Here is a 56,988-nt window from a genome sequence, read left to right as displayed (position 1 = left end):
GCGGTGGAGTTTCTACCCACACCGTTGAGTGAAAACAGCCTGCATATCCTGGTGAGCCTGAAGAACCCCGAACACGCGCAGATCGTTGCCAGTTTTGATCGGGAGATTGCCCGGATGAAGGATGATGGCAGTTATGCGCGGTTGATGAAGGCGCATGGGATGTAGTGTCTGGAAGGGCCTCTTCGCGAGCAAGCCCGCTCCCACATTGAAACGCGTACATCATTTGGAATGCGGTCAAATGTGGGAGCGGGCTTGCTCGCGAAAGCGATTTAAGCCTCGCCAGTCTCTTTGATCAAATGCGCCGCCAGAGTCCGCAACGGCCCCAACTGCCGACAAATCAACGCCAACTGCGTCTGCACCAATCGCTGCCCCTCATCAATCTCATCCGGCATCTGCTCCAGCTCCGCCGCCAACGCTTCCTCGGCATCACTCTGAATCGCAATCGGCTGCTTGTTCGCCAGCCCCGTGGCGATTTCATCGATGCTCGTCGCCAATGTCTTGCCGGCGCCGTCGATCAGATGCTCGCGCACCTCGGCCGGCAACTGCGTTTCGCGGTGCGCCCCCAGCCCCGACAAGTAGCTGAGCAAGGTGTGTGACAGCACCAGGAAGCGAAAGCCCACATCGGCTTCCTTGCGGAAGTGCCCCGGCTCCATCAGCATGTTCGCCAGGGTGGTGGACAGCGCCGCATCGGCGTTGTGCGCGTTGCGCCGGGCCAGGCGATAGGCGAGGTCGTCGCTCTTGCCGGCGGCGTACTGCTGCATGATCTGGCGCAGGTAGATGCTGTTGCAGGTCAGGGTATTGGCCAGCACCTTGTTCAGGCGTCGACCTTGCCAGTCCGGCAGGAACAGGAACACCGCCAGGCCGGCGATCAGGCTGCCAAGCAAGGTATCGAACAGGCGCGGCAGGAACAGCCCGTAGCCGTCGCCCACCTGGTTGAAGCAGAACAGCACCATCAGGGTGATCGCCGCCGTGGCCAGGGTGTAGCGGGTGGTGCGGTTGATAAAGAACACCAGGCCGGCGGCGATGGCGAACATCGACTGCACCAGCGGGCTGGGGAACAGATCAAACAGCGCCCAGGCCACGGTCAGGCCGATGGCGGTGCCGATGATCCGCTGGCCGAGCTTGCGCCGCGTGGCGCCGTAGTTCGGCTGGCACACGAACAGTGTGGTGAGGATGATCCAGTAGCCTTGCGAGGCGTGGATCGCATGCAGCATGCCGTAGCCGACGGTCAGCGCCAGGGACAGGCGCAGCGCATGGCGGAACAGCAACGAGGTCGGCGTCATCTGCGTGCGCAGGCGCGTCCACATTTCCTTGAAGTTGCGCGGGGCACGGTCGAGCAGGTTGCTGTCGGTGGCGTCGGCCAGGCTATCGGGGTTGCTCGCGTCGCCGAGCAGGCGGTCCAGTGTGGACAGGTTGGCCGCCAGCGCCCGCAACGAACGCAACAGGCCGCGCCAGGCCGGGTTGCTCTGGATGCGCAGGTGTTCCAGGGATGCGTTCAGGTCACCCAGGGCTTCGGCGAAGCTGGCGTCATAGATGAACGGCTGGCGCAGTTGGATCGACTCGGCCAAGGCCTGGCAGGCCTTGCCTTGCTGGCGCAGCAGGCGCTGGCAGCGGAACAGCACGTCACTGTGGAAAAAGGCTTCGGCCAGGGCGTTGTAGGGGTAGTGCGACGAGCTGGCGCGTTCGTGGATGTCCTGGGCGAGGAAGTACAGCTTGAGGTAGCGACTGACCTTCGAACCCGGTCGGCCATTGCCCACGCGGTGCAGGATGATTTCCTTCGCGGCATTCAGCGCGGCGACCACCCGGCCGTTTTGCTGGGCCAGTTCCAGGCGGCGCGCTTCCACATCCAGCTGGCGGATCGGTTCGAACAGCGACGATTTGAGCTTGAGGTAGCGCCCCAGTTCGCGGAACAACCGCGCCAGGCTCTGCTGCACCGGCTGGTTGGAAAACAGCGCCTGCCACAGCACCGACAACGCGCCATACCAGGCCGCACCGGCCACCAGCAGCAGCGGCTCATGCCAGAAGTCCGAGACCGCGCCACCGCGCTGGTCCACACCGATCATGGTGTACACCGACAGGATCAGCGTCGCCGAGGCAATCGCCCCGTAGCGTTCGCCCAGGGCGCCGAGCATGGTCAGGCAGAAGGTGGCCAGGGCCAGGGAAATCGCGAAAATCCACGGGTAGGGGAACAGCAACTCCACGGATAGCGCGGCAATGCTGAAACACACCAGCGTCACTGCCAGGGCGTTGAGGCGGCCTTGCCAGCTGTCGTCGGTCTCGGCCAGGGCACTGGCGATAATCCCCAGGAACAGCGGGATCAGCAGGGTCATCTCATCCTGATACCAGCACAGCGCCATACTGCCGGTGAGGGCGATGAACACCCGGATGCTGTAGCTGAATTTATCCAGCGCCCACAGGCGGCGCAGGGACTGCTTGAACGAGGTCGATGACATGAAGGCTGGAGTCTTCCGGGACGATGCCGTTAAGTTGGCGCATCAGTGACGCCACGGCAAGGGTCGTGATCACATCTACTCGCAATTATTTCAGCAACACCCCATAACCCTGTGGGAGCTGGCTTGCCTGCGATAGCGGTGGTGAATCCACCACCGCTATCGCAGGCAAGCCAGCTCCCACAAGGGATTGCCTTTCAAAGGTTGAAACCGTGGTGTCAGGCGTATTGCGCGGCGGCGTAGCCCGAAGCCCACGCCCACTGGAAGTTGAACCCGCCCAAGTGACCGGTCACATCCAGCACTTCACCGATAAAGTACAGCCCAGGGCTTTTCAGGGATTCCATGGTCTTGGACGACACCTCCCGCGTATCCACCCCGCCCAGCGTTACCTCGGCCGTGCGATAGCCCTCGGTGCCGGCTGGCACCAACTGCCAGCTGCCGAGTTTCTGCGCGATGTCGGCAATCTCGGCATGGGTGTACTGCTTCATCGGCTTGGACACAAACCAGGTTTCCGCCAGCAGGTTGGCCATCTTCTTGGTGAAGATCTCGCCCAGCAGGGTTTTCAGCTCGCTGTTCGCACGCTCGGCCTGTTGCTGTTGCAGCCAGGTGTGGGCGTCGTGGTCGGGCAGCAGGTTGATCTCCACGGTGTCGCCGGGTTCCCAATACGAGGAAATCTGCAAGATCGCCGGGCCGCTCAGGCCGCGGTGGGTAAACAGGATGTTCTCGCGAAAGCTCTGGTCGTTGCAGCTGACCAGGCAATCCACCGAGGTGCCGGACAACTCGCCGCACAAGTCCTTGAGCTGGTCGGTGATGGTGAATGGCACCAGCCCGGCGCGGGTCGGCAGCAGTTCGTGGCCGAATTGCCTGGCCACCTGGTAGCCAAAGCCGGTGGCGCCCAAGGTTGGAATCGACAGGCCGCCGGTGGCGATCACCAGGGACTCGCAGCGCAGTTCGCCGAGGGTGGTCTGCAATTGGTAGCCGCTGTCGACTTTGGCGATCTCCTGGATGGAGGTGTCCAGGTGCAGGCTGACGCCGGTCTGGATGCATTCGTCGAGCAGCATGCCGAGGATGTCGCTGGACTTGTTATCGCAGAACAGCTGGCCGAGTTTTTTCTCGTGGTACGGCACGCCGTGCTTGGCCACCAGCCCGATGAAATCCCATTGGGTGTAGCGCGCCAGGGCGGATTTGCAGAAGTGCGCATTGTGCGAGAGGAAGTTGGCCGGCTCGGTGTACAGGTTGGTGAAATTGCAGCGGCCACCGCCGGACATCAGGATCTTCTTGCCGGCCTTGTTGGCATGGTCGATCAGCATCACCTTGCGCCCGCGCCCGGCGGCGGTCAGTGCGCACATCAAGCCTGCGGCGCCGGCGCCAATGATCACAACTTCGGTCGAGCGCAAAACGGTGTCCTCATACAAGTGCTGATTTGAAATACAGTCCAATGTGGGAGCGGGCTTGCTCGCGAATGCGGTGTGTCAGCCACTGAATAAGTTGACTGGTCCACCGCATTCGCGAGCAAGCCCGCTCCCACATTTTGATCTCTGTATGGCGTGAAAGCTTTACAGGATGCGCACGCGCAACGAACGGCCCTTGATCTTGCCGTCATTCAAACGCTGCAACGCCTGCTTGGCGATGCCGCGTTCCACGGCCACAAAGGCCTGGAAGTCGAAAATCGCGATCTTGCCGACCTGGGCCCCCGGAATCCCGGCTTCACCCGTCAGTGCACCGAGGATGTCACCCGGACGCACTTTGTCTTTACGGCCAGCGGCGATGCACAGGGTGCTCATGACTGGCAGCAACGGCCCACCACTTTGCGGCTTGAGGTTGTCCAGTTGGTCCCAGTTCAACGGCGACTTCTGCAACTGCTCGATAGCCTGGGCGCGGTGCGCTTCGGACGGCGCCACCAGGCTGATCGCAATCCCGGTCTCACCGGCACGGCCGGTACGGCCGACGCGGTGGATGTGGATTTCCGAGTCACGGGCCAGTTCGACGTTGATCACCATGTCCAGCGAGTCGATGTCCAGGCCACGGGCGGCGACGTCGGTCGCTACCAGCACCGAGGTGCTGCGGTTGGCGAACATCGCCAGTACCTGGTCGCGGTCGCGCTGTTCCAGGTCGCCATGCAGGCCAACGGCGGAGATGCCCTTGGACGTCAGGTGATCCACGGTTTCCTGCACTTGCTGCTTGGTAAAGCAGAACGCCACGCACGAAGCCGGGCGGAAGTGCGCCAGGACCTTGGTCACGGCATCCATGCGCTCTTCCGGCGAGATCTCGAAGAAACGCTGTTCGATCTGATCGTCGGAGTGGAACGCCTCGGCCTTCACTTGCTGCGGCGCGCGCATGAACTTGGAGGCCAACTGCTTGATGCTTACCGGGTAGGTGGCCGAGAACAGCAGGGTCTGGCGGCGTGCCGGGGTCTTGCTGATGATGTCTTCGATGGCATCGTAGAAGCCCATGTCGAGCATGCGGTCGGCTTCGTCGAGGATCAGCGTATTCAAGCCATCCAGCACCAGCGAACCCTTGCGCAGGTGCTGCTGGATCCGGCCCGGAGTGCCGACGATAACGTGGGCGCCGTGTTCCAGGGAGGCGATCTGCGGGCCGAGGGACACGCCACCGCACAGGGTCAGGACCTTGATATTGTCTTCGGCACGGGCCAGGCGACGGATTTCCTTGGCGACCTGGTCGGCCAGCTCACGGGTCGGGCACATCACCAGCGCCTGGCAGCCGAAGTAACGCGGGTTGATCGGGTTCAACAGGCCGATGCCGAAGGCGGCAGTCTTGCCGCTGCCGGTCTTGGCCTGTGCGATCAGGTCCAGCCCCTTGAGGATCACCGGCAAGCTTTGCGCCTGGATCTGCGTCATCTCGACATAACCCAGCGAGTCGAGGTTAGCCAGCATGGCGGCGGACAGCGGCAAAGTATTAAAAGCGGTGGCGATGGTAGTCACGGGACTGGCTCTGCAAAACAAAATGTCGCGCAGTGTACCAGCCCTGTGGGATTTTCCCCGCAAGTTCTAGACGAGACGCCACTTAATGCTCGATGTGCTGCTCCGGGCTGGCCAGCCGTTTGCCGTCTTTTGGCGATAATTGCAGGAAGATCGCCGCCGCCAGCATCGCCATGATGCCTACGGTGAGGAAGGTCAGCTGGAACGCGCCGAGCACGCTTTCCACGCCATCGTTGCCGGTTTCTGCGGTGAACCCGCCGAGCAATGCACCGGCGCAGGCCACGCCAAGGCTGAGGGACAATTGCGCCACGACCGACAGCAAACTGTTGCCGCTGCTGGCCTGGGCGTCGTCGAGGTCGATCAGGGTGACGGTGTTCATCGCGGTGAATTGCAGCGAGTTGATTGCCCCCAGCACCGCCAGCATGCCCAGCAACAAAGGGTAGGGCGTGTGTTCCGTGACCAGCCCCATGCTCGCCAGCATGATGCCCAGCGCGAGGGTGTTGCCGGTCAGCACGATGCGGTAGCCCACTCGCTCGATCAACGGCCGCGCGATGGACTTGGCAAACATCGCCGCCGCCGCCAGCGGCAACATGCTCATCCCGGCTTCCGACGGCGAATAGCCCAGCGCCACCTGCAACAGCAGCGGCACCAGGAACGGCAGCGCGCCGCTGCCCAGGCGCGCAAACAAGTTGCCGAGGATGCCCACCGCAAAGGTGCGCGTCTTGAACAGCACCGGCGAGAACAGCGGGTTATCGATATGCCCGGCGCGCAGCCAGTACGCCGCCAGGCACGCCAGCCCGCTGAACAGCAGCAACATCACCCGCAGGTGCGGCAGGTGCAGTTCGCCCAGGCCTTCCATGGCGATGGTGATCAGCACCATTGCCGCGCCAAACAGCAAGAAACCCAGGCTATCAAAGCGAGTGCGCTCGCTGCCGCGCAGGTCGGGGATGAATTTCCACACGGCGTAGCAACCGATCATGCCCACCGGCAGGTTGATCAAAAAGATCCAGTGCCACGTCAGGTATTGCACCATCCAGCCGCCCATGGTCGGGCCGAGCAGCGGGCCAAGCAGGCCGGGGATGGTGATAAAGCCCATGATCCGCACCAGCTCGGAACGCGGGTAGGCGCGCAGTACCACCAGTCGCCCGACCGGCAGCATCAACGCACCGCCCAAGCCCTGGATGACCCGCGCGCCCACCAGCATGCTCAGGCTGCTGGACAGCGCGCACAGCAGCGAACCGATGCTGAACAGCATGATCGCGCCAAAGAAGATTTTCTTGGTGCCGAAGCGGTCGGCGATCCAGCCCGAGGCCGGGATCAGCAAGGCGACGGTGAGCATGTAGGCGATCACCACGCCTTGCATGCGCAGTGGGTTTTCCGCCAGGTCCCGGGCCATGGCCGGCAGTGCCGTGTTCAGAATCGTCCCGTCCAGCGACTGCATGAAGAAGGCAATCGCCACCACCCAGGGGAGCCAGCGGGCGGTCTTGGCATCGAGCGGGACGCGATTCGGCATAGAAAACCCTTTTTGTTAGCAGGCTATGTGTCGGCGATTATGCGCCATCCGTCGTGCGTTTTCCCACCAGGAAATCCAGCAGTTCACGGTGCACCGCCGCGGCGGCCTCACTGGATTCGAGGTCGAGCAAGTGCCCGGTATGTTCGGCCACGGCAAAGCTGCTGCGCCCCACATACTGCTTGAATACCTGCGCCTCGGCGGCCGGCGTGTATTCATCCAGCGCGCCGTTGATGAAGTGCACCGGCGTTTCAATCTTCTTGAGTTCCGGCAGGTAATTGCCATCGCCCAGCGCCAGCACCTGATGAATATGAAAGCGCGCCTGGCGGTATTCGGTGGTGGCCATGGTCGACAGGTGCCGATGGTTATTGCGCTTGAGCCGAGGCGACAGGTATTTGCCCACCGTCTCGTTGAGCAGATGGCCGACGGCGGATTTGTCATCCGCCTCGATCAGCACGCGCACGCGCTCCACGTAATCGAGCATCGCCCTGTTGAGGTCTGGCGCCAGGGCCATCACCACCGAGCTTTTGATCGATGGCGGGTTGTGCGCCAGGGTCAGCAGCGTGGAGATGCCGCCCCAGGAGGCCGACACCAGATGGTTGACCTCGAAGCGCTCCACCAGGGCGCGCAGCATCTGGACTTCATCGTCCTTGGTCACCAGATCCAGGTCGGTGTTGTGTTCGCGGGAATAGCCCGAGAAGGGCAGGTCGAACAACAACACATTGAAATGCTCGGCCAGGCACTTGCTGGTGCGGGCGAACGAGCGGGTGGTGGACAGCGCGCCATTGACCATCAATACGGTGTCTTTCTGCGGGTCGTTGCCCAGTTGCTCAACGTGAACGTTGTAGTGCTTGAACAGCTTGTTGATGACGAAACTTCCGTGGTCCATGTCAACGCTCACTTCCTGTGGGTGGCGGTATGCCACTAACCGTTATAGCGAGGTTTTTTGCAGGGGACAACAGAGCACGGGGGAACAAGTGCGAGATGGGATTTTGCGGTAGGAAGGTGCTAAGCGAGGTATCAGAAACCTGCACAGTGCAATGTGAGAGTGGGCTTGTGTGGGAGCGGGCTTGCTCGCGAAAGCAGTGTGTCAGTCACTGAATGAGTTGACTGACCCACCGTATTCGCGAGCAAGCCCGCTCCCACACAAGCCCGCACCCCACAGGGGGGGTGTTGTGTTTAGAGGGTCAAGGTCAGGCGTTTGACCAAGGCGCCCGGGAGCAGGTTGGATGAGGTATTGCGCTGGCTGTAAGTGCTCGGCGACAGCAGCAACTCCCGCTCCGCCGTCAGCGCCTCCAACTGCGAACCGAGCAAGCTGTACACACTGTCATCAAAGCGCATGGTACTCACCGGTGCCTTGATCTCGCCGTCCTCTACCCAGAACGTCGCAAAGCGCGTCATGCCGGTCAGGCGCGCCGCCGGCAGGTCGGAGTAGTTCAAGTACCACAGGTTGCTGATGTACAAACCGGTGCCCAACCTCTTGAGGATGTCGGCCTGGGCCAGGTTGCCCGCCGCCATCTGCAAGGCGCTCGGCGCTTCGTCACGGCTTGCGCCGTTGGTGCTCAGGCCGTACTCGGCGGCGCTGCGCGAGTTGATCAGCTCGCCTGCGGCCTGGCCCGCGTTGATCAGCGTGACATCGCCCCGCGGATAGCCTTCGCTGGAAAACGCTTCGCTCAGGGAGCCGCTGATGCGCTCATCCACCGTCACCAGCGGGCTCAGGGATTGTTCCCCGGCATACAGTTTTTGCAGCGAACTGCTTTTGCTGGCGATGGCCTGGGCGGAAAAACCGCCCCAAGTGATGATGCTGATGATTTCTTCCATGGCCGCCGGAGCGAGGTAGGCGCGGTACTGCCCCGGTGCCAGCTTGTGCAGTGGGCGGCCAAGGAACTCGAGTTGCTCGCGGGCCTGTTGCAAGCGTGCGGCAAACGCTTTGCTGTCCCAGGTGTGCCCGGCGTAGCTGGCTTTCACCGCTTCGCCATTGGCGTGGAACAGGCTGAAGTCGAAGTTGAAGCTATTGGCCTGGTGCCAGCCGAACGCCCCCGAAGAGCTGGCAAAACCACGGCTGATCGGGCCGGCGGCGTAGAAGCCAACCAGGTCCACGCCGTCGGCGGCGCGGCTGATGTCGTCCAGCACCTGGGCCAGCGCTGGCAATGGCTGTGCCTGTTCGTTGCGGCTTTGCCAGGCGTTGTGGTTCAGCAGCAGGTACGGGTCTGGCGGCAGCAGCGGCAGGGTTTCGCGCAACTGTTGCAAGCCATCGGCGAGGCGCTGGCGGTCCAGTTGCGGTGCACCGGCGAGGGTGATGTTCAGGTCGGCGTGGCGGTCAGCGTTGATCAGCTTGAGCGTGACGCTGGCCTGCTGCACCTGCCCGGCCTGGCGCACCTTGGCGTGGTTGAAACGTACGAACTCGGACGCTTCGGCGGCGTAGCCCAAATGAAACTGTTCGTTGTCGGTGATGGCCTGCTTGAGCCATTCCACCAGTGCCTTGAAGTCGTTCATCAGGCATCTCCCCCAAATACATCGACATCACTGAACACACAGGCCGGCGACGCATGGCCGACGCGGATCACCTGGTTGGGTTCGCCTTTGCCGCAGTTCGGCGTACCCAACACCTTGAAGGTGCTGGCATCGCCGACGGCGCTGAGGTTGCGCCAGAACTGCGCGGAAATTGCCCGGTAGTTGGGGTTTTTCACCACGCCCTTGAGCTCGCCGTTTTCGATCAGTTGGCCCCATTCGCAGCCGAACTGGAATTTGTTGCGCGCATCGTCGATGGACCATGAACGGTTGGTCGACATCAGGATGCCGTTTTCGATGCCGCCAATCATCTGCGACAGGCTCTTGTCACCCGCCTCGATATTCAGGTTGGCCATGCGGTCGATGGGCGCGCGGTTCCAGCTGCTGGCGCGGCTGTTGGCCACGCCTTGCATGCCCGCACGGAATTGCGACAACGCACCGCCCAGCGGCTTGAGCAACAACCCTTCGCGGATCAGGAATTGCTTGCTGGCGGCGGTGCCGTCGTCGTCATGGCCGTAACTGGCGAGTTGCTCGGGGATCTGCGGGTCGAAGGTCACGTTGAGCAGCGGTGAGCCGTATTGCAGATGGCCGAAGTCGCTGGCCTTCACAAAACTGGTGCCGGCGTAATTGCGCTCGTCGCCAAGGATGCGGTCCAGTTCCAGTGGGTGGCCGATGGATTCGTGGATTTGCAAAATCATCTGGTCGGGCATCAACAGCAGGTCGCGCGGGCCATTGGGCGTATTTGGCGCGAGCAGCAGTTGCAGGGCTTCATCGGCAATGCGCGGCGCGGCGCCGACCAGGCCGAAGCGGCTGATCACGCCAAAGCCGCCTTGCTGGCCGAAGTTGCTGCCGCCCAGGGTGCGGGTCTGGCTGTCGTGGCCGTCGTAGGCGGTGACGTTGACGCCGGGGAACACGAAGCGTTGGGCCTGGCGCAGTTCGGCACCGGCAGTGTTGAGGTAGATCTGCTCGACGTGGGTCAGGCCCAGGCTGACTTCCCAGTTCACCAGGCGCTCGTCTTTGGGCACCGCAGCGGATTCATCGCCGAGCAGTTGGTAGCAGTCGCTCAAGGACGGGAAGGCTTGCTCGAGATCGGGCGACAGGTAGTCGGCCACGTCGCTGGACACCGGCTGGTCGCGCAGGTCGAGCAGGGCGTGGGCAGCGATCTGCCGGGCTTGCTGTTCGGCGCGCTCAAGGGCGGCTTGCAGGCCGGCGAGGGAAATGTCGTTGGTCGCGGCGTAGGCTTCCACACCGTTGACGCGCACGGTGAGCATGGCGCCCTCGTCGTGGTTCAGGTGCGGCGGTTCGGCGACGTTCTTGCGCACGGCCAGGTAGTGGCCGGATTCGCGCACGTAGCGCAGGGAGAAGAATTCGGCGCAGGAGCGCAGGGCACTGAAGTGCTGTTTGAGGATGGAGTGTTTATCAAACATGGGGCCTTCCTTGTGGGCGGCTCGTCGCGGGCAGGCGGACAGAGTAGGCCTGGGCTGGGAGCTGATCAAGGAAAGTGTAGGCGGGTGGTTTTGTGGTGTCTGGTCGGGCCTCATCGCGGGCAAGCCCGGCTCCCACAGGTGATCGAGTTATTTAGACGAACTCGGTCAACTGTGGGAGCTGGCTTGCCTGCGATACAGGCGACGCGGTGTCTCAGTTACTGCGCGGTAGGGCCCACTTCACGCAGCGGCTTGCCACGCACTGGCGCATCGCCGGCCACGTAGTAGTCGGCAGTGCTGCGTGGCAGCGGCTGGCGGCCACGGATCTTGTCGGCGATTTTCTCGGCGATCATGATCGTCGGCGCGTTCAGGTTGCCAGTGGTGATGATCGGCATGATCGACGCATCCACCACACGCAGACCTTGCATGCCGTGTACACGGCCTTCGCCGTCCACGACTGCCATCTCGTCGGTGCCCATCTTGCACGAGCAGGACGGGTGGAACGCAGTCTCGGCGTGCTCGCGGATGAACTTGTCGAGCTGTTCATCGGTTTGCACGTCGATGCCCGGGCTGATTTCGCGGCCACGGTACGGGTCCAGGGCCGGCTGTTGCATGATTTCACGGGTCAGGCGAATGCCGTCGCGAAATTCCTGCCAGTCCTGTTCGGTGGCCATGTAGTTGAAGAGGATGCTCGGGTAGTCGCGCGGGTTCTTCGACTTCAGCTGGATGCGCCCACGGCTCGGCGAACGCATGGACCCCATGTGCGCCTGGAAACCGTGTTCTTTCACACCGTTGCTGCCGTTGTAGTTAATCGCCACCGGCAGGAAGTGGTACTGGATGTTCGGCCACTCGAATTCTTCACGGGTACGGATAAACCCGCCCGCTTCGAACTGGTTGCTGGCGCCGATGCCGGTGCCGTTGAACAGCCACTCGGCACCGATCGCCGGCTGGTTGTACCAGAGCAGCGACGGGTACAGCGACACGGGTTGGGTGCACGCGTATTGCAGGTACAGCTCAAGGTGGTCCTGCAGGTTCTCGCCGACGCCGGGCAGGTCGTGGACCACCGGGATGTCGAGGCTTTCCAGCAGTTTGGCCGGGCCGACACCGGAGCGTTGCAGCAGTTGCGGCGAAGCGATCGCACCGCTGCATACCAGCACTTCCTTACGGGCGCGGGCTTCGACGCGTTCTTCGGCGGCACCGATCAGGTAACGCACGCCGACCGCACGCTTGCCTTCGAACAACACTTTGTCGGTGAGGGCGTGGGTGACGATGGTCAGCGTCGAACGCTTCTTGGCGGTGTCCAGGTAACCGCGTGCGGTGCTGGCGCGACGGCCTTTAGGCGTGACGGTACGGTCCATCGGGCCGAAGCCTTCTTGCTGGTAGCCGTTCAAGTCTTCGGTACGCGGGTAACCGGCCTGCACGCCGGCTTCGACCATGGCGTGGAACAGCGGGTTGTTGCCGGCCTTTGGCGTGGTCACGCTGACCGGGCCATCGCCGCCGTGCCAGTCGTTAGGACCGATGTCGCGGGTTTCGGCCTTGCGGAAATACGGCAGGCAGTCGAGGTAGGTCCAGTCTTCCAGGCCTGGCAGCTTCGACCAATTGTCGTAGTCCATGGCGTTGCCACGGATGTAGCACATGCCGTTGATCAGGGAAGAACCACCCAGGCCCTTGCCGCGACCACATTCCATGCGGCGGCCATCCATGTGTGGCTCTGGATCGGTTTCGTAGGCCCAGTTGTAGCGGCGGCCTTGCAGTGGGAACGCCAGCGCGGCTGGCATTTGCGTACGGAAATCGAAACGGTAGTCCGGGCCGCCGGCTTCCAGCAGCAGGACGGTGACGCCTTCGTCTTCGGTCAGACGGGTCGCCAGGGTGTTACCGGCGGAGCCGGCACCCACGATGATGTAGTCGTATTCTTGGGACATAAATGCACCCTCTTTGGAGATGGTCAGGTCGGGCCTCATCGCGGGCAAGCCCGCTCCCACAGGGGAACGCATTCCAAGTGTGGGAGCTGGCTTGCCTGCGATAGGGCACTCACAGGCAATACAAGGCTCGGGTGTTAGAACACCGAGGCGTAATCGCCCAGCTCGACCTGTACCGATTTGATGCGGGTGAAGTTGTTCAGCGAGCTGATGCCGTTCTCACGGCCCACACCGGATTGCTTGTAGCCGCCCACCGGCATTTTCGCGTCGGACTCGCCCCAGGCGTTGATCCAGCAGATACCCGCTTCCAGCTGATGAATCACGCGGTGGGCGCGGTTCAGGTCCTTGGTCACCAGGCCGGCGGCCAGGCCGAAGTCGGTGTCGTTGGCGCGGCGGATCACTTCTTCTTCGGTTTCGTAGGTCAGGATCGCCATGACTGGACCGAAGATTTCTTCACGCACGATGACCATGTCGTCGGTGCAGTCGGTGAACACGGTCGGGGCCACGAAGGCGCCTTTGGCGAAGTCGCCGTCGGTCAGGCGCTCGCCGCCGCACAGCAGGCGTGCGCCTTGCTCTTTGCCCTTGGCGATGTAGCCCAGCACGCTTTCCATGTGGGCAAAGCTGACCAGTGGGCCGAAGTTGGTGTTTTCGTCTTCCGGGTTGCCCACGCGAATGCGCGCGACACGCTCGACGATCTTGGCTTCGAACGCCGCTTGCAGGTGCTTGGGCACGAACACGCGGGTGCCGTTGGTGCACACCTGACCGGAGCTGTAGAAGTTGGCCATCATCGCGGTGTCGGCGGCGCGGTCGAGGTCGGCGTCGTCAAAGATGATCAGCGGGGACTTGCCGCCCAGTTCCATGGTCACGTCTTTGAGCGAGGAGCTCGACGCGCTGGCCATGACTTTCTTGCCGGTGTCGGTGCCGCCGGTGAACGAGACTTTCTCGATGCGCGGGTGCTCGGTCAGCCAGGTGCCGACTTCACGGCCGCTGCCGGTCAATACGTTGAACACGCCCGCTGGTACGCCGGCTTCGGTGTAGATCTCGGCCAGTTTCAGGGTGGTCAGCGAGGTGACTTCGCTTGGCTTGAAGATCATCGCGTTACCGGCGGCCAGGGCCGGTGCGGATTTCCACAGGGCGATCTGGATCGGGTAGTTCCACGCGCCGATACCCGCCACCACGCCCAGCGGCTCGCGGCGGGTGTAGACGAAGGAAGTGTCGCGCAGCGGGATCTGCTCGCCTTCGATGGCGGGCACCAGGCCTGCGTAGTATTCCAGCACGTCGGCGCCGGTGACGATGTCGACGTACTTGGTTTCGGAGAACGCTTTACCAGTGTCCAGGGTTTCCAGGGCGGCCAGTTCGTCGTTGCGCTCGCGCAGGATGTCGACGGCACGACGCAGGATGCGCGAACGCTCCATGGCGGTCATCGCGGCCCAGATTTTCTGGCCTTTTTCGGCGCTGACCACGGCACGTTCAACGTCGTCTTTCGTCGCGCGTTGCACTTGGGCGAGAACTTCACCGTTAGCCGGGTTGATGGCTTCGAAGGTGGCATCGCTGCCAGCGTCGCTGTAGCCGCCGTCAATGTAGAGTTTTTGCAGTTCGAAACGGGCCATAAAGTCCTCGCAAGTGCATAAGTGGTTGGCGTTGACCACCGCACCGTAGGCCGGTGCGGCAGCGTTCAGGGGTTGAGCGTCTATGTGTGCTCTAACTCACCTGCTTGGCCAATTGGAAATCCATGTATTCGTAAGCGATCCGTTGCGCCTGCGCCGTGTCGAAAGCGTCTCCCGACAGGGCGCCGCGCAACCACAAACCGTCGATCAGGGCCGCCAGGCCTCGGGCTGCTTTGCGTGCGTGCGGCAGCGGCAGCACTCGGCGGAACTGGCAGCACAGGTTGGAATACAGACGTTGATCGTTGATCCGCTGCAACCTGTGCAATGACGGGTGGTGCATGCTGGTGGCCCAGAAGGCCAACCAGGTTTTCATTGCCGGGCCGTTGACCTGGCTGGCGTCGAAGTTGCCCTCGATGATCACCTGAAGGTGTGCCCGTGGGCTGTCGTCCGTCAGCGCGAGCCTGCGTTCGTGGACGTTGTCGATCAGCGCGTTCATCAAGTAGCGCATCGTCGCTGCAATAAGGCCGTTCTTGTCCTTGAAGTAGTGACTGATGATGCCGTTCGAGACGCCGGCCAAACGGGCGATCAGCGCAATGCTGGCATCTCCCATCCCGACCTGATCGATGGCCGTCAAGGTGGCTTCGATCAATTGCTGGCGGCGTATGGGTTGCATACCGACCTTGGGCATGTAGCACCTCTCCTTAGGCCTGCCGACTGGCGATAAACGTCCGTCGGCTTGATGGCCAGTCTATTTTGTTTTGATTGAACGTTCAATCAACAAAGAATAAGATCTGCGACAAATGGTCGCTGCCTACAGAAGTTTCCTGCCTGAGAGCCGCGACAAATGACACCTGCAAAAACCCTTGAAACGCCCTGTCTACCTGTCCGGTAGGGGGCCAAGGGTTTTCGGGGTGTCTTTATAACACCCGTCCGTCGCCTGCCCATAAAGCGATGTCCCGGGATAACCGCTGCCTTGTGTTTCTCTTTCGCACTGCCCGGAGCATCTGCGCCATGAGTTCTGCCTCTCTTATAAAGACCCCGCCGGAAAAGGTGCGGGTCAACGGTTGGGTGTTCTACACCTCCACCGCGTTGATTCTGTTGTTGACTGCCATCCTGATCATCGCCCCGCAGGAGGCCGGGCGCATGCTCGGCGTCGCACAAGCCTGGCTGTCGAAAAGCTTCGGCTGGTATTACATGGTGGTCATCGCCGCCTACCTGGTGTTTGTAGTGGGCCTGGCGTTTTCTTCCTACGGCAAATTGAAACTGGGCAGCAAGGACGACACCCCGGACTTCAGCTACGGCGCCTGGGCCGGCATGCTGTTCTCGTCGGGTATCGGCATCTCGCTGCTGTACTTCGGCGCCTCGGAGCCGCTGGACCACTACTTCAACCCGCCTGAAGGCGCGGCCGCCAGCAACATGGCTGCACGCCAGGCGCTGCAACTGACCTTCCTGCACTGGGGCTTGCACGGTTGGGCGATCTACGCCTTGGTCGGTCTGGCCGTGGCGTACTTCGCGTATCGCCATAACCAGCCGCTGGCCTTGCGTTCGGCGCTGTACCCGCTGGTCGGCGAGCGTTGGGTGAAGGGCGCGGCCGGTCACGCGGTGGACGGTTTCGGCATGTTCGTGACGCTGCTGGGCCTGGTGACCAACCTGGGGATTGGGGCGATGCAAGTATCGTCCGGGTTGGAAAACCTGTTCGGCATGGCGCACAACAACACCAACCTGCTGATCGTGATCATCGTGATGAGCACCGTGGCGACCATCGCTGCCGTGTCGGGTGTGGAGAACGGCATTCGCCGCCTGTCCAACCTCAATATCGTGCTGTTCAGTGGCTTGCTGATCTTTGTGCTGCTGTTCGGCCCGACCCTGCACCTGCTCAACGGCTTCGTGCAGAACATCGGCGACTACATGAACGGCCTGGTGCTGAAAACCTTCGACCTCTACGTCTACGAAGGCGACGCCGACAAGACCGAACGCTGGATGGGCCTGTGGACCCTGTTCTACTGGGCCTGGTGGATTTCCTGGGCGCCGTTCGTAGGCATGTTCATCGCGCGCATTTCCCGTGGTCGCTCGGTGCGTGAACTGGTGGCGGGCGTGCTGTTGATCCCGCTGGGCTTCACCCTGGCGTGGCTGTCGATCTTTGGCAACTCGGCGCTGGACCTGGTGCTGAACCACGGTGCGGTGGAGTTGGGCAAGACGGCGCTGGAACAACCGTCGATGGCTATCTATCAACTGCTGGAGCATTACCCGGCGTCGAAAATCGTCATCGGTGTGTCGATCTTTGTGGGCTTTGTGCTGTTCCTGACCCCGGCGGATTCCGGCGCGGTGATGATGGCCAACCTGTCGTGCAAAGGCGGCAATGTGGATGAAGACGCGCCGCACTGGCTGCGGATCTTCTGGTCGGCGGTGATCACCCTGGTGACCATCGGCCTGTTGTTCGCGGGTAACTTCGAAGCCATGCAAACCATGGTGGTGCTGGCGGGGCTGCCGTTCTCGGTGGTGCTGGTGTTCTTTATGTTCGGTCTGCACAAGGCCATGCGCCAGGACGTGGCCATCGAACAGGAGCAGGCGCAATTGGCCGAGCGTGGCCGTCGTGGTTTCAGCGAGCGGTTGACCGCGCTGGACCTGCAACCGAGCCAGGGCACGGTGCAGCGTTTCATGGACAAGCACGTAACGCCGGCGTTGGAAGAAGCCGCCGTGGCATTGCGTGAGCAGGGCTTGCAAGTGCAGACCTTGCTTGGCAAATCCAAGCGCTGCATTGGTGTGCGCATCGAGATGGAAGAGGGCAACCCGTTTGTCTACGAAGTGAGCCTGGATGCTTACTCGTCGGCCTCGACCGACTTGCCTGAAGAAGAGCGCACCCGCTACTACCGCGCTGAGGTGTACCTGCACAACGGGCCTCAGGAATACGACCTGATGGGCTTTGCCCAGGAACAGATCACCCGGGACGTGCTCGATCAGTTTGAAAGCCATCGGCAGCTCCTTGGCCGGGTCTATAGCTGATAGTTGAAGCCTGGCAGTGTCCTCACTGACACTGCTGGGTCTGAATGTGGGAGCGGGCTTGCTCGCGAATGCGGTGGGTCAGTGACAGGTGTGCTGACTGATACACCGCATTCGCGAGCAAGCCCGCTCCCACATTGACCCCATTTCTTCAGTGGGGTTTGTGGGATTGGCCTAGCCCAGGTTCTTGCCTAGCAGGGCGTGGTACAGCTCGCTGTCCCCCAAGATCCCCACCACCTGGTTGTTGTCATGCAACACCAGCTTGTTCCCCGTGTGATACCGAATCTGCAACGCATCACGCATGCCGATATTCGAATCCACCAGCGTTGGCAACCGACTCAAACCTTCCACCGCTTGCCCCGGTGCCCAGTTCTGCAAATTCATCACCGCGCCATTCTGGCGAGCACCCTTGATGGTGTTGCCTTCGGCCAGGTCCAGCCACGAGTCGCCGCCCGGGTCCAGGCACACCGAACCGTTGACGCGCTTGCAGTTGTCCAGGGTGCGCATCAGGCTGCGGCCGCACAGGACGTTCAGTGGGTTGGTATGCGCGACGAAGGTGCGCACATAGTCATCCGCCGGGTTCAGCACGATCTCTTCCGGCACGCTGTACTGGATGATCTTGCCGTCTTTCATGATCGCGATACGGCTGCCCAATTTGAGCGCTTCGTCGAGGTCGTGGCTCACGAACACGATGGTCTTGCTCAGCTTGCGTTGCAGTTCCAGCAACTCGTCCTGCAAGCCCTGGCGGATCAGCGGGTCGAGGGCGGAGAAGGGTTCGTCCATCAGCAGGATGTCGGCGTCCATCGCCAACGCGCGGGCCAGGCCGACGCGCTGCTGCATGCCGCCGGAGAGTTCATCCGGCTTCTTGTTGCGCCATTGGGTCAGGCCTACCAGTTCGAGCTTTTCGTCCACCAGCTTGCGCCGGTCTTTTTCCGGACGGCCCTGCATCTCCAGGCCGAAGCTGATGTTTTCGCGCACGGTCAGCCACGGCATCAGGGCGAACTTCTGGAACACCATGGCGATGCGCTTGGTACGCATCATTTTCAGCTCGGCGGGGGTGCAGGAAGCGATGTCGATCTGGCGACCCTCATGCTCCACGAACAGCTGGCCGCGGCTCACGGTGTTGAGGCCGTTGATGCAGCGCAGCAAGCTGGATTTGCCCGAGCCCGACAGGCCCATCAGCACACAGATCTCGCCTTTCTCGATGTCCAGGCTGGCTTTTTCAACGCCGACAATCTGCCCGGTCTTTTTCAGGATCTCGTTACGGCTCATGCCCTGGTCCAGCAGCTTGAGCGCTTCGCGTGGGTCTTTGGAGAAGATCACGTCGACATTGTCGAATCGGATAATGCTCATGCATCACCCCCTACTTTGGCGTCGGGTTGTTTGCAGATGCGGTCGAGCATGATGGCCAGCAATACGATTGCCAGGCCGGCTTCAAAGCCCAGGGCGATGTCAGCGGTGTTGAGTGCGTTGACCACCGGTTTGCCGAGGCCATCGGCGCCCACCAGGGCGGCGATCACCACCATCGACAACGACAGCATGATGCATTGGGTAATGCCGGCAGCGATGCTCGGCATGGCGTGGGGCAGTTCAATGCGCGAGAGCAATTGACGGCGCGAGCAGCCAAAGGCCTTGCCGGCGTCCATCAACTCTTGCGGTACATCACGGATACCCAGGTAAGTCAGGCGGATCGGCGCGGCAATCGCGAACACCACCGTGGAAATCAGCCCAGGCACCACACCCAGCCCGAAGAGGGTCAGGGTAGGGATGAGGTAGACGAAGGTCGGTACGGTCTGCATCAGATCGAGTACCGGCCGCATCATGGTGTAGAACATCGGTTTGTGCGCGGCAACAATGCCCAGCGGCACACCGATGACCACGCAGACCAGGGTGGCGAACAGCACCTGCGCCAGGGTCTCCATGGTTTCCTGCCAGTACCCCAGGTTGAGGATCAGCAGGAAGGAGGCGATCACAAATACGGTCAGGCCCCATTTGCGTTGAATAAAATGAGCCAGCAGCGCAATCAGACCGATCAATGCCAGCGGATTGAACCAGGTCAGCGCGAACGTCACGCCGTGGATCATCGTTTCCAGCGTCGATGCGATTGCGTCGAAGTAGTTGGCACCGTGTTGGGTCAACCATTCAACGAAGGCAGCGATGTACTGGCCTAGTGGGATTTTCTGTTCAGTCAGCATGGTAGTGAATGTCCACATGCGAAGAGGGAAAACATCCCGGGGCAGCGCACCGCCCCGGGGACAACGGTGAATTACTTGGCGAGATAGGCTTTCACGGCGTCCAGTCCAGGTTTGCCATCAACGGTGGTGACCCCCGCGAGCCAGGTGTCGAGCACTTGCGGGTTTTTCTGCAGCCAGGCTTTCGCCGCGGCGTCGGGCTTCATCTTGTCGTCCAGCACGTTACCCATCAGGGTGCTTTCCATGTTCAAGGTGAACGACAGGTTTTTCAGGAGCTGGCCAACGTTGCTGCATTCCTGGGTGTAGCCCTTGCGCACGTTGGTGTAGATGGTGGCCTGGCCGTAGTTGGGGCCGAAGGAATCATCCCCGCCGGTCAGGTACTTCATCTTGAAGCGGGTGTTCATCGGGTGCGGTTCCCAGCCGAGGAACACGATGGCCTGGTCACGCTTGGAGGCGCGCTCAACCTGGGAGAGCATCCCGGCTTCGCTGGATTCGACCACTTTGAAACCGGCGGTTTTCAGGCCGAAGGCGTCTTTGTCGATCAGTGTCTGGATGGTGCGGTTGCCGTCGTTGCCCGGCTCGATGCCGTAGATCTTGCCGCCCAGCTCGTCCTTGAATTTGGCGATGTCGGCGAAGTCCTTCAGGCCTTTGTTGTACAGCGCTTCGGGGACCGCCAGGGTGTACTTGGCGTTCTCCAGGTTGGCGCGCACGGTTTCCACGGTGCCGGCATCACGGTACTGCTTGATGTCGTTTTCCATGGTCGGCATCCAGTTGCCGAGGAAGATGTCCATGTTCTTGCCGTCGGCCAGGGACTTGTAGGTCACTGGTACGGAAATCATCGTGGTGCGCGGCTTGTAGCCCAGGCCCTTGAGGATTTCGCTGGTGGTCGCCGTGGTGACGGTGATGTCGGTCCAGCCGACATCGGAGAAGTTGACGGTGTGACATTGTGCCGGCTCTGCCGCGTGCGCCAGGACTGGCAGACTCAGCATGGCGGCCAATAACAACTGGGGTGAACCTTTCATGGGGCTAGACTCCTGTGTTTTTTCTGGCGGCCTTCGCCGCGCTTTATAAGTGTTGCGTTTAGAGCGTGTGACAACTGCTCTGGCACGGCGCCTTGCAAACGAGTCGAGACTGATCATGTACCAGTGAAAATCTGACGCCTACAGGGGGCGTCGTATCCAGTACAGGGAGGGTCGTATCCAGTGTCGGTGACGTCGCTTACAGGTTTTTCCCAAGGCAAAACTGCAGTTTTTGCCCATCTGCACCGCAAAAAACGCCCAAAACAGGTGATCACACGCCAGCGACGCTAGTGAGCATGGGTGCGTCGGTGTGAGACGCCGTGACGGCGGATAAAAGCTTGATGATGCCGCCATCTGGGCGATCTGAGCGTAGCACCTCGTTCAAGCCTGGCCGTGCTTATCGAGGAGTTCTACCGCAATGGCTATCAGTGTTTTCGACCTGTTCAAGATCGGCATCGGGCCTTCGAGTTCTCACACCGTCGGCCCCATGCGCGCCGCGGCGTTGTTCGTCCAGGGCCTGCGTGGACGTGAGTTGTTGGAACAAGTGCGGCGCGTCGAAGTTCAGCTTTATGGCTCCCTGTCCGCCACCGGCATCGGCCACGGCAGCGACACCGCCACCATCATGGGGTTGATGGGCGAGTGGCCGGACGCAATCGACCCGTCGCAAATCGGCCTGCGCATTCACACCCTGCGCGAAACCGACACCCTGCTGCTGGACGGACACCTGCCGGTGCCCTTCGTGTGGGCCCGCGACATGCGCCTGCTCGACGAAAACCTGCCGTTTCACCCCAATGCCATGACCCTTGTGGTGTACGGCGACAGCGGCGAGTTGCATCGCGACACTTACTATTCGGTGGGCGGCGGTTTTGTGGTGGATGAAGCGCAGGCACAAAGCGGCGTGGCCGACATGGATCGCACCGAACTGCCCTACGATTTTTCCAGCGCGGTGGAGCTGTTGCAGTTGTGCAAGACCCACAACCTGCGCGTCGCCGAGCTGATGCTGGCGAACGAAAAGGTCTGGCGCTCCGAAGAAGAAATCCGCAGTGGCCTGCTCAAGCTCTGGCACGCCATGCAAGATTGCGTGGAGCAAGGCCTCAAGCACGAAGGCATCTTGCCCGGCGGCCTGAACGTGCGCCGCCGCGCCGCCAAGTTGCACCGCAGCCTGCAGGAATTGAACAAGCCCAATGTAATCGGCTCGACGTTGAGCGCGATGGAGTGGGTCAACCTGTTCGCCCTCGCCGTCAACGAAGAAAACGCCGCCGGCGGGCGCATGGTCACCGCACCCACCAACGGCGCGGCGGGGATCATCCCGGCGGTGCTGCACTACTTCATGAAGTTCAGCGAAGAAGTCACCGAAGCCAATGTGGTCGACTACCTGCTCGGCGCCGCGGCGGTGGGCATCCTGTGCAAGAAAAACGCCTCGATCTCCGGTGCCGAAGTCGGCTGCCAGGGCGAGGTGGGTTCAGCCTGCGCGATGGCTGCCGCCGGCTTGGCGGAAATCCTCGGCGCCACGCCGGAGCAACTGTGCAACGCCGCCGAGATCGGCCTGGAACACAACCTCGGCCTGACCTGCGACCCGGTGGGCGGGCTGGTGCAGGTGCCGTGCATCGAGCGCAACGCGATTGCGGCGGTGAAAGCGATCAACGCGGCGCAGATGGCGTTGCGTGGGGATGGTCAGCACTTTATCTCGCTGGACCGGGTGATCCGCACCATGCGCGATACCGGGGCGGACATGCACGACAAGTACAAAGAGACGTCGCGGGGTGGGTTGGCGGTGAGTGCTGTCGAGTGTTGAGTCAGTGACACCGCTATCGCAGGCAAGCCAGCTCCCACAGTTGACCGAGTTCCAGCATGAGGGCGCGGTCGAATGTGGGAGCTGGCTTGCCTGCGATAGCGGAGGTCCAGACAACACTGCTCACAAAGTGCACACCCAACGCAAAAGCGCCACCTTTTAGCGCGTCGCAAACAGATAAGTAGCTCACGAACGGTTTACCCCTCGACCACCCGTCCCCCGTGCCATGGGTGACAGACTTCTCCTACGCCCGCAAAGCGCCTTCCCACAAGTGCTACCGTTCTGCTCACCCGCTCTGTGAGGGCCCGTTCCTACGCCCATTTCAGGGCTTAACCATGCGTCTCGCGCGGGCTTATATAGACGCGTCAAAACGTCGTTTTTAGGAGTTATTGGACGGCCATTCAAATTTAGGCATGGCATTTGCTCTGTCAATTCAAAGCCTCTCTCCGTGAAGGATGAAGAGCGCAATAACAAGAGCCTCGCCTGAGGCCATCACCCGCTTTGTGTGAGGAGATACTGTGATGACGTCGTTCAACTCCGGGGCTCAACCCCAGAACCGTACGCCTCAATCCATCGGCTTTTTGCTGCTGGACAATTTCACGCTGATTTCCCTGGCATCCGCAGTCGAACCCCTGCGCATGGCCAACCAGCTGTCCGGTCGCGAGTTGTATCGCTGGACAACCCTGAGTGTCGACGGCAACCAAGTGTGGGCCAGCGACGGGCTGCAAATCACTCCCGATGCCTCCATGCACAAAGCCCCGGCCCTGGACACTGTGATCGTGTGCGGCGGCGTGGGTATCCAACGTACCGTCACCCGTGAACACGTGTCGTGGCTGCAGAGCCAGGCGCGCCAGTCGCGTCGCCTGGGCGCCGTGTGCACCGGCAGCTGGGCCCTGGCCTGCGCGGGTCTGCTCGATGGTTTCGATTGCAGCGTGCACTGGGAATGCCTGGCCTCGATGCAGGAAGCCTTCCCGCGCGTGGCCATGAGCACACGCCTGTTCACCCTCGACCGCAACCGCTTCACCAGCTCCGGCGGCACCGCGCCGCTGGACATGATGCTGCACCTGATCAGCCGCGATCACGGGCGTGAACTGTCGGCCGCGATCTCCGAGATGTTTGTGTACGAACGCATCCGCAACGAGCAGGATCACCAGCGCGTACCGCTCAAGCACATGCTCGGTACCAACCAGCCGAAGCTGCAGGAAATCGTCGCGTTGATGGAGGCCAATCTGGAAGAGCCGATCGACCTGGATGAGTTGGCGGTGTACGTCGCCGTATCGCGGCGCCAGTTGGAGCGGCTGTTCCAGAAGTACCTGCACTGCTCACCGTCGCGTTACTACCTGAAGTTGCGCTTGATCCGTGCGCGGCAGTTGCTCAAGCAAACGCCGATGTCGATCATCGAAGTGGCGTCGGTGTGTGGGTTTGTCTCCACGCCGCACTTCTCCAAGTGCTACCGCGAATACTTCGGCATTCCACCACGGGATGAACGTGTGGGCTCCAACACGACCCAACAGGTGGCGATGATGCCGATTCCGCCGGCCTTGGTGCTGTCACCGTTGTCGGGGCCGATGTCGGCGTTGAGCCAGGCGCGCAATGAGTCGACGTTTGCCAGCGTAAGGCTCTAGACCCAGGCGCCTGCATTCGCGAGCAAGCCCGCTCCCACATTCAACTGCATTCCAGGGTTGGAACTCGGTCGAATGTGGGAGCGGGCTTGCTCGCGAATGCGGTTCATGAGGCCCCGGAGTTCTGCTTGAACTGCATCAGGGCCGGGAGCAACTGCTTATCGATCGCCTGGCGCACCGCCGGCAAGATCGTCGCGCTGCCGGTGTACATCTGCTCCACCATCCCCTTCAGTGCCTTGGCCCGCGCCTCGCTCAAGCCACGCACCGCACACTCGCAGGCCTGCTCGGCGGTAGAGCCGCTGGAGACTTCAAAACCCAGTGAGCGCAACTGGCCCAGCAGGTCATCCTGGTCAATCAAATCCGCATGCATCATGACGTTTATCCTGGTGAAGGGAACGGGTTTGACCTCGATTCTGGTAGCCACTCAAGGGGTCGGCAAGGGCAGATTGCACGAATGGCTCAGATGGCTATGAGCATGTCGTTTTCGGGCCATTTGCCGACGGCACTAATGGGCACACTGGGTTCAAGCAAGCAGCTTGACGGTTTGGTCACCCTCGGGATGTACAGCTCACACAAAACCTTCTGCCTCGATCTCGTCACGGCTTGATCGGGGCTTTTTTTATGCCGATGACCCGGCCGAGCAGGGCAGGGCGCGGTAAGTCGGCCTGCTCCAGGCAGATCGCCGAAAGGCGTTGCAGCGTGGCCTCGCTAAACGCTGTCGCATGGGGCCCTTTGAGGTCGACGTGCAGCAGCATCTGTTCGTTGCCCGCCAGCTCCTTATCGCCGCCGACCGGATGCAGGCTGTGGTAGAGATGCAGGCGCTTGGTGTCATGGGCGATGAGTTGGGTATGCACCTCGACGTCGGCGCCGAGTTTCACTTCGTGCAGGTAGTTCAGGTGCAACTCCAGGGTGAACAGCGAGTGGCCGCTGGCTTCGCGGTGGGTGCTGTCCAGGCCGAGGCTGTCCATCAGCGCATCGGTGGCGTAGCTGAAGATCAGCAGGTAGAACGCGTCGCGCAGGTGGCCGTTGTAGTCCACCCAGTCGGGGTGGATTTGCGTCGTATAAGTGGTTAATGCAGGCATGACATGTACTCGGTCAAAAAATGTGGGAGCGGGCTTGCTCGCGAATGCGGTGAGTCAGAAAAATTTAAGTGACTGACACTCCGCTTTCGCGAGCAAGCCCGCTCCCACAGGGGTTATTCAGCGAAGCTCATGCCGTGTTTGGCCTTGGTGGTTTTTACCGCTTCCAGCACCGCCAACAGGCAATCATCACGATAGCGCTCCAGCGCCGAAATGCTGTGTGTGCCCAACTGATCGCGGGTGCCCTCCACCACATCGTCGATCAACTTGTCGGTCAGCTCCGGTGCCGGCAGGTAGGTCCACGGCAGCTGTAGCGCCGGTCCGAACTGCGCCATGAAATGCCGCATGCCGGCGTCGCCACCCGCGAGGGTGTAGGTGAGGAACGTGCCCATGAACGACCAACGCAGCCCCGCGCCAAAACGGATCGCATCGTCGATCTCGCCAGTGGTCGCCACGCCGTCGTTGACCAAGTGCAGCGCCTCACGCCAGAGCGCTTCAAGCAGGCGGTCGGCAATAAAGCCAGGGACTTCCTTGCGCACATGCAACGGGCGCATGCCGAGGGATTCATACACCTTGATCGCGGCCTGGATCGCTTGCGGTGCGGTGTTTTTGCCACCGACCACTTCCACCAGCGGCAGCAGATACACCGGGTTGAACGGATGGCCGACCACGCAGCGTTGCGGGTGTGTGGCGCGCTCGTAGAACTCACTTGGCAACAGACCGGACGTACTCGAACCGATCAGCGCATTGGGCTTGGCGGCGGCGCTGATCTTGCTGTGCAATTCGAGCTTCAACTCCAGGCGTTCGGGGGCGCTCTCCTGGATGAAATCGGCGTCTTTTACGCAGGCTTCGATGGTGTCGACAAAGCGCAGGCGATCCTGTGATGCGCCGGGTGCCAGGCCTTGTTTCTCCAGGGCGCCCCAGGCGTTGGCGACGCGTTTGCGCAGGGCGGCTTCAGCGCCGGGCGCGGGGTCCCAGGCGACCACATCCAGGCCATGGGCGAGGGCGCGGGACACCCAGCCGCTGCCGATGACACCGCTGCCCAGGGCGGCGAAGGTTTTGATTTCGGTGATAAAGCTCATTGGCGACATTCCTGAAGAGTTCGGTGATCCATTGTGGGAGCGGGCTTGCTCGCGAATGCGCAGTGTCAGTCGCTCTATCCGGTACTGAGCCACCGCATTCGCGAGCAAGCCCGCTCCCACATTTTTGATTCGGTTTCGGGCAGGGGGTTAGCCGCGTCGGGTCAGGCCCATCTTCACGCGACCTTCCGCCGGGGTCAGAACCCGTGCACCAAGCCGGCTGAGAATTTCACTCGCCCGCTCCACCAACTGGCCGTTAGTGGCGAGCACGCCCTTGTCCAGCCACAGGTTGTCTTCCAACCCCACCCGCACATTGCCGCCCAGCAGCACCGCTTGCGCCGCCATCGGCATTTGCATGCGGCCGATGCCGAAGCCGGCCCACACGGCGTCGGCGGGCAGGTTGTCGACCATGGCTTTCATGGTGGTGGTGTCGGCCGGTGCGCCCCACGGGATGCCCAGGCACAGTTGGAACAACGGGTTGTCGAGCAGGCCTTCCTTGATCATCTGCTTGGCGAACCACAGGTGGCCGGTGTCGAAAATCTCCAGCTCGGCCTTGACCCCCAACTCCTGGATACGCTTGGCGCCCGCGCGCAGTTGCGCCGGGGTGGATACGTAAATGGTGTCGCCATCCCCAAAGTTCAGCGTGCCGCAGTCCAGGGTGCAGATTTCCGGCAGCAGTTCCTCCACATGCGCCAGGCGGGTCAACGGGCCGACCAGGTCGGTATTGGGGCCGAACGCCATCGGGTTCTCGCCCGCACCGATCTCCAGGTCGCCGCCCATGCCGGCGGTGAGGTTGACGATGATGTCGATGTCGGCCTCGCGGATGCGCTCCATCACTTCGCGGTACAAGGCGACGTCGCGGCTGAACTTGCCGGTCTCGGGGTCGCGCACGTGGCAGTGCACAACGGTGGCGCCGGCCTTGGCGGCTTCCACGGCGGCGGCGGCGATCTGTTTGGGAGTGACCGGCACGTGGGGGCTGCGGCTGGTCGTGTCGCCAGCACCGGTGAGTGCGCAGGTGATGATGACGTCGTGGTTCATGAGGCGGTTCCTTACAGGCGTGGTGATGCCGTTCGCGGTCGGGAGTGACCGCGAAACGGTGGTTGGAAATGGCTTATTTGCTGGACAGTTGCAGGTTGGCCGCAGCCGGCTTGCCGTCGAAGGTGGTCACGCCTTCGAGCCAGCGCGCCTGGTCCTGGGGGTGATCCCTGAGCCACTGCCTGGCGGACTCGATGGCGTCCTTGTGATCCAGCAGGGGCTGCATCATCCGGCTCTCGTCGGCAGCGGTGAAGGTCAGGTTGGTCAGCAACTTGTGCACGTTGGGGCACTGTTCGGCGTAGGTCGGCGCGGTGACGGTCCATACCGTGGCCATGCCTTCGTTCGGGCCCAGGGCGTCGTCGCTGCCGGTGAGGTAGGTCATGGCGACGTTGACGTTCATGGGGTGCGGCGCCCAGCCGAAGAACACCACGGCTTCCTTGCGGCGCACCGCACGGTCGACGGCGGCGAGCATGCCGGCCTCGCTGGATTCGACCAGCTGGAACTTGCCCAGGCCGAACTGGTTCTTGGCGATCATTGCCTTGATCTGGGTATTGGCGCCCGAGCCTGGCTCAATGCCGTAGATCTTGCCGCCCAGTTCTTTCTCGAACCTGGCGATGTCGGCGAAGGTTTTCAAACCCTTGTCCGCCAGGTAAGTCGGCACGGCGAGGGTGGCACGCGCATCTTCCAGGCTCGGCTTGTCGAGGACCTTGACTTGCTTGGCGTCGACGAACGGCGTGATGGTCTGGGTCATCAGCGGGTTCCAGTAGCCGAGGAACAGGTCCAGGCGCTGGTCGCGGATGCCGGCGAAGATGATTTGCTGGGAGGCGCTGGTCTGTTTGGTCTTGTAGCCGAGGCCGTCGAGCAACACTTGGGTCATGGCGCTGGTGGCGATGACGTCGGTCCAGTTCACCACGCCCATGCGCACGTTCTGGCAGGACGCCGCGTCGGCCGCCATCGCGTTGGTACTCAAGAGTGCGCTGGCGCTGAGTGCGAACATCAGTCGTTTCATGGTGGTTCCCTCGGCAGGTCGTTATTGTGGGGGCCGGTGTCTTTGTGCACCGTGCAGCCAAGGTACGCAGCTTGCGCGGCGGTAAAACGCACGGCGGCGACCGACTCTTGCACTGCAGCGACCTGCCCCCTTGAAACCACCCGCGAACGGGAGTATCACAGTGCCACGCTGGCCGTCCGACGAGAGCGCCACCATGTCCCAGGATGTCTATTTTTTGCTGATGCCGGGCTTCTCGGCCATCGGCTTTATCTCCGCGCTGGAACCGCTGCGGGTGGCCAATCGCTTTCGTGGCGAGCTGTACCGCTGGCACGTGCTGAGCGCCGACGGCGGCGCGGTGTTGGCGAGCAATGGCATGTCGGTCAATGCCGACGCGGCGCTCGAGCCGCTGAAGAAAGGCGCGACATTATTGGTTGTCGCTGGCTTCGAGCCTTTGCAGTTCGCCACGCCCGCGCTGGAGCACTGGTTGCGCCGCCTCGACCACGAGGGCGTAACCCTTGGCGCCATCGACACCGGCGCTTGTGTGCTGGCTGAGGCGGGCCTGCTCGATGGGCACCGCCTGACCCTGCACTGGGAAGCCATCGATGCTTTCAAGGAATCGTATCCGCACCTGACCGTGACCCAGGAACTGTTCGAGATCGACCGTCGCCGCATCACCTGCGCCGGCGGCACCGCGTCCATCGACCTGATGCTCGACCTGATTGCCCAGGCCCATGGTCCCGACCTGGCGATCCAGGTTTCCGAGCAATTCGTGCTGGGCCGCATCCGCCCACGCAAAGACCACCAGCGCATGCAGATCGCCACGCGCTACGGCATCAACAACAAGAAACTGGTGCAAGTGATCGGCGAGATGGAACAGCACACCGAGCCACCGCTGAGCACATTGGCCCTGGCCGAGGCGATCAAGGTCACTCGGCGCCAGCTGGAGCGCCTGTTTCGTTTGCACCTGAATGACACCCCGAGCAATTTCTACCTCGGCCTGCGCCTGGAAAAGGCCCGGCAACTGCTGCGCCAGAGCGACATGAGCGTGCTGGAAGTGAGTATTGCGTGCGGGTTTGAATCGCCGTCGTATTTCACCCGCAGTTACCGCGCGCGGTTTGCCAAGTGCCCACGGGAGGATCGGCGACGGGAGGTTGTTTGATCATTTTTTAGCCAATTATGGTGGCGACTATAAATTATAGTTGCCGCCATAATTGGGTATAAAACTCAATTTCAGAGCTGCACCGAGTATCAGTGTGGCTTATTTCTTGAGCAGGGCCGAGCAGGCGGCTTTGTAGGCTTCGTGCTGGTACTTGTTGAGCGTCGCGGGCAGATCAAAATTGTGCTTCTTGTTCTGCGCATTAATAGTCTGTGGCGACAACAACGTCACCTCCACACCGTCGAGCAACTGAAACACCCCTTCAATCTTGAACGTGGTCGGCCCGCCGGCAAATTCACCCTTCTTGCTGCGCTTCTTGATCGCGATGCGCTCGATGCCATTGGCCTGCACAAACGCCTTCACTTGCGCGGCGAAGGCTTTGACGTTGGCGGCTTCGTCGTCGTCTTCCAGGGCGATCTTTTTGGTGGCCAGGGCGACGTGGCTCAGCACTTGGTTGTCCAGGGAGGCGACGGCGATGATGGCTTCGCTGCCTTTGATTTCGATGCCGCAAGTCTTCATGAATAGCCTTGTTTCAAACGGAAAGTGCCGGGGATTGTCGCTTATTCCTGCCCAATCGACTCCAAAAACTCCGACCGCTCGTCACTCATGCGCGCCAGGCAGTCATTCACTGCAATCGCATAGGCCTTGGTGCCCGTTACCGCCGGGAAGGTGTCCACGGCGCAATCGGCATCCCGCAGTTTTTCCCACTTCTGCTGGGCATCCTTCAGACGAGCGGTAATGTCTGCCAGCTTGGTTTTGTCGCTGCCGTAGGTCGCCGCCATGCGTTCCAGCAGGCCCTGGTAGTTATCCTTGAGCAGTTGCTCGGCGGTGGTTTTGTTGTAGGTAGCGCATTCCAGGGTTTGTTTGTCGTTTTCGATGCCATCGCACGGGGTGCTGTCGGTGTCTTCGGCCGCGTGGACGCCGGTTGCGATGAGTGCCAAAGCCAGGAAAATCGATTTCATTGCGCCGTCTCATATCAGGTGTGCGGGAATTCTGGCCCAAGAGTAGGACAAAGAACAGTCGTCAGTCAGGCCTCTGTTCTTAGCCTTTGTCGTGGATTGACGCTTTCGGCAATTCCCCTGTCGTTTTTGCACCCGGCTCTGTCGGCCCCTGGGCATATGCTGGCCCCAAAGCGCCGGCAGACGATTCGGCGCATGAATCGCCAATAAGGGGACGCCTGATGAGCCCAGCCGAATTGCACGCCGACAGCATCGTTATCGACGGGCTGATTATTGCCAAGTGGAACCGCGACCTGTTCGAGGACATGCGCAAAGGCGGCCTCACCGCCGCCAACTGCACCGTGTCGGTGTGGGAAGGGTTCCAGGCCACCATCAATAACATCGTGGCCAGCCAGACCCTGATCCGTGAAAACAGCGACCTGGTGATCCCGGTGAAAACCACCGCCGACATCCGCCGCGCCAAGGAGCAGGGCAAGACCGGCATTATCTTCGGCTTCCAGAATGCCCACGCGTTTGAAGACCAGCTCGGCTACGTCGAGATCTTCAAGCAGCTCGGCGTTGGCGTGGTGCAGATGTGCTACAACACCCAGAACCTCGTCGGCACCGGCTGCTACGAGCGTGATGGCGGCCTGTCGGGTTTTGGTCGTGAGATCGTCGCCGAGATGAACCGCGTCGGCATCATGTGCGACCTGTCCCACGTCGGCTCCAAGACCAGCGAAGAAGTCATCCTCGAATCGAAAAAACCGGTGTGCTACTCCCACTGCCTGCCGTCCGGGCTCAAAGAGCATCCGCGCAACAAGTCCGATGAAGAACTCAAGTTCATTGCCGACCACGGCGGGTTTGTCGGCGTGACCATGTTTGCGCCGTTCCTGGCCAAGGGCATCGATTCGACCATCGACGACTACGCCGAAGCCATCGAATACACCATGAATATCGTCGGCGAAGACGCCATTGGCATCGGCACCGACTTCACCCAGGGCCATGGCCAGGATTTCTTCGAAATGCTGACCCATGACAAGGGCTACGCCCGCCGCCTGACCAGCTTCGGCAAGATCATCAACCCGCTGGGCATCCGCACCGTGGGCGAGTTCCCCAACCTCACCGAAACCCTGCTCAAGCGCGGCCACCCCGAGCGCGTGGTCCGCAAGATCATGGGCGAAAACTGGGTCAACGTCCTCAAGGACGTCTGGGGCGAATAAGCCACCGCCAACACATCTTCTCCCCCGGCCGTCCGCGCCCGGGGGCATTAACAAGAATTTTTCTGGAGTTAAGTTTCCATGGCCAAGATCGCCCCGCAATTGCCAATCGAAGTCGACAGCGAGACCGGTGTCTGGACCTCCGACGCCCTGCCAATGCTGTACGTGCCGCGCCATTTCTTCGTCAACAACCACATCGGTATCGAAGAAGTGCTGGGCGCCGAGGCCTACGCCGAGATCCTCTACAAAGCCGGCTACAAATCCGCCTGGCACTGGTGTGAAAAAGAAGCCGAATGCCACGGCCTGGAAGGCGTCGCGGTGTTCGAGCACTACATGAAGCGCCTGTCGCAACGCGGCTGGGGCCTGTTCAAGATCCAGGACATCGACCTCGACAAAGGCACCGCCAGCGTCAAGCTGGAACACTCGGCCTTCGTCTACGTGTACGGCAAGGTCGGGCGCAAAGTCGACTACATGTTCACCGGCTGGTTTGCCGGTGCCATGGACCAGATCCTGCAAGCGCGTGGCAGCAAGATCCGCACCGTCGCCGAACAAGTCTACGGAGGCTCCGAAGAGGGCCACGATGATGGCTTGTTCACCGTCAAGCCGTTGTAAGCCGAGGACCGTGCCATGGCTTTCGAAGCAATGTTTGCGCCGATCCAGATCGGCAAACTGACCATCCGCAACCGCGTGCTTAGTACTGCCCACGCCGAGGTGTATGCCACCGACGGCGGGATGACCACCGACCGCTATGTGAAGTATTACGAAGAGAAAGCCAAGGGCGGTATCGGCCTGGCGATCTGCGGCGGCTCCTCCGTGGTGGCGATCGACAGCCCCCAGGAATGGTGGAGCTCGGTGAACCTGTCCACCGACCGTATCATCCCGCACTTCCAGAACCTGGCTGACGCCATGCACAAGCATGGCGCCAAGATCATGATCCAGATTACCCACATGGGCCGTCGCTCGCGTTGGGACGGTTTCAACTGGCCGACCCTGATGTCGCCGTCCGGCGTACGTGAGCCGGTGCACCGTGCCACCTGCAAGACCATCGAGCCGGAAGAAATCTGGCGCGTGATCGGCAACTACGCCCAGGCCGCACGCCGCGCCAAGGCCGGTGGCCTGGACGGTGTGGAACTGTCCGCCGTGCACCAGCACATGATCGACCAGTTCTGGAGCCCGCGCGTCAACAAGCGTACCGACGAATGGGGCGGCACCTTTGAAGGCCGCATGAAGTTCGGCCTGGAAGTGCTGAAGGCCGTGCGCGCCGAGGTCGGTGACGACTTCTGCGTAGGCATGCGCCTGTGCGGTGACGAGTTCCACCCGGACGGCTTGTCCCACGAGGACATGAAGCAGATCGCCAAGTATTACGACGACACCGGCATGCTCGATTTCATCGGCGTGGTGGGTTCGGGTTGCGACACCCACAACACCCTGGCCAACGTGATCCCCAACATGAGCTACCCGCCGGAGCCGTTCCTGCACCTGGCGGCCGGGATCAAGGAAGTGGTGAAGGTCCCGGTGCTGCACGCGCAGAACATCAAGGACCCGAACCAGGCCACCCGCATCCTGGAAGGCGGTTATGTGGACATGGTCGGCATGACCCGTGCACACATCGCCGACCCGCACTTGATCGCCAAGATCAAGATGGGCCAGATCGACCAGATCAAGCAGTGTGTGGGCGCCAACTACTGCATCGACCGCCAGTATCAGGGGCTGGACGTGCTGTGCATCCAGAACGCCGCGACCTCCCGTGAATACATGGGCGTGCCGCACATCATCGAAAAAACCACCGGCGTCAAACGCAAGGTCGTGGTGGTCGGTGCCGGTCCTGCCGGGATGGAAGCCGCGCGCGTGGCGGCCGAACGTGGCCACGACGTGACCCTGCTGGAAAAGAAAGAATTCATCGGCGGGCAAATCACCACCGCGTCCAAAGCCCCGCAACGCGACCAGATCGCCGGCATCACCCGCTGGTATCAGCTGGAGCTGGCGCGTTTGAAAGTCGACCTGCGCCTGGGCGTCGCGGCCGACGCCGACACCATCATGGACCTGCGTCCAGACGTGGTAGTGCTGGCGGTCGGTGGCCATCCGAACGTGGAACAGAACGAACACTGGGGCGCGGCTGAAGGCCTGGTGGTCAGCAGCTGGGACGTGCTCGACGGCAAGGTTGCACCGGGCAAGAACGTGCTGGTCTACGACACTATTTGCGAGTTCACCGGCATGTCGGTGGCGGACTTCCTCGCGGACAAAGGCAGCCAGGTCGAGATCGTCACCGACGACATCAAGCCGGGCGTGGCCATCGGCGGTACGTCGTTCCCGACCTACTACCGCAGCATGTACCCCAAGGAAGTGATCATGACCGGCGACATGATGCTGGAAAAGGTCTACCGCGAGGGCGACAAGCTGGTGGCGGTGCTGGAGAACGAATACACCGGCGCCAAAGAGGAGCGGGTGGTCGATCAGGTCGTCGTCGAGAACGGCGTGCGTCCGGATGAAGCCATCTACTACGCCCTCAAGGAAGGCTCGCGCAACAAGGGCCAGATCGACGTCGAAGCGCTGTTCGCGATCAAACCGCAACCGTGCCTGAGCGAGACGGGCGATGGGTACTTGCTGTTCCGCATCGGTGACTGTGTGGCGCAGCGCAATACCCACGCTGCGATCTACGACGCCCTGCGCCTGTGCAAGGATTTCTGACCCAGCCTTGAACCAATGTGTACTCGGTCAAAAATGTGGGAGCGGGCTTGCTCGCGAATGCGGTGAATCAGCCACCGAATGCGTCAGCTGACACACCGCATTCGCGAGCAAGCCCGCTCCCACATTTGGGGCCAGTTTCACAGTAGACCTGTGTGGTCTTTGGGAGCTTCACCATGTTGAACACCCTGCTTCCCATTTTATTGTTTGCCGCCCTGGGCCTCGCCGTCCTCGGCGCGCTGCGGCGCGTCATGATGTGGCGCCGTGGCCGCGCGTCCAAAGTCGACCTGCTGGGCGGCCTGCTGGCCATGCCCAAGCGCTACATGGTCGATTTGCACCACGTGGTCGCCCGCGACAAATACATCGCCAACACCCACGTCGCCACGGCGCTGGGCTTTGTGCTGTCGGCGTTGCTGGCGATCCTGGTGCACGCTTTCGGCCTGCACAACCGCATCCTTGGCTATGCCTTGCTGCTTGCCTCGGTACTGATGTTTGTCGGCGCCACCTTTGTCTACCTGCGTCGGCGCAACCCGCCGGCACGCCTGTCGAAAGGCCCGTGGATGCGCCTGCCGAAAAGCCTGATGGCGTTCTCGGTGAGCTTCTTCCTGGTGACCCTGCCAGTGGCCGGGATTCTGCCGGCGGACTTCGGCGGCTGGCTGCTCGCCGCGCTGCTCAGCGTAGGTGTGTTGTGGGGCGTGTCCGAAATGTTCTTCGGCATGACCTGGGGCGGCCCGATGAAACACGCCTTCGCCGGTGCCCTGCACCTGGCCTGGCACCGTCGCGCCGAACGTTTCGGCGGCGGCCGTTCCACTGGCCTGAAGCCGCTGGACCTGAGCGACAAATCCGCGCCCCTGGGCGTGGAAAAACCCAAGGATTTCACCTGGAACCAACTGCTCGGTTTCGACGCCTGCGTGCAGTGTGGCAAGTGCGAAGCCGCGTGCCCGGCGTTCGCCGCCGGGCAGCCGCTGAACCCGAAAAAGCTGATCCAGGACATGGTGGTCGGCCTGGCCGGTGGCACCGATGCCAAGTTCGCCGGGAGCCCGTACCCAGGCAAAGCCATCGGTGAACACAGCGGCAACCCACATCAGCCGATCGTCAATGGCCTGGTGGACGCCGAGACCCTGTGGTCGTGCACCACCTGCCGCGCCTGTGTGGAAGAGTGCCCGATGATGATCGAGCACGTGGACGCCATCGTCGACATGCGCCGCCACCTCACCCTGGAAAAGGGCGCCACGCCGAACAAGGGCGCCGAAGTCCTCGAAAACCTGATCGCCACCGACAACCCTGGCGGCTTCGCACCGGGGGGGCGCTTGAATTGGGCGGCGGATCTGAACCTGCCGTTGCTCAGCGACAAAGGCAGTGCCGACGTGCTGTTCTGGGTCGGCGACGGGGCCTTCGACATGCGCAACCAACGCACCCTGCGTGCGTTCGTCAAAGTGCTCAAGGCCGCCAATGTCGACTTCGCCGTACTTGGCCTCGAAGAGCGCGACAGCGGTGATGTGGCCCGACGCCTGGGCGATGAAGCCACCTTCCAACTGCTGGCCTCGCGCAATATCCAGACCCTGGCCAAGTACAGCTTCAAGCGCATCGTCACTTGCGATCCGCACAGTTTCCACGTGCTGAAAAACGAGTACGGCTCCTTCAACGGCCACTACCTCGTGCAGCACCACAGCACCTTCATGGCCGAGCTGATCGGCGAAGGCGCGCTGAACCTGGGCCAGCACAAAGGCAACAGCGTGACCTATCACGACCCGTGCTACCTGGGCCGCTACAACGGCGAGTACGAGGCACCGCGCCAAGTGCTGCGTGCGCTGGGCATCGAGGTCAAGGAGATGCAACGCTCGGGCTTCCGTTCCCGCTGCTGCGGCGGTGGTGGCGGCGCGCCGATCACCGACATTCCCGGCAAGCAACGTATCCCCGATATGCGCATGGAAGACATCCGCGAAACCGGCGCCGAACTGGTGGCCGTGGGTTGTCCACAGTGCACGGCGATGCTCGAAGGCGTGGTTGAACCGCGGCCGTTGATCAAGGACATCGCCGAGCTGGTGGCCGACGCATTGCTTGAAGACGCCGCACCGAGCAAAGCCCCTTTAAAGCGTGAACCTGCGGAGGTGCACTGATGAGCGACATTATCCGCCGCGACCCCCGTGCCGAATGGATCGCCCGCAACCGTCTGCACCCGCTGCACGCAGCGATGCAGCCCGTACAACATAGCTGGATGGGGCCTAACGGCATCGTCCGCAAGAACGTGCATGGCGTCGGTTTTATCGGCCCCAACGGCATCAAGCGCATCGACCGCAGCGGCGCCCAGCAGGGCGGCGCGGCCAAACGCACGGCGGCAGTGCAAGTGCAGTTGCCGCTGCATCAGGTGGCGGCGCCGGCGTTCTACATCAACGTGGTGCCGGACATGGTCGGTGGCCGCCTGAGCAGCCACGACCGCGACCTGCTCGGCCTCGCCCGGCAACTCGCCGGCAGCGACGGCGCAGTGCTGGCGGTGGTGTTTGGCGAGCATAAGGAAAACACGTTTGCCACTGCGGGCGTGGATCGCCTGCTGGTGCTGGAAGGCCACGAGTTCGACGGTTATTCACCGGAGCAACGCGTGCAAGGTTTGCGGGCTGTGGATAACCAGTTCAACCCGCGTCACTGGCTGCTGCCGGACAGCCGCAGTGGCGGTGGGGAACTGGGACGACGGTTTGCCGCCAGCCTCAAGGAGCGTCCGGCCACGCGGGTGTGGCAGATCAAGGGCGACGAGTGCATCGGCCGTGCCGGCGCGGGCCAGGAAGACCTGGCCCGGCCACTGCCGCGCCTGATCCTGGCTGCCGTGGAATGCGCTGAACCCGTCAGCGAAACCCGGCACGAAGTGCTGCCCGTGGAGTTATCCACAACCCTGGCGCGCAGCCTGCCGCGTATCGAGGACCTCGGCGCGGTGGCCGTGGACCCGGCAGCGATTCCGATGGCCGAGGCGGAGTTCATTTTCTCTGGCGGCAACGGCGTGAAGGACTGGGCGCTGTTCCACCAGACTGCCGCCGCACTGGGTGCCACCGAAGGCGCTTCGCGGGTGGCAGTGGACGATGGCTTCATGGGCCGTGATCGCCAGGTCGGCGCCAGCGGCACCTGGGTCACCGCCCGGGTCTACGTGGCCGTGGGGATTTCCGGGGCGATCCAGCACCTGCAGGGCATCGGCGCCTGCGACAAGGTGGTGGCGATCAACCTCGATCCGAGCTGCGACATGATCAAGCGTGCCGACCTGTCGGTGATCGGCGAAAGTGCCGCGATCCTGCAAGCCTTGATCGCTGCAGTCGAGACCTACCGCAACGGCGCCAAGCGCGATGCCGCTTAAGGACATGACCATGACCACGAATGTAATCAGCCTGGTGTCCATCGGCGCCCACCCAACCTCCGGGCGCCCGCGCCGCGCCGAGCAGGACGCGCGCGCGGTGGAGCTGGGCCTGCAACTGGCTGGGGATACATTGCAGGTGCTGCATGCCGGCAACATCGCCGAGCCGACCTTGCGCAGTTATTTGGGCATGGGCTTGCCGCAACTGCATGTGCTGGAACAACCGGCGGGCAGCGATGCCTTGCCTGTGCTCAGTGAATACTTGCGCGATGCCGGTGCCCACGTGGTGCTCGCCGGCAGCCAGGCGGAAACCGGCGAAGGTTCGGGCATGTTGCCGTTCCTGCTCGCCGAGCAACTGGGCTGGCCGTTGATCGTCGGGTTGGCGCAAGTGGAGTCCATCGACGGCGGCGTGGCCCATGTGCTGCAAGCCTTGCCTCGCGGCCAGCGGCGGCGCTTGAAGGTGCGCCTGCCGTTTTTGGCCACGGTGGACAACGCCGCGCCCAAGCCCCGGCAAAGTGCCTACGGCCCGGCGCAACGTGGTGAGTTGGCGGCGCATGAGGTTGAGGTGGCAGAAGATGAACTGTTCAACGCCGCAGTGCTGCAACCGGCCAAGCCACGGCCCAAGCGTTTGAAGGTGATCAAGGCCAAGAGCGGTGCCGACCGGATGAAAGCCGCGACGGCCAAGGCCAGTGGCGGTGGTGGGCAAGTGCTCAAGGGTGTGAGCGCGGAGGAGGGCGCCCAGGCGATCCTCAAGTTGTTGGTGGAAGAGGGTGTAGTCCGCTAACTAGAGAACCCTGCAAACCATGTGGGAGCTGGCTCGCCTGCGATAGCGGTCCATCAGCTAAGGCTGTACAAGCTGACCCGCCGCCATCGCAGGCAAGCCAGCCCCCACAATTGATCTTCATTGTGCCTGTGGGGCTTGAGGTGTCGGCACCGGCGCTGGCTTGGGCAGCAATTCCGGCAACGGCGGCGGCAGCGGTGCCCAGTTGGCATTCGGTTGCTGCATCGGTGGCGGTATCGAGGGCGTCGGATCGCCACCGGTAGGCTTGAGAGTCATCTTCTCGGTGGTGTCGCGCAGGATCATGCCCTCCGTCGAACTGCGCGCCTCGGTGCCGCTGTGGAAGGTGCTGATCTGGGAAATCGGCAGGTCGAGGTTGCGTTCGATCCTGGGAGTCAGCAGCAGGATGATCTCGGTTTTCTGCTGGGTACTCTGATTGGTGCCAAACAGCTTTTTGCCGATCCATGGGATCTGGCTCAACCACGGCAAGCCCGAGCCGTCATCGACGTCGGCGGTGCGGATCAGCCCTGAGACCACCTGGGTTTCATTGTTGCGCGCCGTGAGCAAGGTTCTGGTCGAGCGCGAACCCAATTCAAAAGTGGCAGGCACATTTTCCGAGCCAGCAATGCGCTTGGTGATATGGCTCATCTCCACATCCACTTCCAGGTTCACCTCATCGCTGAGGCTGATATTGGGCTTGACCCTGATCTGCAGTCCCACGTCCTGGTACGCCACGGATGAGGTGGTGACCAGGTTGGCCGTCGTGGTGGTGACCACGGGGATCTTGTCGCCGATATTGACCTGGGCCTCTTCGCGATTGCGCACCCGTACCCGAGGGTTGGCCAGGGTCACGGTGTTGCCGCTGCGTTGCAGCATATTGATGCGGGCCGAGGTGCTGCCTGAGTCCAGCAGGATGTTGTCGCCATTGATCCCGCGCAGTGCACTCAGCGGCACACCCGCGAGCCCCGCGGGTACGTTGGCCAGGTTGCCCACCGACAAGCCGAGACTCTCCGGGTACTGGATGCCCAGATTCAGTTCATCCGTCAGGCTGACCTCCAGCACCTGAATGTCGATAGTGACCTCCGATTGCGCAATATCGATGGCCTCGACCATCTTCTCCACCGCACTCAACGTATCCAGCCCATCGCGCACAATCACCGCATTCAGGCGCTCGTCCACCAGCACTTCCTTGGGTTTGAGCACTTGCTTGATCTCGGCGGCGACGATCTTTGCGTCACCATGGCTGAGGTAAAAGGTGCGCACGGCCAGCTCACGGTATTCACGCTCTTTGTCGGGGCGCTTGGGGTACACGAGGATCGTATTGTTGTTGAGGATTTTCTTGTCCAGGCCCTGGGTCGCGAGCAGCAGGTTCAGCGCATCTTCGGCGGTGGTGCGGCTGGCGCTCATGCTCGCCGAGGCGCTGGGATTGACGTCTTTGTCGATGACGAAATTGACCCCCGACAGCCGCGCTATCGTCTCGAAGATCGTGCTCAGGCTCTGGGCGCTGAACTCCAGGCTCAGGGGTTTGCGCATGGCTTCGGAGAGGTCGGCGCTCAGGTAGTCGGCACTCACCAACTCGCGGGTCAGGGCGTTGCGAAAATCCAGGGCCTCTCGGTAGTTGGGTTTTTGCGCAATGATCTGGCGCACCAGATTGAGCGCTTCGACCGGGTTGGCGCGTTTCATTTCATAGGCCCGCGCCAGTTGCGGGCGCAGTTGTTTCATCGCCTCGATGCTCTGGATTTCCTGGCGGGCGCCGAGGTTGCCGGGGTCGTACTTGAGGATGATTTGCAGCGCGCGAATGGCGGCCGCGTCGTCGCCGCGCACCAGTGCGGCGCTGGCTTCGCGGCTGTATTGGGCGACCAGCAACTCCAGCTTGCTGAATTGGGCGGTGCGCAATTTCACATCGTCGGGCGCCTGTTTGGCTTCGGCTTGCAGCACTTCGACCGAGCGCACGATGTCGCCTTGCTGGCGCAGTTCGTCACTGTGCTTGATCGCTCGATCGGTCTCGCAGCCGGTAAGCAATATCAGCACCAGGCCCAGGGGAATCGATGTACGCATCCACATGATCATTCCCCTTCATCAGTGAGTATCCAGGCGCAAGGTGCTGACATGCTTGAGCGGCATGTAGGTCAGCACCACGAGCGTGTCGGTGAGTTTGTCCAGCCGGTAGTGCGCGTCGAGCATCTTGCCGGGCACGATACGTCCCGGTACGGAGCAGCGGTTGCACAGGGTGTATTGGCTGCCGTTGCCTTGCAGCACGACGATTTTCGCTTGGTTCTCGTAGCGCCATTGCGCACTGACAGTGAATGGCAGCGGCGGCGGTTTGGGCGGCGAGTTATCCACAGGTATTGGCGGTGGCGGCGGGGGTGTCCAGGTTTGCGCGGGGAACAGCTCGACCATGGCCGCCGGTGCGTGCACGGGCTGGGGTGCCGGTGCGGCGGCCACCGGCTTGGCGGCCACTGCCGTGGGGGCGCTGACCGGACTGTCCGGCGTGTCCTGCCAGAACAGCCAGGCGCAGCCGATGACGGTGAGCAGCAACAGCACGCGTAGATAGAGAGGCAGCTTCATTGCGTCACCCCCAGCAGGCTGATCTTGAGGTTGATGTTCAGCCGGCTGCTGATGATCTCCTTGCGTTCCAGCATGAGGTTTTCAATGCGCACTGCCGGCTGTTGCGCGATGTCCACCAACGCCTCGCGCAGTAGGCTGTAGGGCCCGACCAACGGGATTTCCACGTCCAGGCGTTGCAGCCCGGTGTCGCCGGGGGCGGAGTAGGCCAGGGTGGTTTGCTCGATCACGAAGCCGCGTTGGGTGAGGGAGCCCAGCAGCTGTTCCAGGCGCAGCGCAAAGTCGTCGGCACTGGGCATTTTTTCGACGGCCGCAGGCTCCGTGACTTGCACGTCCTGGGGCCGTTCGGCGATGCCGGCCTCCAGTTCCTGGCGGCGCTGGCGGTCGACGATGCCCGCCGGTTGAATCACCGTGACTTCGACCACCAGTGCAGTCGCCATCACGGCCAATGCCAGCAGCCCCCAGGAGCCCAGGCGCCGTTGCCATTGCATGAGGTGCCAGCGCACGCGCGGCAGGTGACGAGTCAACGCGTCCATGGGCGATTACCCCGCGCCCACGGCGATCTTGACCTGCACCGGGTGTTGCGGGTCATTGGTCTTGAGGGTGCTTTGTTGCAGGTTCACATGCAGCCGCGGCTGGGCCTTGAGCCGTTCGACAAAGCGGAACGCATCGCCCAGCCGCCTGGCCTCCAGCTCCATGTGCAACAGCTGGGTCTGGGTGTTGACCTCGACCCGGGTCAGGGCCACGTCGGGGGACCAGGCTTGCGCCACGGCGTCGATCAGCGCGAAGGGTGTCGCCGCTTGCTTGGATAGCGCTGCCAGCTGTTGTTTCTGCCGGGGCGACAGGCGACTCGCAGCCTGGATCAATTGCTCCTGGCGTCGCGTCAGCTCGATGAACTGCTGCTCCCGTGCATCGGTCTGGCGTTGCTGCTGGTCCATGCGCTGCCAGTGCAACCAGGTGTTGAGCAGCACTCCCAGCGTGAGCAGCCACAGCACGGCGACCAGCGGCCGATGGACGCCGTCGGGGCGTTGCAAGTCCACCGCTGGCGCCTGGGGCGTGCGCAGGGTGTGCCAGGCGCTGGCGAGCCGGGATTTCATGTGGACGATTCCTCCAGCCACGGATGCAAGGGCCCCAGCCAGGGCGAGACAGGGCGATTGGCGACGATCAGCGTCGCCGTCGCCTGTTGCTGTGCCAGCAGGTCGGCGGTGAACAGGTTGTCGCTCAAGTGGCTGTCGGGGCGGGTGGGCAGCACGCACACCTGGGACGGCGCGCCGCTGTGTCGATACAGGCAACTGAGGCCGCTGGCTTCGGGGACGGCCAGCACGCAGTCTTCGGGCAGGTATCGCCAGTAACGCTGGGCCACGGCCGTGAGCAGCGGTGTGCAGCTCACCAGAGGCAGGTGCGCCAGCTTGAACAGCTCGCGGATGTCTTGCAGCAGGTCCCGTGGCAGGGCCACCGCCAGGCGATCGCGGCCGAAGCTACTGTTGGCGACCTGGACCTGCAAGTGTTCGCTGTCGATACCGGCCTGTTGGCTGAACGTGGCTTCGGCGAAGCCCTGCCAGTCAGTGTGGCGATGCAGGTCGTCTTGCCACGGCAGCATCAGGTAATGCACGTGGGGAAACCCCAGCAGCACGCTGGCCCGGTCCAGAAAGCGCACGCGACCGCGCGGCGCCTGTGCGAGCAGTTCGGCGCAGGCGGCCAAGGGTTCGCCGGCCTGTTCCGCGCGCCATACCGTTGCACCGCGCCAGCGCGGGCGCGCAGCCCAGACGGCGCCGCTGCTGTGCAGCCACACCACATGCTCAATGAAAGGGAAGGACACGGAGGATCTCCTTGATCGTGGTGTGGCCCTGGGCGGCATGGGCCAGGCCGATCTCACGCATGAACACATGGCCAGTCTCACGCGCCAGCTCGCGCAAGGTGGCTGCCGAGCTGCGGTTGAGCAGGCCCTCCTTGATGCTGTCGTTCAGCGTGAGCACTTCCGCCAGGGCGAGCCGTCCGCGATAACCCGTGTGACGACAGGCGTCGCAGCCTTTGCCCGCGCGGTAGTGGCCGTGTTTGAGTTGGTCATCGGCAAGCTGGACGAGGCGGGCGCTGTCGGCGTCGGGTTCGGCATTCACCGCACAATCCGGACACACCCGCCGCACCAGCCGCTGCGCGACCACACCGTTGAGGGCTTCGACGAAGCTGGCCGGGTCCACGTCCATGTAGGTAAAGCGTTCAAGCACGCTGAACGCGCTGTTGGCGTGCACCGAGGACATCACCAGATGCCCGGTGAGTGCCGCTTGCACCGCGATGCCGGCGGTTTCGCCATCGCGGATTTCCCCGACCAGAATGGTGTCGGGGTCATGGCGCAGGATAGAGCGCAGACCGCGGGCGAAGGTCAGCCCCTTTTTGTCATTCACCGGAATCTGCAGCACACCGGGTAGTTCGTATTCCACCGGATCTTCGATGGTGATGATTTTTTTCTCGCCGGTGTTGATCTCCGACAGGGTCGCGTACAGCGTGGTGGATTTGCCGCTGCCGGTGGGCCCGGTCACCAGCAGCATGCCGTAGGGCTCGCTGGCCAGCAGGCGGATGCGGGCGATGGTGTCGGCGGCGAGGCCGAGGCTTTCCAGGCTCAGGGATTCACCGCGCTGGGACTTGTCGAGAATCCGCAGCACCGCGCCTTCGCCATGGATGCTGGGCATGATCGACGCACGAAAATCCACCTCACGGCCTTGGATCTTCATCTTGAATCGCCCGTCCTGGGGCACCCGGCGCTCGCCGATGTCCAGTTCCGACAGGACCTTGATCCGCGACAGCGCCTGCTCGGCCATGTCCAGGCCGTTGGCCTTGCCCATCGCTTGCAGCACACCATCGATGCGGTATTTGATGTCCAGGCCTTCGGGGTTGGTCTCCAGATGGATGTCGCTGGCGCGGCTTTGCAGCGCATCAAACAACATGGAGTTGATCAGGCGCACCACGGGGTTTTCGTCGCGGGCGATGCTGCTTAGGGAGATTTCCTGGGCGGCCTGGCCGACGCGGGCGTCTTCATTGTCCTCGCCAAAGGGCTGCATCACGCGCTGGCTGGTTTCGGCGAGCGCCAACTGGGCCTTGACCGCGCCCGGCAGGCTCATCGCCAGGGGCAGTGAATGCAGGTTGGGAGTGGACTGGATCCAGTGCCGATTGGCCAGGGTGAACGGGTCGCCGAGCGCCAGGCAGGGGTAGCCCTTGTAGTCCAGGGGCAGCACGTTGTGCATCAGCGATTGGGGCAGTGACAGCAGGTCGAAGCGCCAGTGGTTTTCCGTCAGGTGCTCGGGTTTGATCGGCGTCAGGCCCAGGGGGGTGGCGATGGTTGCGAGTTGATCGGGTGCCTTGTCCAGCACTTCCAGCAGGTAGTTGGCCAGGGACATCGAGCGTTGTTGCGCCAATGCTTGCCATTGCCGTGTCTGTTCGCTCATGGCGCTACCCTTGAATGGAGCCTGCCAGTTCGAAGATCGGCATGTACAACATGAACACGATCAGGCCGATCAAGCCGCCCACCACCAGCATCAACAGAGGCTCGAAAACTTTGCTGAAGAGTTCGATGGCGCGTTCCAGCGCTTCATCGTGAAATTGCGCAATGCGCTCGCACATCGCCGCCAGTTCACCGCTCTGTTCACCGACCCGTAACAGGCGTTCGGCGACGGCGGTGGTCAGTTGATGGCGGGCCAGGGACGTGGACAGCGGCTGCCCGGCCTGGATGTCGGTCATGGCCTGGCGCAGCGCGCCCTGACGCTCGGCGGGCAGTAGTGCGCCGGACATGTGCACCGCCGTGACCACCGGCATCCCGCCCATCAGCAACATGCCGGCGGTGCGGTAGAACCGCGCGAGGATAAACAGCGTGCGCTGGGCGCCGAGGCTGGGGATCTTCCAGAACAGGTCGGCGACGCGCCGCTTGAACGCGGCGCTGCGCAACAGCAGCACTAGGCCGACAATTGCCAGCGCCACGCCGATCAATAGTTCGCTGCCACGGGTCTCCACCAGCGCGCCCCACCACACCATGAAACGTGCGGTGGCGGGCAGGTCGGTGACCGAGTCGAACACCGAGGCGAAGCGCGGGATCACGAAAAACAGCAGGAACAACAGGATCAAGGCGCCGACGCTGAGCACCACCAAGGGGTACATCAGCGCACCGCTGACGCGTTTTTTCACTGTCTCCAAGTGCGCCTCGAAATGGTGATAACGACGCAGCGCCACCGCCAATTGGCCGCTGTGTTCCGAGGACGCCACGGTGGCGATCAGCAACTCGGGAAAGGTCTGTGGCTTGAGCTGCATGGCCTTGGACAGAGCGTTGCCCTCGTACATCGAGGCCAGCAAGTCGCTCATCACCTGGCGGTTGATCCCCGGCGGCGCCTTGTCGCGCAGGGTCTCCACGGCTTCCACCAGCACCAGGCCGGCGTCGAGCAACACCACCAACTCCTGGATAAACAGGCCCAGGGCGAACTTGGCGCGGCGGCTGGGCAACTTGAGCTGGCGACGGGTTTTCAGTGAGACAACCTGGGCGCCATCGGCTTGCAGTTGCTGGCGCGCCTGGGCGAGGTCGCTGGCTTGCAGGCGCAGGGTCTGCAAATGGCCGTCACGGATGATGCGGGCGTCGATGTCGATCATGGTGCCGGCCTCGCCAGTTGCTCGCGCTGTTGCAGCAACGCGCCGTAGTAGCGCCATACCGCCAGCGCATAGCTGGAACGGCGCGCCTCACGATCCGGCCGGCCCCCCGCGTTGTAGGCCCCGACCGCCTGCCAGCCATAGCCGGTCTGTTGAATAAACCCGGCGAGGATCCATGCGCCGACCATCACGCTGGTGCAGGGCTGGCTGATCAATTGTTGTTCGGTAATGCCCCAGCGGGCGAGGGCGGGCAAGTGGCGGCTGTTGATCTGCATCAGGCCCAGGTCCTGGCTGCCGTCGCCGTTGAGATTGCGTGCGTTGGGGTTGAGGTTGGATTCGACCTTGGCGATGGCGTACAGCAACAGCGGATCGACGTGATAACGGCTGGCCGCCAACTGCCAACAGTCGGCCTGGGCGGTGCCCACGAGGCACAGCAAGGTCAGGGCGATCCGCAGCGTGTGCATGTCAGAGTCCGTAGACGATGTCGGCGTAGGTGTTTACACCGCCGGCCTTGCCATCGCGGCCCAGCGAGATGATCTCGGCATCGTTGGGCGGGGTGCCGGGGTTCTTGAAAATGTACGGGTTGCCCCAGGGGTCTGGCGGCAGCGTTTTCAGATACGGCCCCTGCCAGTTCGCTGCGTTGGCGGGGCGGGTAGTGAGGGCGTTGAGGCCCAGGGTTTCGTCGGGGTAGTTGCCGTTGTCCAGGCGGTACTGGTTCAAGGCATCCGCGATGGACTTCATCTGGCCCTGGGCGGTTTGGACTTTGGCCAGCTCGAGCCGGTCGAACATTTTGGGACCAACGTAGCCGGCGAGGAGCGCGATGATCAGCAGGACGACGAGCAGCTCCAGCAGGGTGAAGCCGTGTTGGGGGTTGTGGATAAGCGTGCGTGTGCGCATGGCGATACCCGACGGTTGTGTGTAACTCTTCCGGCCCGCAGGGGGAGCGGGCACCGCCGGTAGGACTGCGTTAGAACCAGTACTTATTTCAACTGTAGCGTCGGTCGATGTACGGCGCCGAAGGGCACCCTATAACGATTGGCACTTTTCTATATCGTTATTGTGAATAACAAGCCTTTTTGGAAAAGCGCCGCGAGGTTCTCGCGGCGCCTCAATGTTTACGCTAGGTTCTGTATGGCGTTGTCGGTGTGCTTATCTGGCGATCCAGGCATCGTCCCAATTAGATCCGGATCCTGGCTCGTACTGGGTCGCACTCGGCGTCCATATCGCGCACCACCCGGCGACGCTTCCCGGCTTGCATTCGTAAACCTTGCCATTTTTGGGTTGAAGTACGAGGGTTCCCGCTTTGTATGACTTCAATTGATCAGGGAATACGAAGTCATATTTTTGCGCTTCACCCGTGCCGGTCAGTGTGAGAGGGGCTGAGGACTGGCGTGACGTGCGGCCATCTTCGGTTGTTCCTGTCGCAATGAGCGTATGCAGCCCAGGCTGAGAACGGATAGCCATGTCCAGCCAGGCTCCCGTGTTGCCTACAACGCCTTTGGCGGTCCCTACTGCTTTGTTGGCAGCATCAAATAACGTGGTTTCCACGTTCATTGTCGGGTCGGCAATGACGGTGAACTTCAGATCATATTTCCCATCCGTCAGTTGGTTGTCAGCAGGGAGGGCGGATATGGTCATGCGCGCATTAGGATTTTCCTTGATGTCTTTCTCTATTTCGTAATGCGTTATCAAACTTGCCGGGGCGGCGTAAATATCATTTTCACCACTTTCGGGAACAATCGTTCCATCGGCTTGAGGCTTGCCTGCTTTGACCAATGTTTGCGTGTCATTGAATTTTTTCGCGAGAACACGAGGCCATTGCTCCGGCATCCCTTCTTCTGGCGTTCCGATCGTGGTCGAAACGGAATAAGTCTGGCTTTCCCCAGAACTACTGAACGCACGTGCCTTGACCGAATCTCCGGGCAGTAAGGTGTCTACGGGCAAAATACTGCCGATCTTTTTCATGCCCGGTACGCCCGGCCCGATCTCGATGTTCACGTCAATGGGTTTGTGAAATGCCATTGGGGTGTCATCAACGGTCCACTTCGCGAGAATAACGTGGTAGCCACTCTTGCCAGGGGGAATCACACAGTTGTGAGTGAGCCCCGTGGCGGGCACCACGTTGCCCGCGTTGATGCTACAGAACGGTGCGGGGTCGAATGACGCACGGGTGAGGGGTTGGTTCTGATTCCAGCCGTTTTTTGTAACGAAGTACTCATACATGGTGGCCCGGTGTGGCGCGGTAAAGGTCCATGTGAACGAGATATTCGAATCTGAAATATCCGTTTTATTCCATCGAGTGGCTGTCTGGGCGTCCAGGGCCGCGAAGCGCTGATTGCTGCCGCTGGCAATTTCGCCATCAACCGGGCCTTGCCCTGGTGCGCCGCCTTTGCCATTGGGAAAGCCCTTGTATGTTTCGCCTGTGCTTTGTCGCTCCCATTGTGCGCCGCCACAGTTAATGTTCTGTCCCTTGCTGCACTTGTCAGCGCGTGAACCGTCCACATCGCCATGGGCAAAAACGGTCTGTATGGGCATCAACATACAGGCTGCCAGCACGTACTTTTGAAGCACACTCATATATCGAAATAAGTTGTTCATGCTCTATTCCACCTTCAATTCAGATAAACAAGTTCCGAACTGCTGGAACGACCAGTTGTGTAAATGCATTCACGTCATCGATTCAGCTGATCTCCCATGGGAGCGGTGCGGGTTGGAGGGCTACTCTGTACAGAGCCATACAGAAACACCCACCCTTGATAACTGCCTTGCCCTGTAAAACTCTGATTGATCACTGCAAAGTTGCCTTGCTTGAACGGTGTGCCGTGGGCTTTGCTGAATACGCCCATGATGGTGTCACCCGGCCCAGCGACTACGCCCCAGTCTGTGGTGCCGCTCAGGGGGTCGTTGTAGAGCTTGCGCAGGTAGCGTTTGACGGTGGGTTGGCGGCGGTCCTGGACCAAGTCTTCGAGGGACTGGGGAAAGGTGTTGCCCTCGCGGTAATACAGGCCGATCGCCCGACGAATCTCGTTGCCCCGCGCGAGCAATTCCAGCTCACGCTCGCGCTGCAACACGCTGGACCACAGCGTGCCCACTTGCATCAACATCACGGCGACCACCGCCACCGTCACCAGCATGCCCATGAACACCGAGCCATGTTGGCGCTGCTCACCAGTCGGCATAGGCGCTCCCGTCGTTGGCAGTGCCGGGCGCGCCGCTGCGCACGTCACCCAGGCCTTGTTCGCCGGAGGGTTGCAGTTGCCAGGTGTCGCGGCTGCCGGTCACCGGGTCTTGGGGGATCTCACGCAAGTAGCGTTTATCCACCAGGGCTTGCAGGCTGTCGGGGTTGGCGCCGTGGTCTTCGCGGTATTGGTCCAGGGCCTGGCGGATCGACGACAGGTTGTGGCGCAGCACGGTTTCCTGGGCCTTGGCGTGCTGGCGGAAATACTGGGGTGTCACGAGGGTCATGAGGGTCGCGATGATGGCCATGACCACCAGCAACTCGATCAGGGTAAAACCCCGATTACCAGGTGTTGTAGGGCGTTCCATTCAAACTCTCCCGAGTGCTGCGCGATGAAACGTCGAAGACATCTTCCCCCTCTTGCGGGCTGTCGGCGCTGCTCTTGTAACTGCGCAGTTGCCAGGTTTTTTCAGGCGCAAGTTCCGGACACTCGCAGACTGGATCGCGAGGAATGCGCCGCAGGAAATAGAGTTTTTGGCCTTGCAGGTTGGTTTTGTCCGTCACGCCTTCCACCAATGCGTGCAAGGTGGGCGGGTAGCCGCTGTCGGTGACGCTCTTTTCAATGCGTCCGTCGTCGCTGGCTTCCTTGTAGGAATCGATGGCGCGCCGGATCTCCCGCAACGAGCGCTGCAAGTCGAGTTCACGATCACGTTTTCCCATCAGTGCTGTCAGCGGATATGCCACTGTCGCAAGCGTGGCCAGCAGGGCCAGCGTCAGTAGTAACTCAATCAGCGTAAAACCTTTGGCGCAGTGATGGCTGGTTTGACCCTGCCAGATCACCGTGGTCTCTCCTGTTGTTGCGCCAAGGACGTCCGCGTTAACCCAGGCTTGTGAGGTTGGATGCAACAGTCAGTGTAGATGCCGTATGTTTTTTGTACAGTTGCGCTGGTTACCCACAATCGCTGTGAGCGTAGCTGTGGATAAGGTGTTGGTGCTTGTCCACAGCCCACGCCAATCAACGGCTCCAGGTCCTTGTATGAAAACTGACCAGGCTAAGTCACGGTTTTTAAGGCAGTTTTCGTGTGGATAAGGCACCCGCGGGTTTTGGAGTTGCCCCCAAAGTCTGTTGGCGCTTCTGTGGATAAGATGTTTGCTATCGGCTACAGGGCAGGTGGATAGGGCGTTTCACGCATGTGGTCATATTTTGATCAATTGCCGGTAATTGTGCGCCCAATTCCCTCAAAGCCTCGATTTATGAAGCTTTGAGGTGGTTTTCCACAGCGCTTTCAAAGTTACACCCAAAGTCTGTTGGCGCTTCTGTGGATAAGGTGTTTGCGTACTGCTGCATGCCACGGATTACGTGGCCTGTAGAGTTATGATCAAAAAATGATCAGCGCGTGCTCAAAACCGTCTGACTGAATAAGTCACGGATTTTCTTCGGTTATTTTTGGCTGGGAGGCACAGTTGCCCACAATTGCTGTGGGTGGATTTGTGGATAAGTTGTTGGGCAAAGGCTGGAGGGCTTATTGGTCGAGGCCTGTAGGCTGTATGGCTAAATTTTGAACAGTGTGCGGATCAAACTGTGGGAGCGGGCTTGCCCGCGAAAGCGGTGTATCAGTCAACTTCATCCGTGACTGACACTGCGCCTTCGCGAGCAAGCCCGCTCCCATATCAAGCCCGCATGTTTGTTTATTCGTGTGCGGCCACGCCCTTGAGGTAAGGCGCCGGCGCCGCCCCCAGGTTGTTGAGCATGCGCTCGCTGTACCAATCCACGAAGTTCACCACGCCGAACTCATAGGTCTTGGAGTACGGGCCCGGTTGGTAGGCGGTGGAGTTGATACCGCGCTGGTTCTCTTCGGCCAGGCGACGGTCCTGGTCGTTGGTGGCGTCCCACACCTGGCGCATGCGCTCCACGTCGTAGTCCACGCCTTCGACGGCGTCTTTGTGCACCAGCCACTTGGTGGTGACCATGGTTTCCTGGGCACTGATCGGCCACACGGTGAACACGATGATGTGGTCGCCCATGCAGTGGTTCCACGAGTGCGGCAGGTGCAGGATGCGCATCGAGCCCAGGTCCGGGTTCTTGATGCGGCCCATCAGCTTGGCGCAGCCCTGCTTGCCGTCCAGGGTCATCGACACGGTGCCCTTGAGCAGCGGCATGCGCACGATGCGGTTACGCAGGCCGAAGCTGGCGTGGGCGTACGGAATCTTCTCGGCGTCCCAGGCGGCGGCCGATGCGGCGACGTGATCCTTGAAGGCCTGGTCGGCGCGAGGGTCGGTGACGTCGTCCCATTCCAGCAGGGTCTTCAACAGTTCCGGGTGCGACGCGTTGCAGTGGTAGCACTCGCGGTTGTTTTCCAGCACCAGCTTCCAGTTGGCCTTCTCCATCAAGGTGGTTTGCACCGCCACCTTGGTGTTTTCCATGTCGTACGGTTCCATGTAATGGTTCAGCGTCGACAGGAAGTCATCGATGGCTGGCGGGTTCTCGGCCAGGCTGATGAAGATGTAGCCGCCAGCGGTCTTCACGTTCACCGGCTTCAAGCCATACTGCTTCATGTCGAAGTCGGCACCCATCTCGGTGCCGGCGAACAGCAGGCGGCCGTCCAGCTCGTAGGTCCACTGGTGGTAGTGGCAGACCAGCTTGGCGACCTTGCCCTTGTCGCTGGTGCACAAGCGCGAGCCACGGTGACGGCACACGTTGTGGAACGCATGCACCACGCCTTCGGCGCCGCGGATCACGATGATCGGGTTCTTGCCCACTTGCAGGGTCAGGTAGTTGCCCTTGGCGGGGATCTCGCAGGTCATGCCGGCGATCAACCACTCTTTCTGGAAGATTTCCTGCATGTCGATATCAAACAGTCGCTCATCAGAGTAGAACGGCTGTGGCAGCGAGAAAGTGCGCTCGCGCTCTTGCAGCATTTGCGCGGTGGCCTTGCGTGCGGGTTCCAGCGGATCGCCCAAGCTTAAGGTTGCGGTGACGTCCATCGTGTGTGTCCTCATGGCCATTCTGTGTGGCCGGCGAATAGTGGCTACGGTTGGTGCAGTGCAAGGCGTAAAGAAAGCGTCGTTGTTGGGAGCGAGTGTGGGGCCGCCGATGGGTTGAACCTTATCCATGGGCGACATGGCCCAATCTGTTCCCGACGCGCAAGCCTAGGTAGTTGGGGGCTGGTCGCGATAAGTATGTGAATGTCGCAGATAGGTAAATGGGCGGTTGCGACGTTACGCAGAATCGCCACCATAAAGCCGAACATCGGCAGTGGAGAATCAGCATGTCCAACAGCTTCCTGAATCCGGTAACCACCCAGACCTGGGCCAATGGTCGACACATTGTCCGTTGCGTCAAAGTCATCCAGGAAACCTGGGACGTGCGCACCTTCTGTTTCATGGCCGACCAGCCGATCCTGTTCTTTTTCAAGCCGGGGCAGTTCGTCACCCTGGAGCTGGAAATCGAAGGCCAGCCGATCATGCGCTCCTACACCATTTCCAGCTCGCCGTCGGTGCCTTACAGCTTCTCGGTGACGATCAAGCGCGTGCCGGGCGGCAAGGTGTCCAACTGGCTGCACGATACCTTGCACGAAGGCCAGGAGCTGGCGGTGCACGGGCCGGTCGGCCTGTTCAACGCCATCGATTTCCCCAGCCCGAAAGTGCTGTACCTCAGCGGTGGTGTCGGGATCACCCCGGTAATGTCCATGGCGCGCTGGTTCTACGACACCAACGCCAACGTCGACATGACGTTTATCCACAGCGCCCGCTCGCCCAAAGACATCATCTATCACCGCGAGCTGGAACACATGGCCTCGCGGATCGACAACTTCAGCCTGCACCTGATCTGCGAAAAGCACGGCCTGGGCGAACCATGGGCGGGTTATCGCGGCTACCTCAATCACAAGATGCTCGAGCTGATGGTGCCGGACTTCCTTGAGCGCGAAGTGTTCTGCTGCGGCCCGACGCCGTACATGAACGCGGTGAAACGCCTGCTGGAAGTCGCCGGGTTCGATATGGCGCGTTATCACGAGGAATCCTTCGGTGCCACGCCGGCGGAAGCGCGTGCCGATGCGGTAGAGCAAGCTGAACAAGCGGCGGATGCGCCGGAGATCGACCTGGCGGATCTGCATCAAGTGGAGTTCATTGCTTCGGGCAAAAGCATCCGCGTGGCGCCGGGCGAAACCGTGCACGCGGCAGCGGCCAAGCTCGGCCTGTTGATCCCGAAAGCCTGTGGCATGGGGATCTGCGGCACGTGCAAGGTGATGAAGCTGGGTGGCGAGGTGGAGATGGAGCACAACGGCGGGATCACCGAGGAAGACGAGGCCGAGGGTTACATCCTGTCGTGCTGCAGCGTACCGAAGGGTGACGTGCGCATCGAGTTCTGACGGCGGGCGCAGTTCAGAGTAGGAGCGGGCTTGTGTGGGAGCGGGCTTGCTCGCGAAAGCGGTGTGTCAGATCACTGATCTGGTGACTGATACTGCGTATTCGCGAGCAAGCCCGCTCCCACACAAGCCCGCTCCCACATCAGTGGTTACTGGGCGTAGATATGCACGACGAAGTGCTGACCTGATGCTGTCAATTCATAGACTTTATCGTAGATCCTCAACGTCCTTGATGGCTCGCGGATGGTGTCGCCGACTCTGGCGGATTTCCTGAACTCATCCCAGTCGATGACTGTGGTGTTGACGCCGTCGTCGCTTTGCAGGGTGGTAACGTTGCTTTGATATTCCATGGTTTGGCTCTCTGCTGGATTTCCATTTCCGGCCGATGATTCGGCAGGCAGTTGAACCCGAAAGGTGGCCGCTGCAGCGGCCTTTTCCTTGCGGGTTCCAAGAGGCTAGTCAATGAAAATACAGTGTGCTGCTGTCAGAAATATCAAATAACAGACTCGGCATAGCGCCAGTATCCGCCTGGATCAGGCGCCCATCACTTTCCGAATATCCTCAGCCAATTCCCTTACACGTTCCTCTTCTGTGTCCCACGCACACATGAAGCGCGCGCCGCCTTTGCCGATGAAGGTGTAGAAGCGCCAGCCCTTGGCTGTCAGCGCCGCAATCGCCGGCTCCGAGAGTTGCAGGAACACGCCGTTGGCCTGCACCGGGAACATCAACTCCACGCCGGGAATATCCGCCACCAGGCTGCTCAACAGTTGCGCGCAATGGTTGGCGTGGCGTGCGTGTTTGAGCCAGGCGTCGTTTTCCAGCAGGCCTACCCACGGGGCAGACAGGAAGCGCATTTTCGACGCCAACTGGCCGGCCTGTTTGCAGCGGTAGTCGAAGTCTTCGGCCAGCTTGTGGTTGAAGAACAGGATCGCTTCACCCACGGCCATGCCGTTTTTGGTGCCGCCAAAGCACAGCACGTCGACGCCGGCCTTCCAGGTCAGGTCGGCCGGCGAGCAGCCCAGGAATGCGCAAGCGTTGGAGAAGCGTGCGCCGTCCATATGCAGGTTCAGCCCGAGTTCCTTGCAGGTGGCGCTGATGGCGCGGATTTCGTCCGGGGTGTACACGCTGCCGACTTCGGTGGCCTGGGTCAGGGTGACCACGCGGGGCTTGGGGTAGTGGATGTCCTGGCGCTTGAGGGCGATCTCGCGGATCGATTCCGGGGTCAGCTTGCCGTTTTCGGTACGGGCGGTGAGCAGCTTGGAGCCGTTGGAGAAAAACTCCGGCGCGCCGCATTCGTCGGTCTCGACGTGGGCAGTTTCCGAGCAAATCACGCTATGGTAGCTCTGGCACAGCGAGGACAGCGCCAGGGAGTTGGCGGCGGTGCCGTTGAAGGCGAAGAACACTTCACAGTCGGTTTCGAACAGGTTGCGGAAACCGTCGGCGGCGCGGTGGGTCCATTCATCATCGCCGTAGGCACGTTGATGGCCGTGGTTGGCTTGTTCCATGGCGGCCCAGGCTTCCGGGCAAATGCCGGAATAGTTGTCGCTGGCGAATTGTTGGCTCTTGTCAGTCATGGCCCATTCCTGTGGTCGATGTTGGTGCGCACTGTAACCAAGATTGTCGCGGGTGCGCACGCTCTGTAAATGCAAAGTCACTGGGGAATTATGCACGGCACTCACACCTTGCCTGTCGGACCCGTCCGAGATGGCGCTTTGGACTTGCTCAAGTGGCTGGCGCTGCTGTGCATGGTGCTCGATCACCTGCGCTATGTCGGGTTGAGCCTGGATGGTTTGTATGTGCCGGGGCGCCTGGCGTTCCCATGGTTTTGCCTGGCGATTGCGGCGAATCTGCACCGGGTGAAAGGGGCGCCGGTCAGCGGGCGCTACCTGGGCTGGCTGCTGCTGTTCAGTGTGATCAGCGAGGTACCGTATCGGTTGTTTATCGAGGATGCCGATACGTTGAATGTGTTGCCGACCTTGGCGCTGGGAATGCTGGTTGCGCGAGGATGGCAGCAGAAGACGCTTTTTGATCGAGGATTGGCGCTGATTGCCCTCACGATAGCCGGCGTGTTTTCCCCGTACCTGATGTTCGGATTTTTTGGCGTGCTGCTGCCGTTGGCGATGCTGCTGGTGTTTAGCCGTGCCTGGTATTTCAGTGTATTGCCGGGGTTGGTCTGCGTGGCGGCCAATCAATGGCAGGTGTTGCTCGATAGCGGCACGCTGTTGGCTTATTTGGGGCTCGCCACATGCCTGATCGCGCCATTGGCTGGCCTTGTCTTGTTGCGACATGGCAAAAAAGCGTCGCCACCGGCCATGCGCCGCTGGGCCTACACCCTCTACCCTCTGCATTTTCTGCTGCTGTTAACCGTCCGCAAAATCATTGCGTAACCCCCTGTGGGAGCGGGCTTGCTCGCGAATGCGGTGGGTCAGTCAACACATGTATTGGCTGGCCCACCGCATTCGCGAGCAAGCCCGCTCCCACATTTTTTCTGCGGCGCTCAATGAATGTCGTAAACGCACCTTTGCGTGGCGTGCGTAGGCATTTGATCTACAGGCGCCAGCCCTACCATCGCATCAAAGGGCCCTGCACCGGGCCTCAACAATACGAAAGGCTGGGAGAGACGCGATGTTCAGCAAACAAGACCAGATCCAGGGATATGACGATGCACTGCTGGCGGCGATGAATGCCGAGGAGCAGCGCCAGGAAGATCATATCGAGCTGATCGCGTCAGAGAACTACACCAGCAAGCGCGTGATGGAAGCTCAAGGCAGCGGCCTCACCAACAAATACGCCGAAGGCTACCCAGGCAAGCGTTACTACGGTGGCTGCGAGCATGTGGATAAAGTGGAAGCCCTGGCCATCGAACGCGCCAAGCAGCTGTTCGGCGCCGATTACGCCAACGTGCAGCCGCACTCCGGTTCGTCCGCCAACAGCGCCGTGTACCTGGCCCTGCTGCAAGCCGGCGACACCATCCTGGGCATGAGCCTGGCCCATGGCGGCCACTTGACCCACGGCGCCAAAGTGTCGTCCTCGGGCAAGCTGTACAACGCAGTGCAATACGGCATCAACACCGACACCGGCCTGATCGACTACGACGAAGTCGAGCGCCTGGCGGTCGAGCACAAGCCGAAAATGGTCGTGGCCGGTTTCTCTGCCTACTCCAAGACTCTGGATTTCCCACGCTTCCGTCAGATCGCCGACAAGGTTGGCGCGCTGTTGTTCGTTGACATGGCCCACGTCGCCGGCCTGGTTGCCGCTGGCCTGTACCCGAACCCGCTGCCGTACGCCGATGTGGTCACCACCACCACCCACAAGACCCTGCGCGGTCCACGTGGTGGTTTGATCCTGGCCAAGTCCAACGAAGAGATCGAAAAGAAACTCAACGCCGCCGTATTCCCCGGTGCCCAGGGCGGCCCGCTGATGCACGTCATCGCCGGCAAGGCCGTGTGCTTCAAGGAAGCGCTGGAGCCAGGCTTCAAGGCCTACCAGCAACAAGTGATCGACAATGCCCAGGCGATGGCCAGCGTGTTTATCAAACGCGGCTACGATGTAGTGTCCGGCGGCACCGATAACCACCTGTTCCTGGTCAGCCTGATCCGTCAGGGCCTCACCGGCAAAGAGGCGGATGCCGCCCTCGGTCGCGCCCACATCACCGTCAACAAAAACGCCGTGCCGAATGACCCGCAGTCGCCGTTCGTGACCTCGGGCCTGCGCATCGGCACCCCGGCGGTGACCACGCGTGGTTTCAAAGTGGCGCAGTGCATCGAACTGGCCGGCTGGATCTGCGACATCCTCGACAACCTCGGCGACGCCGATGTCGAGGCCAACGTGGCCAAGCACGTGTCTGCCCTGTGCGCTGATTTCCCGGTTTATCGCTGAGCGCGGTTTTGGAGTAATGACTATGCAACGCTACTCGGGCTTCGGCCTCTTCAAGCACTCCCTCAGCCACCACGAAAACTGGCAGAAGATGTGGCG

At 61.6% G+C, this 56,988-nt stretch carries 51 protein-coding genes (2 of these 51 only partly in view); 15 read left to right on the top strand and 36 right to left on the bottom strand.

Features of this window, described 5'->3' with window-relative positions:
• On the top strand, window positions 1–165 hold the 3' end of the coding sequence (locus tag LIY36_RS00770) for a substrate-binding periplasmic protein (protein WP_226454527.1). It extends 573 nt beyond the left edge of the window; the window shows 165 of its 738 coding nt (coding positions 574–738); its start codon lies off the left edge, out of view; its stop codon occupies window positions 163–165.
• 104 nt (window positions 166–269) lie between these two features.
• Here LIY36_RS00770 and yccS read toward each other — a convergent pair whose 3' ends face one another.
• The 10 genes from yccS to betI form a co-directional block, all read right to left on the bottom strand.
• Window positions 270–2,453, bottom strand: coding sequence for a YccS family putative transporter (gene yccS / locus LIY36_RS00765; protein ID WP_226454526.1), 2,184 nt, complete (start codon window positions 2,451–2,453; stop codon window positions 270–272).
• A 215-nt stretch (window positions 2,454–2,668) separates the two neighbouring features.
• Complete coding sequence (locus LIY36_RS00760; protein WP_192299905.1) at window positions 2,669–3,847, bottom strand: NAD(P)/FAD-dependent oxidoreductase; 1,179 nt, start codon at window positions 3,845–3,847, stop codon at window positions 2,669–2,671.
• Between the two features lie 159 nt (window positions 3,848–4,006).
• Window positions 4,007–5,344 (bottom strand): ATP-dependent RNA helicase DbpA, encoded by a 1,338-nt coding sequence (gene dbpA, locus LIY36_RS00755; RefSeq protein WP_230412671.1) that lies wholly within the window; start codon window positions 5,342–5,344, stop codon window positions 4,007–4,009.
• A gap of 130 nt (window positions 5,345–5,474) precedes the next feature.
• Window positions 5,475–6,902, bottom strand: a complete 1,428-nt coding sequence (mdtD, locus tag LIY36_RS00750; RefSeq protein ID WP_226454525.1) for a multidrug transporter subunit MdtD — start codon at window positions 6,900–6,902, stop codon at window positions 5,475–5,477.
• Between the two features lie 37 nt (window positions 6,903–6,939).
• Window positions 6,940–7,788: an alpha/beta fold hydrolase gene (locus LIY36_RS00745; RefSeq protein ID WP_192299902.1), complete on the bottom strand. Its 849-nt coding sequence runs from the start codon at window positions 7,786–7,788 to the stop codon at window positions 6,940–6,942.
• A gap of 290 nt (window positions 7,789–8,078) precedes the next feature.
• Entirely contained in the window at window positions 8,079–9,395 is a 1,317-nt protein-coding gene (locus tag LIY36_RS00740) for a TldD/PmbA family protein (RefSeq protein ID WP_226454524.1), read from the bottom strand.
• The gene (locus LIY36_RS00735; RefSeq protein WP_226454523.1) at window positions 9,395–10,837 is read right to left on the bottom strand and encodes a TldD/PmbA family protein; all 1,443 of its coding nucleotides are present in this window, start codon (window positions 10,835–10,837) and stop codon (window positions 9,395–9,397) included. Before LIY36_RS00735 ends, LIY36_RS00740 begins: the two co-directional genes overlap by 1 nt.
• Window positions 10,838–11,052: 215 nt before the next feature.
• Window positions 11,053–12,756: a choline dehydrogenase gene (betA, locus tag LIY36_RS00730; RefSeq protein WP_226454522.1), complete on the bottom strand. Its 1,704-nt coding sequence runs from the start codon at window positions 12,754–12,756 to the stop codon at window positions 11,053–11,055.
• Window positions 12,757–12,890: 134 nt separating this feature from the next.
• On the bottom strand, window positions 12,891–14,363 hold the full coding sequence (gene betB, locus LIY36_RS00725; RefSeq protein WP_226454521.1) for a betaine-aldehyde dehydrogenase: 1,473 nt from the start codon (window positions 14,361–14,363) through the stop codon (window positions 12,891–12,893).
• Between the two features lie 91 nt (window positions 14,364–14,454).
• Complete coding sequence (gene betI, locus LIY36_RS00720; RefSeq protein WP_015886274.1) at window positions 14,455–15,048, bottom strand: transcriptional regulator BetI; 594 nt, start codon at window positions 15,046–15,048, stop codon at window positions 14,455–14,457.
• Window positions 15,049–15,428: 380 nt separating this feature from the next.
• On the opposite strand from betI, the gene LIY36_RS00715 reads away from it, so the two are divergent.
• Complete coding sequence (locus tag LIY36_RS00715) at window positions 15,429–17,363, top strand: BCCT family transporter (protein WP_226454820.1); 1,935 nt, start codon at window positions 15,429–15,431, stop codon at window positions 17,361–17,363.
• Window positions 17,364–17,534: 171 nt separating this feature from the next.
• Here LIY36_RS00715 and choV read toward each other — a convergent pair whose 3' ends face one another.
• From choV to LIY36_RS00700, 3 genes are all read right to left on the bottom strand, one after another.
• A complete protein-coding gene (choV, locus tag LIY36_RS00710; protein ID WP_192299896.1) occupies window positions 17,535–18,713 on the bottom strand; it encodes a choline ABC transporter ATP-binding protein in 1,179 nt (392 codons plus the stop codon).
• Window positions 18,710–19,555, bottom strand: coding sequence for a choline ABC transporter permease subunit (gene choW, locus LIY36_RS00705; protein ID WP_010207125.1), 846 nt, complete (start codon window positions 19,553–19,555; stop codon window positions 18,710–18,712). The genes choV and choW overlap by 4 nt, the downstream gene beginning before the upstream one ends.
• 71 nt (window positions 19,556–19,626) lie before the next feature.
• Window positions 19,627–20,574 (bottom strand): choline ABC transporter substrate-binding protein, encoded by a 948-nt coding sequence (locus LIY36_RS00700; protein WP_226454520.1) that lies wholly within the window; start codon window positions 20,572–20,574, stop codon window positions 19,627–19,629.
• Between the two features lie 415 nt (window positions 20,575–20,989).
• Here LIY36_RS00700 and LIY36_RS00695 point away from each other — a divergent pair, with 415 nt between their 5' ends.
• Window positions 20,990–22,366 carry an L-serine ammonia-lyase gene (locus tag LIY36_RS00695; RefSeq protein ID WP_226454519.1) on the top strand — a complete coding sequence of 459 codons (1,377 nt, stop codon included), beginning with the start codon at window positions 20,990–20,992 and terminating at the stop codon, window positions 22,364–22,366.
• A 518-nt stretch (window positions 22,367–22,884) separates the two neighbouring features.
• Window positions 22,885–23,988 (top strand): GlxA family transcriptional regulator, encoded by a 1,104-nt coding sequence (locus LIY36_RS00690; protein ID WP_192299893.1) that lies wholly within the window; start codon window positions 22,885–22,887, stop codon window positions 23,986–23,988.
• A gap of 103 nt (window positions 23,989–24,091) precedes the next feature.
• Here the strand turns inward: LIY36_RS00690 and LIY36_RS00685 are convergent, their stop codons facing one another.
• The 5 genes from LIY36_RS00685 to LIY36_RS00665 form a co-directional block, all read right to left on the bottom strand.
• Window positions 24,092–24,358 carry a hypothetical protein gene (locus LIY36_RS00685; RefSeq protein ID WP_226454518.1) on the bottom strand — a complete coding sequence of 89 codons (267 nt, stop codon included), beginning with the start codon at window positions 24,356–24,358 and terminating at the stop codon, window positions 24,092–24,094.
• Between the two features lie 223 nt (window positions 24,359–24,581).
• Window positions 24,582–25,067, bottom strand: a complete 486-nt coding sequence (locus LIY36_RS00680) for a thioesterase family protein (RefSeq protein WP_226454517.1) — start codon at window positions 25,065–25,067, stop codon at window positions 24,582–24,584.
• 113 nt (window positions 25,068–25,180) lie between these two features.
• A complete protein-coding gene (locus LIY36_RS00675) occupies window positions 25,181–26,146 on the bottom strand; it encodes an L-carnitine dehydrogenase (RefSeq protein ID WP_226454516.1) in 966 nt (321 codons plus the stop codon).
• Window positions 26,147–26,293: 147 nt separating this feature from the next.
• Entirely contained in the window at window positions 26,294–27,181 is an 888-nt protein-coding gene (locus tag LIY36_RS00670) for a 3-keto-5-aminohexanoate cleavage protein (protein WP_192299889.1), read from the bottom strand.
• A 73-nt stretch (window positions 27,182–27,254) separates the two neighbouring features.
• Window positions 27,255–28,187, bottom strand: coding sequence for a choline ABC transporter substrate-binding protein (locus LIY36_RS00665; RefSeq protein WP_226454515.1), 933 nt, complete (start codon window positions 28,185–28,187; stop codon window positions 27,255–27,257).
• 193 nt (window positions 28,188–28,380) lie between these two features.
• Between LIY36_RS00665 and LIY36_RS00660 the strand changes: the two genes are divergently transcribed.
• Entirely contained in the window at window positions 28,381–29,325 is a 945-nt protein-coding gene (locus LIY36_RS00660) for a GlxA family transcriptional regulator (RefSeq protein WP_192299887.1), read from the top strand.
• A 99-nt stretch (window positions 29,326–29,424) separates the two neighbouring features.
• On the opposite strand, the gene LIY36_RS00655 is transcribed toward LIY36_RS00660, so the two are convergent.
• Together LIY36_RS00655 and LIY36_RS00650 are read right to left on the bottom strand one after the other, a co-directional pair.
• Window positions 29,425–29,841 (bottom strand): DUF3010 family protein, encoded by a 417-nt coding sequence (locus tag LIY36_RS00655; RefSeq protein WP_226454514.1) that lies wholly within the window; start codon window positions 29,839–29,841, stop codon window positions 29,425–29,427.
• 41 nt (window positions 29,842–29,882) lie between these two features.
• Complete coding sequence (locus tag LIY36_RS00650; protein WP_192299885.1) at window positions 29,883–30,284, bottom strand: lysozyme inhibitor LprI family protein; 402 nt, start codon at window positions 30,282–30,284, stop codon at window positions 29,883–29,885.
• Between the two features lie 218 nt (window positions 30,285–30,502).
• Between LIY36_RS00650 and LIY36_RS00645 the strand changes: the two genes are divergently transcribed.
• From LIY36_RS00645 to etfB, 6 genes are all read left to right on the top strand, one after another.
• Window positions 30,503–31,480, top strand: coding sequence for a dipeptidase (locus tag LIY36_RS00645; RefSeq protein ID WP_005792153.1), 978 nt, complete (start codon window positions 30,503–30,505; stop codon window positions 31,478–31,480).
• 78 nt (window positions 31,481–31,558) lie between these two features.
• Window positions 31,559–32,089, top strand: a complete 531-nt coding sequence (locus LIY36_RS00640; protein WP_192299884.1) for a DUF5943 domain-containing protein — start codon at window positions 31,559–31,561, stop codon at window positions 32,087–32,089.
• 15 nt (window positions 32,090–32,104) lie between these two features.
• Complete coding sequence (gene dgcA / locus LIY36_RS00635; RefSeq protein ID WP_192299883.1) at window positions 32,105–34,165, top strand: dimethylglycine demethylation protein DgcA; 2,061 nt, start codon at window positions 32,105–32,107, stop codon at window positions 34,163–34,165.
• Window positions 34,166–34,338: 173 nt separating this feature from the next.
• The gene (dgcB, locus tag LIY36_RS00630) at window positions 34,339–36,282 is read left to right on the top strand and encodes a dimethylglycine demethylation protein DgcB (RefSeq protein ID WP_226454513.1); all 1,944 of its coding nucleotides are present in this window, start codon (window positions 34,339–34,341) and stop codon (window positions 36,280–36,282) included.
• Window positions 36,282–37,502: an electron transfer flavoprotein subunit alpha gene (gene etfA, locus LIY36_RS00625; protein WP_192299881.1), complete on the top strand. Its 1,221-nt coding sequence runs from the start codon at window positions 36,282–36,284 to the stop codon at window positions 37,500–37,502. Before dgcB ends, etfA begins: the two co-directional genes overlap by 1 nt.
• A gap of 10 nt (window positions 37,503–37,512) precedes the next feature.
• Window positions 37,513–38,283: an electron transfer flavoprotein subunit beta gene (gene etfB / locus LIY36_RS00620; protein ID WP_192299880.1), complete on the top strand. Its 771-nt coding sequence runs from the start codon at window positions 37,513–37,515 to the stop codon at window positions 38,281–38,283.
• 117 nt (window positions 38,284–38,400) lie between these two features.
• Here the strand turns inward: etfB and LIY36_RS00615 are convergent, their stop codons facing one another.
• The 14 genes from LIY36_RS00615 to gbcA form a co-directional block, all read right to left on the bottom strand.
• Complete coding sequence (locus tag LIY36_RS00615; RefSeq protein WP_226454512.1) at window positions 38,401–40,341, bottom strand: secretin and TonB N-terminal domain-containing protein; 1,941 nt, start codon at window positions 40,339–40,341, stop codon at window positions 38,401–38,403.
• 15 nt (window positions 40,342–40,356) lie between these two features.
• Window positions 40,357–40,845, bottom strand: a complete 489-nt coding sequence (locus LIY36_RS00610; protein ID WP_226454511.1) for a hypothetical protein — start codon at window positions 40,843–40,845, stop codon at window positions 40,357–40,359.
• Complete coding sequence (locus LIY36_RS00605; RefSeq protein WP_226454510.1) at window positions 40,842–41,378, bottom strand: hypothetical protein; 537 nt, start codon at window positions 41,376–41,378, stop codon at window positions 40,842–40,844. The genes LIY36_RS00610 and LIY36_RS00605 overlap by 4 nt, the downstream gene beginning before the upstream one ends.
• Before the next feature lie 6 nt (window positions 41,379–41,384).
• Window positions 41,385–41,939, bottom strand: a complete 555-nt coding sequence (locus LIY36_RS00600; protein ID WP_226454509.1) for a hypothetical protein — start codon at window positions 41,937–41,939, stop codon at window positions 41,385–41,387.
• Window positions 41,936–42,661: a hypothetical protein gene (locus LIY36_RS00595; protein ID WP_226454508.1), complete on the bottom strand. Its 726-nt coding sequence runs from the start codon at window positions 42,659–42,661 to the stop codon at window positions 41,936–41,938. The genes LIY36_RS00600 and LIY36_RS00595 overlap by 4 nt, the downstream gene beginning before the upstream one ends.
• Window positions 42,642–44,282 carry a GspE/PulE family protein gene (locus LIY36_RS00590; protein WP_226454507.1) on the bottom strand — a complete coding sequence of 547 codons (1,641 nt, stop codon included), beginning with the start codon at window positions 44,280–44,282 and terminating at the stop codon, window positions 42,642–42,644. The genes LIY36_RS00595 and LIY36_RS00590 overlap by 20 nt, the downstream gene beginning before the upstream one ends.
• Window positions 44,283–44,286: 4 nt before the next feature.
• Window positions 44,287–45,471, bottom strand: a complete 1,185-nt coding sequence (locus tag LIY36_RS00585; protein WP_226454506.1) for a type II secretion system F family protein — start codon at window positions 45,469–45,471, stop codon at window positions 44,287–44,289.
• Window positions 45,468–45,932: a transglycosylase SLT domain-containing protein gene (locus tag LIY36_RS00580; RefSeq protein ID WP_226454505.1), complete on the bottom strand. Its 465-nt coding sequence runs from the start codon at window positions 45,930–45,932 to the stop codon at window positions 45,468–45,470. Before LIY36_RS00580 ends, LIY36_RS00585 begins: the two co-directional genes overlap by 4 nt.
• A 1-nt stretch (window position 45,933) precedes the next feature.
• Window positions 45,934–46,365, bottom strand: coding sequence for a type II secretion system major pseudopilin GspG (gene gspG, locus LIY36_RS00575; RefSeq protein WP_226454504.1), 432 nt, complete (start codon window positions 46,363–46,365; stop codon window positions 45,934–45,936).
• Window positions 46,366–46,617: 252 nt separating this feature from the next.
• Window positions 46,618–48,066, bottom strand: a complete 1,449-nt coding sequence (locus LIY36_RS00570) for a lytic polysaccharide monooxygenase (RefSeq protein ID WP_226454503.1) — start codon at window positions 48,064–48,066, stop codon at window positions 46,618–46,620.
• A gap of 74 nt (window positions 48,067–48,140) precedes the next feature.
• On the bottom strand, window positions 48,141–48,647 hold the full coding sequence (locus LIY36_RS00565; RefSeq protein ID WP_226454502.1) for a type II secretion system protein: 507 nt from the start codon (window positions 48,645–48,647) through the stop codon (window positions 48,141–48,143).
• Window positions 48,634–49,014 (bottom strand): type II secretion system protein, encoded by a 381-nt coding sequence (locus tag LIY36_RS00560; RefSeq protein WP_226454501.1) that lies wholly within the window; start codon window positions 49,012–49,014, stop codon window positions 48,634–48,636. Before LIY36_RS00560 ends, LIY36_RS00565 begins: the two co-directional genes overlap by 14 nt.
• Window positions 48,989–49,483: a prepilin-type N-terminal cleavage/methylation domain-containing protein gene (locus tag LIY36_RS00555; protein WP_226454819.1), complete on the bottom strand. Its 495-nt coding sequence runs from the start codon at window positions 49,481–49,483 to the stop codon at window positions 48,989–48,991. Before LIY36_RS00555 ends, LIY36_RS00560 begins: the two co-directional genes overlap by 26 nt.
• 852 nt (window positions 49,484–50,335) lie before the next feature.
• The gene (gbcA, locus tag LIY36_RS00550) at window positions 50,336–51,631 is read right to left on the bottom strand and encodes a glycine-betaine demethylase subunit GbcA (RefSeq protein WP_192299868.1); all 1,296 of its coding nucleotides are present in this window, start codon (window positions 51,629–51,631) and stop codon (window positions 50,336–50,338) included.
• Window positions 51,632–51,915: 284 nt separating this feature from the next.
• Between gbcA and gbcB the strand changes: the two genes are divergently transcribed.
• Entirely contained in the window at window positions 51,916–53,016 is a 1,101-nt protein-coding gene (gene gbcB, locus LIY36_RS00545) for a glycine-betaine demethylase subunit GbcB (RefSeq protein WP_192299867.1), read from the top strand.
• Between the two features lie 146 nt (window positions 53,017–53,162).
• Here the strand turns inward: gbcB and LIY36_RS00540 are convergent, their stop codons facing one another.
• Window positions 53,163–53,363 carry a hypothetical protein gene (locus LIY36_RS00540; protein ID WP_226454500.1) on the bottom strand — a complete coding sequence of 67 codons (201 nt, stop codon included), beginning with the start codon at window positions 53,361–53,363 and terminating at the stop codon, window positions 53,163–53,165.
• A 183-nt stretch (window positions 53,364–53,546) separates the two neighbouring features.
• On the bottom strand, window positions 53,547–54,587 hold the full coding sequence (locus LIY36_RS00535; protein WP_226454499.1) for a threonine aldolase family protein: 1,041 nt from the start codon (window positions 54,585–54,587) through the stop codon (window positions 53,547–53,549).
• Window positions 54,588–54,677: 90 nt separating this feature from the next.
• Here LIY36_RS00535 and LIY36_RS00530 point away from each other — a divergent pair, with 90 nt between their 5' ends.
• From LIY36_RS00530 to LIY36_RS00520, 3 genes are all read left to right on the top strand, one after another.
• Window positions 54,678–55,400, top strand: coding sequence for a TraX family protein (locus tag LIY36_RS00530; RefSeq protein WP_226454498.1), 723 nt, complete (start codon window positions 54,678–54,680; stop codon window positions 55,398–55,400).
• A 238-nt stretch (window positions 55,401–55,638) separates the two neighbouring features.
• Window positions 55,639–56,892 carry a serine hydroxymethyltransferase gene (gene glyA, locus LIY36_RS00525; protein ID WP_226454497.1) on the top strand — a complete coding sequence of 418 codons (1,254 nt, stop codon included), beginning with the start codon at window positions 55,639–55,641 and terminating at the stop codon, window positions 56,890–56,892.
• A gap of 22 nt (window positions 56,893–56,914) precedes the next feature.
• Window positions 56,915–56,988, top strand: partial view of a sarcosine oxidase subunit beta gene (locus tag LIY36_RS00520; RefSeq protein WP_034115307.1) — the 5' end (the start) only. The gene runs 1,177 nt beyond the window's last position; the window shows 74 of its 1,251 coding nt (coding positions 1–74); it begins with the start codon at window positions 56,915–56,917; its stop codon lies beyond the right edge, outside the window.

The sequence above is a fragment of the Pseudomonas sp. AF03-9 genome (assembly GCF_020515815.1).
Classification (GTDB): Bacteria; Pseudomonadota; Gammaproteobacteria; order Pseudomonadales; family Pseudomonadaceae; genus Aquipseudomonas.
This window is presented reverse-complemented; position numbering and strand designations above follow the sequence as displayed.

Excerpts from the sequence above, each read along its gene's own strand:
- choW (WP_010207125.1), bottom strand. The coding sequence starts at position 19,555 with ATGCTGACTGAACAGAAAATCCCACTAGGCCAGTACATCGCTGCCTTC.
- LIY36_RS00535 (WP_226454499.1), bottom strand. The coding sequence starts at position 54,587 with ATGACTGACAAGAGCCAACAATTCGCCAGCGACAACTATTCCGGCATT.
- etfB (WP_192299880.1), top strand. The coding sequence starts at position 37,513 with ATGACCACGAATGTAATCAGCCTGGTGTCCATCGGCGCCCACCCAACC.
- gspG (WP_226454504.1), bottom strand. The coding sequence starts at position 46,365 with ATGCGCACACGCACGCTTATCCACAACCCCCAACACGGCTTCACCCTG.
- LIY36_RS00605 (WP_226454510.1), bottom strand. The coding sequence starts at position 41,378 with ATGGACGCGTTGACTCGTCACCTGCCGCGCGTGCGCTGGCACCTCATG.
- LIY36_RS00670 (WP_192299889.1), bottom strand. The coding sequence starts at position 27,181 with ATGAACCACGACGTCATCATCACCTGCGCACTCACCGGTGCTGGCGAC.
- dgcA (WP_192299883.1), top strand. The coding sequence starts at position 32,105 with ATGGCTTTCGAAGCAATGTTTGCGCCGATCCAGATCGGCAAACTGACC.
- LIY36_RS00655 (WP_226454514.1), bottom strand. The coding sequence starts at position 29,841 with ATGAAGACTTGCGGCATCGAAATCAAAGGCAGCGAAGCCATCATCGCC.
- LIY36_RS00580 (WP_226454505.1), bottom strand. The coding sequence starts at position 45,932 with ATGCACACGCTGCGGATCGCCCTGACCTTGCTGTGCCTCGTGGGCACC.
- LIY36_RS00690 (WP_192299893.1), top strand. The coding sequence starts at position 22,885 with ATGACGTCGTTCAACTCCGGGGCTCAACCCCAGAACCGTACGCCTCAA.
- betB (WP_226454521.1), bottom strand. The coding sequence starts at position 14,363 with ATGGCCCGTTTCGAACTGCAAAAACTCTACATTGACGGCGGCTACAGC.
- mdtD (WP_226454525.1), bottom strand. The coding sequence starts at position 6,902 with ATGCCGAATCGCGTCCCGCTCGATGCCAAGACCGCCCGCTGGCTCCCC.
- LIY36_RS00675 (WP_226454516.1), bottom strand. The coding sequence starts at position 26,146 with ATGAGCTTTATCACCGAAATCAAAACCTTCGCCGCCCTGGGCAGCGGT.
- LIY36_RS00650 (WP_192299885.1), bottom strand. The coding sequence starts at position 30,284 with ATGAAATCGATTTTCCTGGCTTTGGCACTCATCGCAACCGGCGTCCAC.
- LIY36_RS00665 (WP_226454515.1), bottom strand. The coding sequence starts at position 28,187 with ATGAAACGACTGATGTTCGCACTCAGCGCCAGCGCACTCTTGAGTACC.
- LIY36_RS00660 (WP_192299887.1), top strand. The coding sequence starts at position 28,381 with ATGTCCCAGGATGTCTATTTTTTGCTGATGCCGGGCTTCTCGGCCATC.
- LIY36_RS00570 (WP_226454503.1), bottom strand. The coding sequence starts at position 48,066 with ATGAACAACTTATTTCGATATATGAGTGTGCTTCAAAAGTACGTGCTG.
- LIY36_RS00640 (WP_192299884.1), top strand. The coding sequence starts at position 31,559 with ATGGCCAAGATCGCCCCGCAATTGCCAATCGAAGTCGACAGCGAGACC.
- LIY36_RS00590 (WP_226454507.1), bottom strand. The coding sequence starts at position 44,282 with ATGAGCGAACAGACACGGCAATGGCAAGCATTGGCGCAACAACGCTCG.
- LIY36_RS00585 (WP_226454506.1), bottom strand. The coding sequence starts at position 45,471 with ATGATCGACATCGACGCCCGCATCATCCGTGACGGCCATTTGCAGACC.
- LIY36_RS00645 (WP_005792153.1), top strand. The coding sequence starts at position 30,503 with ATGAGCCCAGCCGAATTGCACGCCGACAGCATCGTTATCGACGGGCTG.
- LIY36_RS00600 (WP_226454509.1), bottom strand. The coding sequence starts at position 41,939 with ATGAAATCCCGGCTCGCCAGCGCCTGGCACACCCTGCGCACGCCCCAG.
- LIY36_RS00700 (WP_226454520.1), bottom strand. The coding sequence starts at position 20,574 with ATGAAAGGTTCACCCCAGTTGTTATTGGCCGCCATGCTGAGTCTGCCA.
- LIY36_RS00530 (WP_226454498.1), top strand. The coding sequence starts at position 54,678 with ATGCACGGCACTCACACCTTGCCTGTCGGACCCGTCCGAGATGGCGCT.
- dgcB (WP_226454513.1), top strand. The coding sequence starts at position 34,339 with ATGTTGAACACCCTGCTTCCCATTTTATTGTTTGCCGCCCTGGGCCTC.
- LIY36_RS00540 (WP_226454500.1), bottom strand. The coding sequence starts at position 53,363 with ATGGAATATCAAAGCAACGTTACCACCCTGCAAAGCGACGACGGCGTC.
- etfA (WP_192299881.1), top strand. The coding sequence starts at position 36,282 with ATGAGCGACATTATCCGCCGCGACCCCCGTGCCGAATGGATCGCCCGC.
- LIY36_RS00560 (WP_226454501.1), bottom strand. The coding sequence starts at position 49,014 with ATGGAACGCCCTACAACACCTGGTAATCGGGGTTTTACCCTGATCGAG.
- dbpA (WP_230412671.1), bottom strand. The coding sequence starts at position 5,344 with ATGCTGGCTAACCTCGACTCGCTGGGTTATGTCGAGATGACGCAGATC.
- LIY36_RS00745 (WP_192299902.1), bottom strand. The coding sequence starts at position 7,788 with ATGGACCACGGAAGTTTCGTCATCAACAAGCTGTTCAAGCACTACAAC.
- betA (WP_226454522.1), bottom strand. The coding sequence starts at position 12,756 with ATGTCCCAAGAATACGACTACATCATCGTGGGTGCCGGCTCCGCCGGT.
- LIY36_RS00615 (WP_226454512.1), bottom strand. The coding sequence starts at position 40,341 with ATGTGGATGCGTACATCGATTCCCCTGGGCCTGGTGCTGATATTGCTT.
- LIY36_RS00685 (WP_226454518.1), bottom strand. The coding sequence starts at position 24,358 with ATGATGCATGCGGATTTGATTGACCAGGATGACCTGCTGGGCCAGTTG.
- gbcB (WP_192299867.1), top strand. The coding sequence starts at position 51,916 with ATGTCCAACAGCTTCCTGAATCCGGTAACCACCCAGACCTGGGCCAAT.
- LIY36_RS00565 (WP_226454502.1), bottom strand. The coding sequence starts at position 48,647 with ATGCCGACTGGTGAGCAGCGCCAACATGGCTCGGTGTTCATGGGCATG.
- LIY36_RS00735 (WP_226454523.1), bottom strand. The coding sequence starts at position 10,837 with ATGTTTGATAAACACTCCATCCTCAAACAGCACTTCAGTGCCCTGCGC.
- LIY36_RS00740 (WP_226454524.1), bottom strand. The coding sequence starts at position 9,395 with ATGAACGACTTCAAGGCACTGGTGGAATGGCTCAAGCAGGCCATCACC.
- LIY36_RS00680 (WP_226454517.1), bottom strand. The coding sequence starts at position 25,067 with ATGCCTGCATTAACCACTTATACGACGCAAATCCACCCCGACTGGGTG.
- choV (WP_192299896.1), bottom strand. The coding sequence starts at position 18,713 with ATGAGCATTATCCGATTCGACAATGTCGACGTGATCTTCTCCAAAGAC.
- LIY36_RS00695 (WP_226454519.1), top strand. The coding sequence starts at position 20,990 with ATGGCTATCAGTGTTTTCGACCTGTTCAAGATCGGCATCGGGCCTTCG.
- gbcA (WP_192299868.1), bottom strand. The coding sequence starts at position 51,631 with ATGGACGTCACCGCAACCTTAAGCTTGGGCGATCCGCTGGAACCCGCA.
- betI (WP_015886274.1), bottom strand. The coding sequence starts at position 15,048 with ATGCCCAAGGTCGGTATGCAACCCATACGCCGCCAGCAATTGATCGAA.
- LIY36_RS00610 (WP_226454511.1), bottom strand. The coding sequence starts at position 40,845 with ATGAAGCTGCCTCTCTATCTACGCGTGCTGTTGCTGCTCACCGTCATC.
- glyA (WP_226454497.1), top strand. The coding sequence starts at position 55,639 with ATGTTCAGCAAACAAGACCAGATCCAGGGATATGACGATGCACTGCTG.
- yccS (WP_226454526.1), bottom strand. The coding sequence starts at position 2,453 with ATGTCATCGACCTCGTTCAAGCAGTCCCTGCGCCGCCTGTGGGCGCTG.